Source organism: Flammeovirga sp. MY04 (genome assembly GCF_001682195.2).
Lineage (GTDB): Bacteria > Bacteroidota > Bacteroidia > Cytophagales > Flammeovirgaceae > Flammeovirga > Flammeovirga yaeyamensis.
The window spans coordinates 2,883,572-2,941,242 of record NZ_CP003560.2; the positions used below are offsets into that span (position 1 = coordinate 2,883,572).

At 35.3% G+C, this 57,671-nt stretch carries 48 protein-coding genes (1 of these 48 cut by a window edge); 28 read left to right on the forward strand and 20 right to left on the reverse strand.

Annotation, left to right across the window (positions count from 1 at the left end; translation table 11 throughout):
- Positions 1-95: 95 nt before the first annotated feature.
- On the forward strand, positions 96-719 hold the full coding sequence (locus tag MY04_RS11635; RefSeq protein ID WP_066209863.1) for a response regulator transcription factor: 624 nt from the start codon (positions 96-98) through the stop codon (positions 717-719).
- A 74-nt stretch (positions 720-793) separates the two neighbouring features.
- Here MY04_RS11635 and MY04_RS11640 read toward each other — a convergent pair whose 3' ends face one another.
- The gene (locus MY04_RS11640; RefSeq protein ID WP_169055531.1) at positions 794-940 is read right to left on the reverse strand and encodes a hypothetical protein; all 147 of its coding nucleotides are present in this window, start codon (positions 938-940) and stop codon (positions 794-796) included.
- Between the two features lie 226 nt (positions 941-1,166).
- Here MY04_RS11640 and MY04_RS11645 point away from each other — a divergent pair, with 226 nt between their 5' ends.
- The 3 genes from MY04_RS11645 (at position 1,167) to ppk2 (ending at position 3,244) form a co-directional block, all read left to right on the forward strand.
- Positions 1,167-1,667, forward strand: a complete 501-nt coding sequence (locus MY04_RS11645; RefSeq protein ID WP_066209865.1) for a GNAT family N-acetyltransferase — start codon at positions 1,167-1,169, stop codon at positions 1,665-1,667.
- Between the two features lie 97 nt (positions 1,668-1,764).
- A complete protein-coding gene (locus tag MY04_RS11650; RefSeq protein WP_066209867.1) occupies positions 1,765-2,409 on the forward strand; it encodes a ribonuclease H1 domain-containing protein in 645 nt (214 codons plus the stop codon).
- 31 nt (positions 2,410-2,440) lie between these two features.
- Positions 2,441-3,244 (forward strand): polyphosphate kinase 2, encoded by an 804-nt coding sequence (gene ppk2 / locus MY04_RS11655; protein ID WP_066209868.1) that lies wholly within the window; start codon positions 2,441-2,443, stop codon positions 3,242-3,244.
- A 46-nt stretch (positions 3,245-3,290) separates the two neighbouring features.
- Here the strand turns inward: ppk2 and MY04_RS11660 are convergent, their stop codons facing one another.
- Together MY04_RS11660 and MY04_RS11665 are read right to left on the reverse strand one after the other, a co-directional pair.
- The gene (locus MY04_RS11660) at positions 3,291-4,493 is read right to left on the reverse strand and encodes a tetratricopeptide repeat protein (protein ID WP_101958146.1); all 1,203 of its coding nucleotides are present in this window, start codon (positions 4,491-4,493) and stop codon (positions 3,291-3,293) included.
- Positions 4,494-4,667: 174 nt separating this feature from the next.
- Positions 4,668-7,718 carry a PD-(D/E)XK nuclease family protein gene (locus MY04_RS11665; protein WP_066209872.1) on the reverse strand — a complete coding sequence of 1,017 codons (3,051 nt, stop codon included), beginning with the start codon at positions 7,716-7,718 and terminating at the stop codon, positions 4,668-4,670.
- Positions 7,719-8,408: 690 nt separating this feature from the next.
- Between MY04_RS11665 and glgP the strand changes: the two genes are divergently transcribed.
- From glgP to MY04_RS11680, 3 genes are all read left to right on the forward strand, one after another.
- The gene (gene glgP, locus MY04_RS11670; protein WP_066209876.1) at positions 8,409-10,067 is read left to right on the forward strand and encodes an alpha-glucan family phosphorylase; all 1,659 of its coding nucleotides are present in this window, start codon (positions 8,409-8,411) and stop codon (positions 10,065-10,067) included.
- A gap of 181 nt (positions 10,068-10,248) precedes the next feature.
- The gene (locus MY04_RS11675; protein ID WP_084005857.1) at positions 10,249-10,611 is read left to right on the forward strand and encodes a hypothetical protein; all 363 of its coding nucleotides are present in this window, start codon (positions 10,249-10,251) and stop codon (positions 10,609-10,611) included.
- 227 nt (positions 10,612-10,838) lie between these two features.
- Complete coding sequence (locus MY04_RS11680) at positions 10,839-12,128, forward strand: glucoamylase family protein (RefSeq protein ID WP_066209878.1); 1,290 nt, start codon at positions 10,839-10,841, stop codon at positions 12,126-12,128.
- An 89-nt stretch (positions 12,129-12,217) separates the two neighbouring features.
- Here the strand turns inward: MY04_RS11680 and MY04_RS11685 are convergent, their stop codons facing one another.
- From MY04_RS11685 to MY04_RS11705, 5 genes are all read right to left on the reverse strand, one after another.
- Positions 12,218-13,180 carry an energy transducer TonB gene (locus MY04_RS11685; protein ID WP_066209880.1) on the reverse strand — a complete coding sequence of 321 codons (963 nt, stop codon included), beginning with the start codon at positions 13,178-13,180 and terminating at the stop codon, positions 12,218-12,220.
- A 25-nt stretch (positions 13,181-13,205) separates the two neighbouring features.
- Positions 13,206-14,153, reverse strand: a complete 948-nt coding sequence (locus tag MY04_RS11690; protein WP_066209882.1) for a hypothetical protein — start codon at positions 14,151-14,153, stop codon at positions 13,206-13,208.
- Between the two features lie 106 nt (positions 14,154-14,259).
- Complete coding sequence (locus tag MY04_RS11695; protein WP_066209884.1) at positions 14,260-14,730, reverse strand: peptidylprolyl isomerase; 471 nt, start codon at positions 14,728-14,730, stop codon at positions 14,260-14,262.
- Between the two features lie 57 nt (positions 14,731-14,787).
- Positions 14,788-18,030 (reverse strand): PAS domain-containing protein, encoded by a 3,243-nt coding sequence (locus MY04_RS11700; RefSeq protein ID WP_066209885.1) that lies wholly within the window; start codon positions 18,028-18,030, stop codon positions 14,788-14,790.
- 62 nt (positions 18,031-18,092) lie between these two features.
- Positions 18,093-18,695 carry a thymidine kinase gene (locus MY04_RS11705; RefSeq protein WP_066209887.1) on the reverse strand — a complete coding sequence of 201 codons (603 nt, stop codon included), beginning with the start codon at positions 18,693-18,695 and terminating at the stop codon, positions 18,093-18,095.
- Between the two features lie 116 nt (positions 18,696-18,811).
- Between MY04_RS11705 and miaA the strand changes: the two genes are divergently transcribed.
- The 6 genes from miaA to recQ all read left to right on the forward strand — a co-directional run bounded on the left by miaA (position 18,812) and on the right by recQ (position 26,902).
- Entirely contained in the window at positions 18,812-19,726 is a 915-nt protein-coding gene (gene miaA, locus MY04_RS11710) for a tRNA (adenosine(37)-N6)-dimethylallyltransferase MiaA (protein ID WP_066209890.1), read from the forward strand.
- Positions 19,707-21,230 carry a PAS domain-containing sensor histidine kinase gene (locus tag MY04_RS11715; protein ID WP_066209891.1) on the forward strand — a complete coding sequence of 508 codons (1,524 nt, stop codon included), beginning with the start codon at positions 19,707-19,709 and terminating at the stop codon, positions 21,228-21,230. The genes miaA and MY04_RS11715 overlap by 20 nt, the downstream gene beginning before the upstream one ends.
- Positions 21,231-21,280: 50 nt before the next feature.
- Positions 21,281-21,730 carry a response regulator gene (locus MY04_RS11720; RefSeq protein ID WP_066209893.1) on the forward strand — a complete coding sequence of 150 codons (450 nt, stop codon included), beginning with the start codon at positions 21,281-21,283 and terminating at the stop codon, positions 21,728-21,730.
- A 15-nt stretch (positions 21,731-21,745) separates the two neighbouring features.
- Positions 21,746-23,401: an ATP-binding protein gene (locus tag MY04_RS11725; RefSeq protein ID WP_066209896.1), complete on the forward strand. Its 1,656-nt coding sequence runs from the start codon at positions 21,746-21,748 to the stop codon at positions 23,399-23,401.
- A gap of 9 nt (positions 23,402-23,410) precedes the next feature.
- Positions 23,411-24,463, forward strand: a complete 1,053-nt coding sequence (locus MY04_RS11730; RefSeq protein ID WP_066209898.1) for a response regulator — start codon at positions 23,411-23,413, stop codon at positions 24,461-24,463.
- A gap of 264 nt (positions 24,464-24,727) precedes the next feature.
- The gene (gene recQ, locus MY04_RS11735) at positions 24,728-26,902 is read left to right on the forward strand and encodes a DNA helicase RecQ (RefSeq protein WP_066209900.1); all 2,175 of its coding nucleotides are present in this window, start codon (positions 24,728-24,730) and stop codon (positions 26,900-26,902) included.
- 198 nt (positions 26,903-27,100) lie between these two features.
- Here recQ and MY04_RS11740 read toward each other — a convergent pair whose 3' ends face one another.
- The 5 genes from MY04_RS11740 to MY04_RS11760 form a co-directional block, all read right to left on the reverse strand.
- Positions 27,101-29,233: a M3 family metallopeptidase gene (locus MY04_RS11740; RefSeq protein ID WP_066209902.1), complete on the reverse strand. Its 2,133-nt coding sequence runs from the start codon at positions 29,231-29,233 to the stop codon at positions 27,101-27,103.
- A 133-nt stretch (positions 29,234-29,366) separates the two neighbouring features.
- On the reverse strand, positions 29,367-30,263 hold the full coding sequence (locus MY04_RS11745; protein WP_066209903.1) for an NAD kinase: 897 nt from the start codon (positions 30,261-30,263) through the stop codon (positions 29,367-29,369).
- Between the two features lie 2 nt (positions 30,264-30,265).
- The gene (locus MY04_RS11750) at positions 30,266-30,937 is read right to left on the reverse strand and encodes a CBS domain-containing protein (protein WP_066209905.1); all 672 of its coding nucleotides are present in this window, start codon (positions 30,935-30,937) and stop codon (positions 30,266-30,268) included.
- 174 nt (positions 30,938-31,111) lie between these two features.
- Complete coding sequence (locus tag MY04_RS11755) at positions 31,112-31,867, reverse strand: alpha/beta fold hydrolase (RefSeq protein WP_066209907.1); 756 nt, start codon at positions 31,865-31,867, stop codon at positions 31,112-31,114.
- Between the two features lie 96 nt (positions 31,868-31,963).
- Entirely contained in the window at positions 31,964-33,751 is a 1,788-nt protein-coding gene (locus MY04_RS11760) for a DUF885 family protein (RefSeq protein WP_158297671.1), read from the reverse strand.
- A 360-nt stretch (positions 33,752-34,111) separates the two neighbouring features.
- Here MY04_RS11760 and MY04_RS11765 point away from each other — a divergent pair, with 360 nt between their 5' ends.
- From MY04_RS11765 to glgX, 4 genes are all read left to right on the forward strand, one after another.
- Positions 34,112-35,317, forward strand: a complete 1,206-nt coding sequence (locus tag MY04_RS11765) for a chorismate-binding protein (protein WP_066209912.1) — start codon at positions 34,112-34,114, stop codon at positions 35,315-35,317.
- A 90-nt stretch (positions 35,318-35,407) separates the two neighbouring features.
- Entirely contained in the window at positions 35,408-36,046 is a 639-nt protein-coding gene (locus MY04_RS11770; RefSeq protein ID WP_066209913.1) for a peroxiredoxin family protein, read from the forward strand.
- A 312-nt stretch (positions 36,047-36,358) separates the two neighbouring features.
- Positions 36,359-37,672 carry a UDP-N-acetylglucosamine 1-carboxyvinyltransferase gene (gene murA, locus MY04_RS11775; protein WP_066209915.1) on the forward strand — a complete coding sequence of 438 codons (1,314 nt, stop codon included), beginning with the start codon at positions 36,359-36,361 and terminating at the stop codon, positions 37,670-37,672.
- 144 nt (positions 37,673-37,816) lie between these two features.
- A complete protein-coding gene (gene glgX, locus MY04_RS11780) occupies positions 37,817-39,895 on the forward strand; it encodes a glycogen debranching protein GlgX (protein ID WP_066209917.1) in 2,079 nt (692 codons plus the stop codon).
- A 44-nt stretch (positions 39,896-39,939) separates the two neighbouring features.
- Here glgX and MY04_RS11785 read toward each other — a convergent pair whose 3' ends face one another.
- Both MY04_RS11785 and MY04_RS11790 read right to left on the reverse strand, forming a co-directional pair.
- The gene (locus MY04_RS11785) at positions 39,940-40,281 is read right to left on the reverse strand and encodes a cupin (RefSeq protein ID WP_066209919.1); all 342 of its coding nucleotides are present in this window, start codon (positions 40,279-40,281) and stop codon (positions 39,940-39,942) included.
- Between the two features lie 296 nt (positions 40,282-40,577).
- Positions 40,578-41,552: an alpha/beta fold hydrolase gene (locus tag MY04_RS11790; protein ID WP_066209920.1), complete on the reverse strand. Its 975-nt coding sequence runs from the start codon at positions 41,550-41,552 to the stop codon at positions 40,578-40,580.
- Positions 41,553-41,803: 251 nt separating this feature from the next.
- Between MY04_RS11790 and MY04_RS11795 the strand changes: the two genes are divergently transcribed.
- Entirely contained in the window at positions 41,804-42,091 is a 288-nt protein-coding gene (locus MY04_RS11795; RefSeq protein WP_066209922.1) for a hypothetical protein, read from the forward strand.
- Positions 42,092-42,153: 62 nt separating this feature from the next.
- On the opposite strand, the gene MY04_RS11800 is transcribed toward MY04_RS11795, so the two are convergent.
- A complete protein-coding gene (locus tag MY04_RS11800) occupies positions 42,154-43,410 on the reverse strand; it encodes an outer membrane beta-barrel protein (protein WP_066209924.1) in 1,257 nt (418 codons plus the stop codon).
- Between the two features lie 156 nt (positions 43,411-43,566).
- A complete protein-coding gene (locus MY04_RS11805; RefSeq protein ID WP_066209926.1) occupies positions 43,567-44,262 on the reverse strand; it encodes an endonuclease V in 696 nt (231 codons plus the stop codon).
- 227 nt (positions 44,263-44,489) lie between these two features.
- On the opposite strand from MY04_RS11805, the gene MY04_RS11810 reads away from it, so the two are divergent.
- From MY04_RS11810 to MY04_RS11850, 9 genes are all read left to right on the forward strand, one after another.
- The gene (locus MY04_RS11810) at positions 44,490-45,560 is read left to right on the forward strand and encodes an L-rhamnose/proton symporter RhaT (RefSeq protein WP_066209928.1); all 1,071 of its coding nucleotides are present in this window, start codon (positions 44,490-44,492) and stop codon (positions 45,558-45,560) included.
- 37 nt (positions 45,561-45,597) lie between these two features.
- Positions 45,598-46,743 carry an extracellular solute-binding protein gene (locus MY04_RS11815; protein ID WP_066209929.1) on the forward strand — a complete coding sequence of 382 codons (1,146 nt, stop codon included), beginning with the start codon at positions 45,598-45,600 and terminating at the stop codon, positions 46,741-46,743.
- Positions 46,736-47,884, forward strand: a complete 1,149-nt coding sequence (locus MY04_RS11820) for a CaiB/BaiF CoA transferase family protein (protein ID WP_066209932.1) — start codon at positions 46,736-46,738, stop codon at positions 47,882-47,884. Before MY04_RS11815 ends, MY04_RS11820 begins: the two co-directional genes overlap by 8 nt.
- 10 nt (positions 47,885-47,894) lie before the next feature.
- Entirely contained in the window at positions 47,895-49,073 is a 1,179-nt protein-coding gene (locus MY04_RS11825; protein WP_066213235.1) for a CaiB/BaiF CoA transferase family protein, read from the forward strand.
- On the forward strand, positions 49,042-50,277 hold the full coding sequence (locus MY04_RS11830) for an extracellular solute-binding protein (RefSeq protein ID WP_066209934.1): 1,236 nt from the start codon (positions 49,042-49,044) through the stop codon (positions 50,275-50,277). The genes MY04_RS11825 and MY04_RS11830 overlap by 32 nt, the downstream gene beginning before the upstream one ends.
- A 12-nt stretch (positions 50,278-50,289) precedes the next feature.
- Positions 50,290-51,363 (forward strand): Gfo/Idh/MocA family protein, encoded by a 1,074-nt coding sequence (locus tag MY04_RS11835; RefSeq protein ID WP_066209938.1) that lies wholly within the window; start codon positions 50,290-50,292, stop codon positions 51,361-51,363.
- Between the two features lie 48 nt (positions 51,364-51,411).
- Positions 51,412-52,425 (forward strand): zinc-dependent alcohol dehydrogenase, encoded by a 1,014-nt coding sequence (locus MY04_RS11840; protein ID WP_066209940.1) that lies wholly within the window; start codon positions 51,412-51,414, stop codon positions 52,423-52,425.
- Positions 52,426-52,456: 31 nt separating this feature from the next.
- Positions 52,457-53,227, forward strand: coding sequence for an SDR family oxidoreductase (locus MY04_RS11845; protein WP_066209943.1), 771 nt, complete (start codon positions 52,457-52,459; stop codon positions 53,225-53,227).
- Between the two features lie 257 nt (positions 53,228-53,484).
- Complete coding sequence (locus MY04_RS11850) at positions 53,485-53,928, forward strand: MaoC family dehydratase (RefSeq protein WP_066209948.1); 444 nt, start codon at positions 53,485-53,487, stop codon at positions 53,926-53,928.
- Positions 53,929-54,088: 160 nt separating this feature from the next.
- On the opposite strand, the gene MY04_RS11855 is transcribed toward MY04_RS11850, so the two are convergent.
- Complete coding sequence (locus tag MY04_RS11855) at positions 54,089-54,859, reverse strand: IclR family transcriptional regulator (RefSeq protein WP_066209949.1); 771 nt, start codon at positions 54,857-54,859, stop codon at positions 54,089-54,091.
- Between the two features lie 137 nt (positions 54,860-54,996).
- Between MY04_RS11855 and MY04_RS11860 the strand changes: the two genes are divergently transcribed.
- A complete protein-coding gene (locus tag MY04_RS11860) occupies positions 54,997-56,043 on the forward strand; it encodes a lactonase family protein (protein ID WP_066209953.1) in 1,047 nt (348 codons plus the stop codon).
- Between the two features lie 25 nt (positions 56,044-56,068).
- Here the strand turns inward: MY04_RS11860 and xrtN are convergent, their stop codons facing one another.
- Together xrtN and MY04_RS11870 are read right to left on the reverse strand one after the other, a co-directional pair.
- Positions 56,069-57,424, reverse strand: a complete 1,356-nt coding sequence (xrtN, locus tag MY04_RS11865; RefSeq protein ID WP_158297672.1) for an exosortase N — start codon at positions 57,422-57,424, stop codon at positions 56,069-56,071.
- A protein-coding gene (locus tag MY04_RS11870) for an XrtN system VIT domain-containing protein (protein ID WP_066209955.1) crosses the window boundary here: on the reverse strand, positions 57,415-57,671 show its 3' portion. Its footprint extends 2,362 nt past the window's final position; the window shows 257 of its 2,619 coding nt (coding positions 2,363-2,619); the start codon falls outside the window, past its right edge — the gene reads right to left on this strand; the stop codon is at positions 57,415-57,417. The genes xrtN and MY04_RS11870 overlap by 10 nt, the downstream gene beginning before the upstream one ends.

A 57,671-nucleotide genomic window follows, 5' to 3' on the forward strand; every position in this document is an offset into this window, starting at 1 on the left:
AACTGAGTTGGGGAACTCATTCTTATTGTTGAAATTCAAAAAAGAGGTGACAATTTAAATTGAATCATCTCTTTTTTTTTTGTACCTAGCATATTATGAAAAAGAAAATTATCATTGTCGAGGATAATAAAGATGTTCAAGAAGCTTTTCAACTACTTATAGAGACAAAGACTTCTAATTATGAAGTTGTCAATGCCTATACCACTTGTGAAGATGCATTAAAAAAACTTGAGACTGATTTACCTGATATTGTATTAATGGATATTGATTTACCCGGAATGAATGGCATTGAAGGGACAAGAAATATTCGTCAGACTTTACCTAGAACAGATATTTTAATTATTTCTGTTCATGAAAATAGTCAGTATGTATTCGACGCATTATGTGCCGGAGCTACTGGGTATATCACAAAGAATAGTAATCACACTCAATTATTGAGAGCATTGGATGAAGTTTCTGCAGGAGGAGCACCAATGAGTACACAGATCGCGAAATTGGTAGTTAAATCGTTTAGAAGAGAAAGCGAATCTCCACTTACCAACAGAGAAACTGATGTACTCAACCTATTAGCAGAAGGAAAATCATATATGGATATTGCCGATCAGATTTCTGTGTCGAAAGATACCGTCAAATTCCACATCAAAAATATCTACTTGAAATTACAAGTCTCTAATAAAATTGAGGCGGTAACGAAAGCCAAAAGCGAAGGTTTTATTTAACCCTCAAAAAATATAGTCAATAAAAAAAGTCTAGAATTTCGGTTCTAGACTTTTTTTGACTTTAGTAATTCAAATTACTTAGCAGCGAATTCAGCTTTGATAGCCTCAACGTCAACTTTTTTGATTACTGGCTTAGCGCTCAAACGTTGGATAGTTTTCACACGCTTAAGAGCGATTGTCTTATTTCTTCTAGACTTTCTAATAAGTTTTGTATATCCCATGATTATATTTAATTAAATCAATTACATTATTAAGGTCACAATCCTAGAATTATGAGCGTGCAAATTTAACTTATATCTATTTATTCTTCAAGTTTTTTCTAGGATACCTTTTAAAAAGTTGATCATTTTTTCAAAAAAAATCGGTTATTGAATCTGTTTTTCAACATTTTACTGATTTCAAATAATTGTTATTCTTATTTATCCTACTTTTTTTCTTCATCTAAACATGACAAAACTACCTTTAAACACCTCAAGATTGACCTTTTCTGAATTCTCTAAGAGAGATGCTGAAGGTTTTTTCCTTCTCAATTCGGATCCCGAAGTCATGCGATTTACAGGTGATGCAGCATTTGAAAATCTAGAAGAAACGCTGTCTTTTATCAGAAAGTATAATGATTATGAACTTCATGGAATGGGTCGCTGGACCATTCGACTCAAATCAACTGATGAATACATTGGATGGTGTGGTTTAAAATATCATCCTGATACCCAAGAAGTGGATATTGGTTTTCGCTTGATGCGTAATGCTTGGAATAAAGGATTTGCTACTGAAGCGGCTATTGCTTGTTTAAAATGGGCAAAAAAGAAAGAGGTGAAAAAAGTTGTGGCTAGATGTATGATATACAATTCAGCATCAAAAAGAGTGATTGAAAAGCTAGGCTTTGCCTTTACGCATTCTTTTAAGGAGGATGAGGTCGAATGGCATCAACATGAATTGGAATTGTAAAATCTTCAAACTGAAAGAATTATTCAAATCTCCTTTCTTAGATTCTTTTTCATCCAAAAAGTAATGCTTAAATTCATAGGTTAATTAAGTAAAAACAATGGCGAATAAGAAACAAAAGTTTTATGTAGTGTGGTCGGGTGGAACTCCCGGTGTGTATAAGACATGGGCAGAATGCCAAAAACATGTACAAGGAGTAAAAGGTGCGAAATATAAATCTTTTGATTCTTTAAGAGAGGCTGAAATTGCTTTTAAGGGGAATCCTGCTGAATATATTGTAAAGAAAAAAGCAGGAGAAAAACCGAAGCAGATTTACGATCCAACGGTAGGTTTACCTATTATGAACAATAGCTTAGCCGTTGATGCTGCTTGTTCTGGAGCAAGAGGCCCCATGGAATATAGAGGGGTTTGGTTAGAGAATGGTCAGCAACTATTTATTCAGGGACCTTATGAGGATGGTACAAATAATATAGGTGAGTTTTTAGGTATTGTACATGCATTGGCTTACCTAAAACAACATAAGTACGATCAGACAATAGTTTATACTGATAGTCGTACGGCGATGAAGTGGGTCAGAGAAAAGAAGATCAAAACCACATTAGAAAAGAATAATAAAAACGCTCAATTATTTGATATGATCGACAGAGCTATCAAATGGTTGGAGACGAATACATACATGAATCCTATTCGAAAATGGGAAACCAAGCATTGGGGGGAAATTCCTGCTGATTTTGGTAGAAAGTAGACATCAAAATTTAACCTAAAATACCGCATAGATGAGCAAAGAAGAGAAATACACCAAGAAAGGAAAATTACAAAAAGACTATTACGAAGGCGAGTTAGAAAAATTGCAGACCGAATTGGTTAAAATGCAAGAGTGGGTAAAGAAAGAAGGGTTAAAAGTAGTCGTTATTTTTGAAGGTAGAGATGCCGCTGGAAAAGGTGGTGTAATTAAAAGAATTACAGAAAAACTAAATCCCCGTGTGGCGAAAATTGTGGCACTTGGCGTTCCTACCGAAAAAGAAAAATCTCAGTGGTATTTCCAAAGATATGTGCCTCATCTTCCTGCGGCAGGAGAAATTGTTTTATTCGATAGAAGTTGGTACAACAGAGCCGGTGTAGAACATGTCATGGGCTTCTGTACTCCCGATCAATATCAAGAATTCTTAAGAACTTGTCCTGAATTCGAGAGAATGTTGATTCGTTCCGGCATCATTTTAATTAAATACTGGTTCTCTGTTTCTGACGAAGAGCAAGAAAAGCGTTTCGCAGAACGTATCAATTCTTCTATTAAAAGATGGAAGTTCTCGGAAATGGATTTGGAGTCTAGAGCTAAGTGGGTGGAGTATTCTAAAGCAAAAGACAATATGTTTGCTTACACCGATACCAAACAATCGCCTTGGTTTGTGGTCAAAGCAGACGACAAGAAGAAAGCTAGATTGAACTGTATCAGTCACTTTTTATCGAAAGTCCCTTATAAAGAAATCAAGTATAAGAAAATCGACTTACCTCCTATTAATAAGGAAGGATATGTTCGACCTCCGCTGGATGAACAGACGTTTGTTCCGGATAAATATTAGGTAGGTAGTAAAATAAAAATAGTCATCATTTCTTTCTGAATGATGACTATTTTTGATTTTTCTTTTCTTGCTTCTTCCTCTTTTTATTTTCCTTTCTAAAAGTTTTTGCCTCAGAAAGTAAATCTTTTCTACCTACTGCATATAGCTGTATTTTACTGTAATACTTTTCTGCCGCTTCATAATCCTTTTGTTTCTTAGCATCTCTTGCTAAAGCAGCTAAAGAATAATGATAATATCCCGATCCAAAATCTTTAATTTCTTCAACATATTCTACCGCTTTCTTGAAATAGAATTCAGCTGAATCTCGGTCACCAAGGTAATCTCTATAATAAGAACCTAAGAAAAAAGCAGCATAACGACCACTCATTTCTTCGTAACCCGTCTGTTTCTCTTCTACTCTATCATATAGCGATTTGCAAACTTTATATAATTGAGGGTAGCGTCCACTATAGTATAATAATCGAGCGTAATACCTATGGAAGTAAGGGTTATTTGGATACTTCGTGTGCAAATAGTCAGATATCTGAAGGGCTCGTATCATTTTTCCTCCTTTAGAAGAATGTACCTTCATCAGGTAATACATCGCTTCTATACGTGTATAAAAAGCCTCTTTACCACACGTTTCCAATTGTTCTATTCCTAATTCTTTATCTCCAGAATCAAATACCCATAAAACTGGACGAAGCATTTTATAATTTTCCTTGATCCACTCTACATAGTAATTGTAAAGCCCATCTCCGTAAAGTAACTCAGGAGTAAGATCGGTTTTAGGCATTTCTTTCAACTTATCGAAATAGTTCAATGCCTTTCTTACCGAGAAAGTAGCTTTTGTCCAATGATGTCGTTCACCATGTAAACGCCCTTCAAAAGCCCAAGTACCTGCTAAAATGAAAAGTGCTTCTTGATTCTTTTTATCCTCTTTGTACATCGCTTCTGCGTAATAAATAGCAGAATCCATATAAGCAAAAAATTGATCGTCGTAAGTATTATTTTCAATATTAGGAACAATTTTCCACCATTGACATAGACCCATTAAAAAATAAGGTAGGGGATGTTCGGGGTAATGACTTTTTAACCAATGAAATTGTCCTTCTGCCACTTTAAAATCAAAGTTATACATAGCATCTATACCAGAAGTAATTTCGAGCTGTACCGTAAGATTGGTCATAAGCATATCCACCTCATCTAATTTTGGAAGTTTTTGCTGTGCATTCACTTCATTATTAGTGAGGAAAAATACTAATATCAATATGCTTTTATAAATAAACCTCAAGGCGTAGTTTCCAATTGAAGAACAAATTTGGTAGTAGTCCCAGAGTAGTTTTTGTGTTACTCTTTAAAAAGACAACTCAATTTATACCCAATAAACCAATGTTAGGCAGTCTTTATCCTTTCTATAAGATATTTTAAGTTTTTTTACAATTCAAATTACATCTTCAAGCAATGTTTCAGTGTCAAGCAGGTGTTTGCCCCAAAGTTCTAACCATTTCTCTGTTTTGGGTAAAAAGTCCATTTCTTCTCCGTAAAAAGTCCCATCCAATTTACATGATATTAATCCATCATTGATTTTTCTGAAGAAATAAAATCCGGCATCAATATCTTTTGAGAAATCGATGGTTGGTACTTTTTCCTTAGCGAGGACTTCATTACATGCCCTTATCATCTGATGAAAATGAGCATTTGATGGATCGCCCATAGCTGATTTAGTCAAATAAGAATACAAAGAAATCTGTAAGGCTTTTGCATAATCCACATCATCGATAAACACCTCCCAATTTTTGGGCTTCATTTTCGATTCCACATAGCTTCCCGATTTATAATCTACAATTCTTAGCTTACCGTCTAAAACGTCTATTCTATCGGCCATACCTGCCAAACGTAGTTCTACTTTTTCTCCATTTATATCCAATGTGACATTGTGATTGATAAACTCCTCCAATCGAACAATTCCAAAAGCTTTCGATTCGGATGCCTCCAATTCCTCTATTTGTTTTTTGAAAAAGCGAACGATGATATTCTCAGCAACTGATTTTAATAAAAGGTTTTGACCTTTCACCAACTCTACCTTCTCTTTTTGGGCAGCGTCTTCAATAAGTTGAATGATAAAAGGTCGGTCATCTATGGCTTTCTTAAAATCATCTATTCTCAATACAAAAGAAGGTTGAATTTCTTTTTTCTTTGGATCGTACTCATCTTTTAAGCCTGCCATTCTTCTAAAACCCCATTCCATAGCAGTGTGTACTACATTACCAAAGCTTCTAGAATCCAAATCCTCTTCAATATCATCCGACTCATCTAACCCAATGACTTTTTGATCTATAAATGTGAGTGGATTTCTGATATATGAACTTATAGAAGATGGACTGACCCCTTTTTTCAATCGGGTAATGATACTTTCTTTTAACTCTTCGGATTTAGATACCTTAATCGGTTCCGACATTGTTTTATCTGCTTTTGCCAATAACCAAGCTTCTTGATGATCGTCTATTTGTTTTACTCTAAATCCACTATCTTCCATCATTTCCTCTTTTACCTGAAGCAGGTATCTACTTTGTTCGCCCACATCACTTCCAGAATTGGCGTCCAAATAACTAAACATTAGATGTTCCGATCGGTGGAATAAACGGTAGAAAGTATAAGCAAAAGCGGCATTTTTATCTTTGTATGTAGGTAATCCATAATTCGATCGGATATCAAATGGTATGATCGCTTCTACAGATTTTTTTGTTGGGAGCATTCCTTCATTACAAGTCAGAATCAAGACGTTTTTAAAATCCAAAGCACGGCTTTCCAACATACCCATAATCTGTAACGGAGCAATAGGTACACCTGTAAAAGGTACTTTTGTTCCTCTCAGCAACTCTAAAAGTAATGTTTTAAACATCTTGATAGGTAAATCACTTTCCTTCTGAATAAAATTAGGCAACACTTTATTCAGGTGTTTTAGATGTTCGAATAATATACTTAACAGCTCCTCTTCATAACTATAAATAGAATCGGATATTTTTACTTCTTCTTCTCCTACCGAATTGATACTCGATTTCATCATACGCAATAAGGCATTGATCAAGTCGATAAAGTTTTTGATAATGTCCTTATAGTTATTTTTCCAAGGTCGAAATACCACCTTGAATATTTCCATGTCACCCGATGCATCCACCAGGTAATCTAAAGGAATATTGATAAAATTTTTATTGACGATATCATCTAAAATACCGCTTGCAATCTGATCTATTTCTCTATAATTACTATTGAAGAAAGGATGTCTTAATATGTTCTGAACATTCTTGAAATAAACAGTGGCCTTATTATCCTTTTCTACCACCCTTTCTTTCATTAAGAAAATCTCTTTGATAAGATCAAAAAGTGGAGTAGTATCAAAACTAACACCCATAGTGATGTTGGTATATTCGGCCAACGTCTTTCCATCTTCAAAAGTAATATCAGGCAATGATTTTAGTAAAGCAGGTAATAGGCTTTCATCGGGTAATAAGATAGCGGTATGATTTAGTGTCTGACTAAACTCTAATTTATCTTTTTCAGTAGACAATAAAGAAATAAGCCACTCTCCTGCCAATTTTACTTCTCCAACCGTTGAACTCACTGATTTAAACCCGACCAATTTATCGTGGGTATTGAATTGGTCTATAGCAAAATGAGGATGTTGAGCGCCAAAACCATTGACATATTTTCTTAAATAATAACCTGCCTCGTGATTGATAGACTTATCCAAATAACGTTTATCTGCATCGAAATAGGTTTGTCCTTTTCCTAAATCGTTTAATTTTTGAACGATCTCTTGTTCTACCCCACTCATTTGAGAGAAACCTGCGAAAATTACTTTCTCTATTTCAAGTTCCTCCATACGGTCTTCCAGATTGGTCAGTGCTTCTCTGAAAAGCATACCACCATAGGCCAAACCTTTTGATAATAACGATTTTTTAAACGTCGCATAAGCATCAGCAAGGCGTTGCCAGAATATCAAGAACTCTGTCATGGAAGTCTTCCCCTCCCTCCAATTGCTTTTTAAATCTTCTTTTTCCTCATCACCTAATCCTTGAGCCCAATCTTCTAAAAGCTTTACTTCATTTAGATGTTCGAACATCTCATCTACCTTCTTTTCATTCAGATTATTATCAATCATATTAAATTCTGAAAGAAGCGACTTCCCTAAATGAACAAATTCCTCAATTTTTAAATCTTTGTCTTTTTCCTGATACACCTTAAATAGTTCGAACAATAAAGTCACATTATCCGCCTTCAGTAACTGAGAGAACAATTCTGCAAATCCTTCCATCGATATAATTTGAGGAGCGATGGTTAATTGATCGATAACACTACCAAAATATTGTTTAAAGTACATACATGCTCTTCGAGAAGGTAGTACAACAATAATTTTTGTTAGTTCATTTTTATGTTGCTGATAGACATTTCTTGCTACTTCTAATAAAAATGGTGAAGGATAGGTTTTCATTCTTAAGGGAAAAAAGGGGGTAGATAATAACTTTTTCTAGCATCGAAAATAAGAGGAAAAAATATAATATTTAAGGTGGATCAAAATAAATTTTACCAAAAGTAAAACCTATAGCAGATTTGTTCGTAAATTGAGTAGAGATTCACTTTAATAATCCGCCCAAATATGAACTTCTATACATTTAGTACAACAATTCTATTGATTATTGCAACATTTATCATTCTCCCAATATTTAAAGGATTTCAATACCTTCTTTCCCTAATATGGAAGGCTGTATCATGGATATTTATGACCGCTTTAGCTTTGATGATTGGAATGTATTTTCAATATCAACGTTTTAAGAAGGCATTTTTTGTTCTTGATTCCGTTCCTGTGCCCTCAAAATAGAGGAAAAGTTACTATCAAATGTTTGTAACAAATTGATAATAACCCATAGAATGTTATTTAAAATTTACTATTTCATGAATTTTTTTGTTTAAAAATCAAAAAAATCGAAATATTTAAGTCTAACCTTTAACATTACAACGGTTTCGCAATCGGTTTCTGAAAAGGTTTCTTAAAATGGTGATCTACATCATAACATTAGAAAAATAAATTCTAAAAATTGCAATCAGAATTTAGAATTGTCCATTTGACGTCAATTCGTATTCAACTGAAAATAAAACAATAAAATAAATCAATTTTAATCATATGTCACGTTTCGAAGAAAACTTCAAACACCCTTACGCTTACGACCCCAAATACAAAAAGCGTGTTGCTTATTTCTGTATGGAATTTGCTATCGACCAACCATTTAAAATCTATTCTGGTGGTTTAGGTTTCTTAGCAGGTTCTCACATGCGTTCAAGCTACGAGCTTAACCAAAACTTCATCGGTATTGGTATTCTTTGGAAATACGGTTACTATGACCAAGTACGTAAAGGTAACCAAGAAATGGATGCGTTATTCCAAGAGAAGATCAACAACTTCTTGGAAGACACAAATATCAAATTTACTATCGAAGTAAACGGTCACCCAGTTTGGGTAACTGCAAAGTATTTGCGTCCAGACGTATTCAAGACAGTACCAATGTTCTTCTTGACGACTGACCTACCTGAAAATGATTACTTGTCACAATCAATTTCTCACCGTCTATATGACGCTGACGCTTCTGCAAAAGTTGCTCAGTACATGCTATTAGGTTTAGGTGGTGCTAAATTATTGGATGAGTTAGAATATAACGCTGAAGTTTACCACTTCAACGAGGCTCACGCCCTTCCTGCTGCGTTCCACTTAGCGAACAAGTATGGTAAAGACATGGAGAAAGTGAAAGAAAAATTAGTTTTCACTACTCACACTCCTGAAGAAGCTGGTAACGAGAAGCACGATATCCACTTCCTTAATAAATTAGGTTACTTCAATGGTATTCCATTAGATGAAGTAAGAAAAATGACTGGTATCGAAAACGATACTTTCGATCACTCTCTTGCTTGTTTACGTCTATCGAGAGTAGCTAACGGTGTATCTAAATTACACGGTGAGGTATCAAACGATATGTGGAACAAATACGACAACATTTGCCGTATCACATCAATCACTAACGCACAAAACAGAACGTATTGGGCAGACGATCAATTGTACTCAGCACTTCATAAAGAAGATGACGAGAAATTATTAGATCGTAAGAGATACTTAAAATCGAAATTATTTGAAACAGTAGCTGACCAAACTGGTAAATTGATGGACCCTAAAGTCTTGACTATCGTTTGGGCACGTCGTTTCGCTGCATATAAGCGTGCTGACTTGATCACTAGAAACAAAGAGCGTTTCAACAGAATCATGAACAACCCAGACCGTCCAGTTCAAATTATCTGGGCAGGTAAGCCTTATCCAATGGATTACGGTGCGGTTTCAGTATTCAACCAACTAGTTCACCTTTCTAAAGACTATGGTAACATGGCTGTTTTAGTAGGTTACGAATTGAAGCTTTCTCGTAAGTTGAAGCAAGGTTCTGACGTATGGTTGAACAACCCACGTGTACCTCGTGAGGCTTCTGGTACTTCAGGTATGACATCTGCAATGAACGGTGGTATTAACCTTTCTACAAACGATGGTTGGATTCCTGAATTTGCTAACGGTGAGAACTCATACGTTCTTCCTCTAGCTGATTTGAATGCTCCAATCCACGAGCAAGATGAGCAAGACTTGAACAGCTTGTTAGATATCTTGGAGAATGAGATCATCCCAACATACTACGACAAGCCAGAAGAGTGGAACGAAAGAGTGAAAAACTCTATGAGAGACGTTCTTCCTTACTTCGATGCTAACCGTATGGCATTACAGTACTACGAAAAATTATACAATGAGTAAAAATTAGTAGGTTAACGCCTATTTACTATACAATTGTTATTTACTAAGCGAGTCTAATGAAATTAGGCTCGCTTTTTTTATCTTCGCAATCCCATTTTATTTCACCGAAATTCGAACCACAAACGGAAGTAAACTTTCCATTGTATTTTGAATCATCAAAAAATAAAGGGAAATTATATGTATGATAGTAGTTATCAACAGATTTATTCCATTTAAGGGGTATACAGCAATGGCTGTTTATCCTTTTGTGTTTGTACGAAAAGAATTTGAGAGTTATCAACATTCTGAGGAATGGAAAAGGATGATTTTACATGAAAAAATTCATTTCGCTCAACAAAAAGAACTATTGTTGATAACTTTTTATTTTATCTACTTTTTAGACTTTCTTTTTCAATTACTTATTCACAAAAATGTGAGTAAAGCCTATCGATTGATCTGTTTTGAACAAGAAGCGTATCAAAATGAAAAAAACAAGTCTTACTTATCAACACGTAAGCGTTTTTCTTGGCGTAAATACTTTCAATATTATAGAAAAAGAGTGTAGTTATTCACTTCGATTGGATAATTGATGTGTTTTTCTCTTATCAAATTCTCCCCTAGGTTTCTTTCCCTCTCAATATAAATAACGATAGATTACTGATCATCAAAAACTTAAGCATCAGATTACTTTTTGATAAGATCATGACCACTCCTATATTTTATTGACTCAAAAATAATCAGCAACTTTTACCCACAACATAAATTCAAACTACTCAACTAAAACTAAACGAAATGAAGAAATACTTATGGACTTCCCTCCTTTTCATATTCACATCTTTCCTTTTATGGGGACGCAATGAAGATGAACAAAATCAAGAAAAGCTTTCTGATGAAGAATTAATGGAAACTGTCCAAAAACAAACTTTTAGATACTTCTGGGATTATGGACATCCGCTTGCGGGATTAGCAAGAGAACGTAGCAATGGTAATGACGATATTGTTACCACAGGTGGTTCTGGTTTTGGGATTATGGCCATTATAGTAGGTATAGAACGTGGATATATTACTAGAGAAGAAGGAACAAAACGATTGATTCAAATCTATGAGTTTCTAAACAAATCAGATCAGTTTCATGGTGCTTTTCCACATTGGTACGATGGATCTACAGGTAAAGCATTTTCATTTTCTAAAAAAGATGATGGTGGAGATTTAGTGGAAACTGCTTTTCTAATTCAAGGAATTATCACCTCTCGTAATTATTTCAATCAGAATAATGAGGAAGAAAAAGAACTAAGAAAATTGGCAACTTCTTTATGGGAAGGTGTCGATTGGGATTGGTATAGAAACGGCACTGAAAATTTATATTGGCACTGGTCTCCAAACTATGATTTCCAAATGAATATGCCTTTGTATGGTTTTAACGAAACACAAATTGTGTATTTATTGGCAGCAGCCTCTCCAACACATCAAATTGATCCTAGTATTTATAAATCGTGCTGGGAAAATGGTACGGATCGTTATCAATTAAGCTTAGAGAAAGATTCTGCCAAACCGTTGTTCTGGGCACATTACTCTTACATTGGTTTAGATCCTAAGTTTAAAGACGGAAATTCAGAAAAAAACTACTTTCAATTAATTAAAGAAAGAACTTTAGAGAATAGACTTTGGTGTATCAATCAGAAAGATAAATACCCTAACTATGGAGAAAAAGAATGGGGTTTAACCGCTAGTGATGACCCTTTCCGTGGGTATATGGCACATGAACCAACGACCAACTTAGATAATGGTACAATTTCTCCAACGGCAGCTTTATCGTCGATTGTTTATACGCCAAAAGAGTCTCTTGAGGTTATGAGATATTTATATGAGACAAAACCTAAACTATGGGGTGAATATGGCTTTAAAGATGCATACAACCAAACCAACAACGATTGGTATGCTGAATCTTTTTTAGCCATTGATCAAGGACCAATTATCACAATGATTGAAAATTACAGAACCGGCCTTTTATGGAAATATTTTATGATGGACGAGGATATAAGAACAGGAATTCAAAGGTTGAATTGGACTTTTGAGCAATAATCTATTCTATTAATCAATAAAAAAGTGCTTCTCTTTAATTAGAAAAGCACTTTTTGATATTTAATCAATCAATTAGATTTCAAAATATATTACTCCAAACCGACTTTAAATGATAAAGGAAAAATGTAAACACTTTCGAATGCTACTCCTCTTATTTTAGCAGGTATCATAGTAGCATCTTTAAACACTAGAGATATCACTCTAAAAGCTTCTTTATCACATCTTGGCCCAATACCTTCTACTACTTTAAAGTTATAAACATCTCCTTTTTCACTGACGTACATCCTGGTATACACCTTCCCTTTGACCTCTTCATTTTTAGCTTCTCTGGGATATTTTATCACATAAGCAATAGAACGATAAACATGATACTTTCCTTTCTCATGCTTTGGTTCTTCTGTGAGTTGGAAATAGGTAAATTCCTTTTGGTTTTTGATAGATACTCCAGATATCAATTTACCATGAGCATCATACTTTTCGGTATATGTAAAAGATAATAGGTTATTTTTTCCGATCCATTCACCTACCTTATTTCCATTTTTTACTTTTCCTTTAGCAGTATGAATTCCATCCCAAGAATTGTAATCCAAATTGCCCTTTCCTTCTAAAACAGTTTGTTTGCCTTCTTTATTCCAAGCATTTTTAATTTCTGCAGTTTTAGAATTATAAGGATGCTTCTTAATTAATTTCAATTGGCCATTGGGGGAATACTCCACTTCCTCCTCGATCAAAACACCTTTATTATAAGTTTCTTTCTTTGCTAATGTTCCATTTTTATAATAATGGGTCATCTCACCGTGTTTTATACCTCGAAAATACTTAAAATATGTTCCTTTAGACTTAATGTTTCCATCTAAATAATAGACATAAACAGAATCTAAAACATTTCTTTCAGTGGATAATCGAATTTTAGCAATTGACTTCGCATCCGTTTTGCTGATACATTCTAATTCATTTTTATCCAAATACATGGATATGTAATCAGATTGAGCATTTACAGAATAACCTGTTAAAAGTAAAGAAAATAGTAAAAGTCGAAGAGTTGGTTTCATGAGAATAGATACAGGAGTAGTACCTCTAAGGTGTTCTCAGCTTAAATTTAAAATAAGCTTTACCGTCGGTTGCTACGCCTCGATTTTTAGTTGGTTCAAAATTAAATTTCTTTAAATACTTTCTTACTATTGCTAAAGCTTGACGTTCGCTTTCTGATACAGGTTCATCAGTAAATCTCATTTTTGCATATTCTGCCTTACCATCTTTGTTGATATAGACAGAGATATATACATGATCTGAATTTATATCCTTGGGTAAATCATTTATTTTTGATTTCACCTTTTTATAAAGTACATAATTCACCACATAGGGATAAACATATTCATCCTTATAAGTAAATACCTTTTTATCAGATTGTCGAATAGCCTGTCCTTTTTGCAAAGAACCATCAGCTCTGTAAGTATCTGTAAATGTAACATCAAGGTCTTCAATATATCCTGTCCACTCTCCTGTTTTATGGAATTTTGTCATTTTCCCCCCGTAAAGCTTTCCGGTTTTTTCTGACTTCCAAAAATATTCACCCTCTCCATTCGTACAGATTTGTTCTCCTTCTTCATTCCAGGCATTTAAATATTTTTCTTCATCATAACCACCAATTAGTATCAACTCTGATCTTTTCTGACCTTCAGGGAAAAATGTTTCTACAAATACATCTTTTTCAGACTTCTTATAATGGTAAATCCTACTTACATTTCCGTTTTTGTAGTACTCTTTATACTCGTTGATGTACCTTCCTTTTTTTACATCTTCTTTGAGTCCATTTGTTAGTAATACTCCATCAATTGAAAACGTTTTTATTTGATATAAGGGAGTTTCTGTACCTACATTCTCAATAGTTTGATAAAATTCAGCTTCATTTTTCTGACATTCAGCCTTCCATTTGTTTAGATAAATTTTTTCTTGACCAAAAACAGAAGTTGTGATCAATAAAAGGTACCCCAGTACCATTGCAATAGTTTTTTGATGTTTCATTTTTAATTGAAGTAGTTTTAAAAAGTAAAGTTTGTCTAAAAATAAAAAAGCAATTAATGCATTGACATTAATTGCTTTTTTAAAGATACTATTTCTAAATTAGAAATTATAATTTTTTCACCTCACCTAATTCAGGATCACCTTCTTCTCTGATAATCTGAACAGATACGATTTTATCGTTTGGACGGATATCATCTACTACTTCAACACCTTCGATTACTTTACCAAAACAAGTATGGTTACGGTCTAGGTGAGAAGTTTGTGCACGGCTGTGGCAAATAAAGAATTGTGAACCACCTGTGTTTCTACCAGCGTGAGCCATAGATAAAACACCACGGTCATGGTATTGGTTGTCGCCATCCAATTCACATGCAATTCTGTAACCAGGTCCACCAGCACCAGTACCATCAGGACATCCACCTTGGATTACGAAGTTAGGGATCACTCTGTGGAAAGTTAAACCATCGTAGTAGTTGTGTTCTGCAAGGTCTACGAAGTTAGCCACTGTATTAGGAGCATCGTTTAAGTAGAAATCTACTTTCATATCTCCTTTATCTGTTTTAATGATCGCTTTCATATCAATAATTTTTGAATAATTAAATTAAAGTGATGCAAAGGTAATTAAATTATCGATTTATGCATGATTAGGACGTAATGGAGTCAGATTAATTAGAGAAGAAACCACAACCTTTTCTCCATCGTAATCTCTTTCTACTGCATTACCTTTTTCCAACATCAATAATTTGTTTCCATTATCAAGGGTAACCACATACGTTTCGTAATAAGCTTTCCCTTGGTTTATAGCATCAGTAATTATTGACAAGGCATTATCATATCGATCCTGATCCTTTTCTGCTATATATCTATCTAAAGAAATATCTTCACCAAAGTAATTTTTCCAAGTTCCACTTTGATGCACTATTTCTTTTGGATTACTCGCACTTCTATAGATTACTGGGTTAGGTACTTTATCAACCCCGTTATCCAATTCACCCTCAAATTCTAATTTGGAAGCAATACTACAAATAGCATATACCTTACCAGCAGAATTTACCATAGGGAATTTTACACATTTGAATTTGCTACCATCCTCTCTTGTGTCTAGATAAGAAATTTCTGTTTCTTGTTCAGAAATTGCCTCATCCAATTCCCAAATTTCTTCTCCTTTTTCAGGTCCATAGATTTCTACATCAGTTTTTCCGATAATATCAAAGTCAACATCTAAAGAAGATATAAATGTCTGATCGGCCATGATATACTTTCCTTCAAGGTCTTTCATGTACACCTCTGCATCGTAAGTATCAAAAATAGCTTTCATTTGTCTTCTTGACTCGATTAGATCTATTTCTCTTTGCTTACGGTTAGTAATATCATGGAACATTACTGTTGCACCAACAATTTGATTATCGTCTGATATAATTGGGTAGTATCTCGTATCCATGATTCGTTTTAAATTTCCGAATTGGAAACTCATTTCATCATTAAATACTTCTCCGTCCAATACTCTTCTAATGTTCTTATGGTAATGATCCCTGTTTTCTGGTCGAACCATATCCAAGATCACTGTTTCTCCTTCTATGATATCTAAACCTCTAGTTTTTAAAGCTTCCTTGATAGCATTGTTGGCCAAAGTAACCATCATTTTTGTATCGATAGCGATAACAAAATCTTGTGTTACATCTAGGAATGCTTTTAAGTTCGCTTCTCTAAGAGATAACAATTCTTGCGATACTTTTAAGTCTACATTAGAAGAAATATCATTAATTGCTCCTGCAAATCGAACCGCTTTACCGTTTTCATTATGTTTTACCGCTCCTGAAACATGGAACCATTTGTAAGTACCATCTTTTAGTCTCAGTTGTACATCAGTTTGATTTGGTGCAATTCCTAAATGATCATTAATTAAACCATTGAATAATTTGGTTGATTCTTCTCTTTGATTAGGATGTATATTTTGTAAGAATGAATCTAAAGAATTTTCTAATTCACCTTCTTCATAACCCAGTAACTCTTCGTAACGAGGAGACCACCAGAAAATGGTAGAACTATCCAATTCCCCATTTTTTAAGACGGCATCCCAAATACCCTCGGTAGTACCTTGCAATGCTAGATCGAACCTTTCTAGTGTTTTTTCTAGTTCGTTCGTTCTTTCTTTTACTTGATTTTGAAGTGTTTTCTTTAAGTTTTCTAATTCGATCTGACGTCTTTCCATTTCCTCTTGAGTCGCTTGCAGCTCCTCATAATTCTGACGCATCTCTTCTTCTTGGCTTCTTAAGTGATCTCTTTGTTCTTGAGATGACATTAATAGCTCTTTGGTTCTTTCGTTATTTTTTGCCGTTCTCAGTGTAGAGGCAATAGATTCAGCTACTTTCTCTACAAATTCTACTTCAAAGCTTGCTATTTCTCTAAAACTTGCAATTTCTAAAACACCTTCAACAGCATCATTAATCTTTAAAGGAACAATTAAAACAGCTCTCGGTGTAGAATCACCTAAACCTGAAGTAATTTCAATATATCCCGGAGGAACGTCATTTAGATAAATGGTTTCTCCTAGCAAGTAAGATTGTCCAAGTAATCCTTCAGCAAAGCGACCATCGACATGTATCTTCTTCTCTATGATTCTTTTTCTCTCAAAAGCATATGTTGCTTCTAGATTAAGATATCTTTCTCCATCTTCATCTTCTTCAATAAAGAATAACTCTCCTTGGTTGGCATTTAAGTAACGAACCAATTCGGTTACAATAGAATTTGATAACTCTTTGATATCACTGTACTGTCTAAGAATATCTCCAAAATGGGCCATACCCTTAGTAATCCAGTTTCGTTTTTCATCCTCATCTGCCACATTTTTCAAACGATCCCTCATTTGAACCAATGCATTACCTAACATATCGTGATTACCTGCCGGCAAGAAATCAGCTTCAAAGTTCCCTTCACCAATGTTTAAGGCAAAAGCAGATGCTTTATCCAAGTTTTGTCGGAGTCGGTTGGACGAGGTAATGATATCGTTCATCTCATCATTGGTTTCTTCGATATTTTCACCGAGATCACCCACTGATAAACGGTCCAACTGATTAATTGGCCGTTGTAATGAGGTATTTAATGTTCGAATTACAAGTAGTGATGAACCAATGGCCAAGATGGCAAAGAATGCTGTAACAAAGGCAATTGATGAGTTAGCACTATCAATATCTTCGTTGATTCTCTTTACATCATCCAACATGGCTTTTTGTTGCTGTTGAGATAATGGGCCTAAATATTCTCTAATTTCTGCTTTAAGTGGTGATATATTGTTCAATAAATAATCGACAATATATTCGTCTACCTCTACTTTCTTTTTAAAACTTTCGAGCTTTAATCGTAATGTGAGGGAATCGAGTTCTTCTATGTCTTCTTGAATTGCAGCAAAATCGGTAAGATGTTGCTCAAAGTAGAGTTCTAGATCGTCCTGACCGTGTTTATACTCCTTCAAAAGAATACCTAATGCATCTATGGAACGTCTGTCTTGAGAAGTCAGTTGTTTGCCTAAAATTTCTAGTTTTTCTAAGGCTGGTAAAATATCAGTATCCCAAAGCGAGTTTCTTTCGTCTTTGTAACTGTCGTCTTTTGTCAAAAAGTAGCCTCTTTGTGCTGCAGATACCCTATCGAGACCTGCATTAATTCTAGAAGTCATGACGGTGATAGGATTTCTAGTTTGGATTACCCTATCACCAACATCACTTACTAATTTATTTTGATAGACCACAAAAATTGTGAAGGCAATCAAAATCAAAAGGTAAGAAGTCGTTAGGAGAACGTTCCTACCCTGAATAGTTCTAAAACTAAAGTAACGTATTAATTGACGTTTAAAATTATCTGTATCAATTCTATTTCTCATCGAGAAGTCTATTTTTCAGCTAGATAACACAGAGATATCAGCTGTACCTGACTCCCTGATAATCAAGAATCTGAACTACGGTCACTCATTCCTTTTTGATAGCATTTTCTACATCTTGCTTCATAGGAATCTGTTTCTCCTAGAAGAACTTGATCCTTAGATGCAGATAATCGGTAGGAATATAATGCCGGTTCACCACATTTCACACAAATAGCGTGCAACTTTGTAACATATTCAGCAATTGCCATTAATTGTGGCATAGGTTCGAACGGATTCCCTTGAAAATCCATATCTAAACCACATACAATAATACGATGCCCTTTGTTGGCTAAGTCAACACAAACATCGACTAAAGTCTGATCAAAAAACTGTGCTTCATCAATAGCTATAACTTCATTTTTGCCAACATATTGTGTAATCTCCCCTGCAGTTTTCACTGGAGTGGAAATAATTGAGTTAGAATTATGAGATACTACGTTTTCTTCGTGATATCTTGTATCTACAGCAGGTTTAAAAATATGTACTGTTTGTTTTGCAATTGTTGCTCTGTTAACTCTTCTGATAAGTTCTTCAGTTTTGCCTGAAAACATGGAGCCACACACTACTTCTATCCAGCCAATTGCCTTCTCGTCTGATCGGTCGTTAAATCTAGGTTCTACAAACATTTTGATACAGTTGAATTATTAGTTTGCAAAGGTACACTTTTGTCTGTACCAATAACTATTAATGTATCAATTCATTTGTTAACTTTGCAAAGTAAGATTAAGGATGGGCATTCGATATGAAAGAAGATAAAAAAGTATTAATAGTGGTGGTTGGGCCAACAGCGGTTGGTAAGACAGATTTTTGTGTGAAATTGGCACAAGAATTAAAAACTGAGGTGGTGTATGCCGATTCCCGTCAATTTTTCAAAGAAATGCAAATTGGTACTGCTCGACCAACAGAAGAGGAAATGCAAGACGTTCCCCATCATTTTGTTGGGCATTTAAGTATCAATCAAGAATATAGTTTCGGACATTACGAAAAAGACACACTTGCTTTGTTAGAGGATCTTTTTCAAAAACATCAAACAGTCATTCTTTCCGGAGGTTCAGGCATGTATGTTGATGCAGTATGCAAAGGAATCGACCCAATGCCTACGTCTCAGCCCGAAATTCGAAATAAGCTTAATCAACAATTCAAAGACGAAGGTATTCAACCTTTGCTTGATCAATTAAAAATCAAAGATCCTGAATATTATGAAGTGGTCGATAGAGCAAATACACAGCGTGTGATTAGAGCTTTGGAGGTCATAGAAATTACAGGCAAAACCTATACAAGTCAAAGAAACAAAGCTTCCGTACAACGACCTTTTGATATTATCACTATTGGATTAGACAGAGACCGACAAGAATTGTATGATAGGATCAATTTTAGAATGGAACTGATGCTAAAAAATGGTTTGGTCGAAGAAGTTGAACGACTTAAAGAATACAAAACACACAACGCCTTACAAACTGTAGGGTACAAAGAAATTTTTGATTTTTGGGATCAAAAACACGATTGGAAAGAAACGGTTGAACTACTAAAGAGGAATAGCAGAAGATATGCTAAGAAACAATTAAGTTGGTTCCGAAGAAATCCTGACACCCACTGGGCACACCCAGATCAATTAAAAGAAGTAATAAAGTATTTGAATGAAAAAATTAACCAATAACGCTCCATTTTTCCTAAAAGAAGGAGACCCCTTATCCGCTTTATTTACAGCCGCATCCGAAGGAATTGTAATTATTAATAGAAAAGGAATCATTATAGGTGTGAACCCGATGGCCGAAAAAATATTTGGCTATGGCCAAAACGAACTCATCGATCAACCTATAGAAACACTTGTTCCTGATAGCTTAAAAAAAACACACGTATCGTTTAGAAACAGTTCTTTTGAACAACCTAAAATGCGTACTAAAGGTGATGGAAAAGAATTTCAGGCTCAGAAAAAAGATGGGTCTACTTTTATTGTAGAGATATCGATTAGTCCTCTAGAAATTGAAGGTGAACATTATTATACGGCCTTTGTAAATGATATTACAAAGAGAAAAATTGCAGAAAAAGAAGTCATCGAACAACGTCAACTTCTTGAATATTATGCTGATTATGCTCCTGCGGCAATTGCTATGTTGGATTTAGAATTAAAATATCTAGTAGCAAGTTCTCGTTGGAAAAAAACAATTTTAGATTCTAGACAAGATTTATCTGATGTAATAGGCCATAGTATCACGGAAGATTATTACTTCAAAGAAGATTGGAAAAATATTTTCCAGAATGTTTTATTGGGTCAAAAAACAGGCATACAACTCGATCATATCCAAAAATTCAATGGAGATACGGTTTGTATTGAATGGGAAGCCCACCCTTGGTACAACAACGATAGAGAAATTAGCGGAATCATCATTTTTGCAGAGGATGTAACTACTCGGATTGAAAACGAGAATAAAGTACAGCAATATCTGCAAGAATTGATTTCTAAAAATAGAGAATTGGAAGACTTTGCTTATGTGAGTTCACATGACTTACAGGAGCCTTTAAGAAAAATTCGTGCTTTTGGGGATCGACTTCAAAAGAAAGAAAAAGAAAATCTTTCTGATAAAGGAAAAGATTACATCGATAGAATGTTGAGTTCTGCGGAAAGAATGCAACAATTAATTTCTGATTTATTACGCTTCTCGAGGATATCATCAAAGGCTAAACCGTTTGGAGAAATCGACTTGAATAAGATCCTGGAGGACGTTTTATCTGACTTGGAAATATCAATTACTGATTCGAATGCAGAAATTAACCTTCCCGATTTACCAACAATCAAAGGGGACGAAACACAGCTTAGACAACTGTTTCAAAATTTAATTTCAAATGCCATCAAATTTAAACAAGATGATCTTGACCCGGTTGTGAAAATCACGTTTAAAGAAGATGAAAATCAACCTAACTTTATTTATATTTCGGTAGAAGATAATGGAATCGGATTCGATCAAAAATACAGTGATAGAATCTTCCAGATTTTTCAACGACTAGAAGGTAGAAAATACAATGGTTCTGGAATTGGTCTGGCTATCTGTAAAAAAATTGCTCAACGACATGGAGGGGATATTACAGCAGAAAGTGTGATTAATAAAGGGACGGTATTTACTATTAGTATGCAAACAAATATTGAGAACGGAACTTACTAAACTATTTAGTTTATTTTTTACATAGACTTACCAAACATAACTTTCATTTTATGAACAATTATCTAACGCCCATGAATATTATTTGTGCTGAAGACGATCCTGATGATCGTATGATGACACAAGAAGCTTTTGATGAATGTGAATTAAAAGGTGATCTTACTTTTGTCGAAAATGGAGAGGAATTAATGAGTTATTTAAATCGGAATAATCAATTTCAAGAACTTGAAAACCAATGTTTACCCGATTTAATTTTACTTGACCTCAACATGCCTAAAAAAGATGGCAAAGACTGCATTTGTGAGATCAAAAAAGACCCAACATTAAAAAAAATCCCAATAGTGGTTTTAACAACTTCAAACGATGAGGATGATATCCTAAAAACTTATAACTTAGGGGTTAGTTCGTATATTACTAAACCGGTACAGTTTGATGCCATGGTGGATATCTTTAAAACCATCCATCAATATTGGTTCAACACTGTACGTTTACCAAAAAATTAAAAAACCATTTATTAAATGCCCTTCTCTAATATATTAGAACAACCAAGTGCTACTATTAAAGTACTTTTAATCGATGATGATGAAGACGACTACATCATTACCGAAGATATTTTAGAAGAAATACCCTTTCGTAATTATTCATTAGAATGGGAGCCTAATTATGACAAGGCACTTGAAAAAGTGATGAGTGGTGATTATGATGTTTATATTGTTGATTACCTTCTTGGTGCAAAAAGTGGCCTTGATCTAATTATTGAATCACTTGATAAAACTGGAAGACATCTACCTTTTATTCTTCTTACAGGACAAGGTGATGTAAAGGTCGATGAACAAGCGATGACTGCCGGTGCATCTGATTATTTGGTGAAGGGAAAAATGACTTATCAACAACTTGAAAGAGCGATAAGACATAGTATTCTGCATAGTTCGAACATCAATCATATTAAAGAACTAAACGAACAATTAGAACAACGTGTTCAAGACAGAACAAGACAGCTGGATAAAGCCATTAAAACTTTACAGCGTTCTAACGAGGATCTTGAACTACAAATAAATGAGAGAAAAAAAGCGGAAGAGGAACTCGTAAGGAGTCAGGCGATCTATAAAGTAATTGCCCACAACTTCCCTTATGGTATTGTTGCCGTACTCGACGAAAATTTACATTATATATTTGCAGACGGTAAAGGTTTTAAAGACCTTGAACTTGACTCTAAAAAAATAATTGGAGCTCGTTTCTTTGAATTTTTATCAAGAAATGACCCTGCAATGGCTGATGTTTATACTCAAAAATTTGAGCTCACAAAACAGGTCATTGATTCTGGAGAGGAAATTATATTTGAGTTTGATTACAAGGACATCAAGTACTCTGTGATTATTGTCCCTATTAAAAATAGTCGACAGCAAACCAAACAACTTTTAGTGGTAATGTTGAACATTACCCAGCAAAGAAAAGCAGAAAAAGAAATCCTAAAATCACTCAAAAAAGAAAGACAACTAAACGAGTTAAAAAGTCGATTTGTTTCTATGGCTTCTCATGAATTTAGAACGCCGTTGAGTACGATATTATCCTCTGTTTCTTTGATTTCTAGATACACATCTTTAGAACAAGCAGAAAAAAGGGAAAAACATATTAAAAGAATCAAATCTTCCGTTAACAATCTTACACAAATTTTGAATGATTTCCTTTCTATTAGTAAATTGGAGGAAGGAAAGGCAAAAGTGCATATTTCCACTATTCAGATTTACGATTTTATAGAAAATATCTGTGATGAAATGATTCCTGTAAAGAAGCAGGGACAAAAAATTATCATTTCTCATAATGGAGAGGAAAAGATTAAATCTGATCCTCAGATTTTAAAAAACATCATCATCAATTTACTATCAAATGCTATAAAATATTCGAGGATTGGTGATCGTATTTGGGTAGATTCTGAAGTAAACGAAGAAACATTTTCTATTAGCATAAGAGATGAAGGAATGGGTATTCCTGAAAAGGAACAAGTTCACCTATTCGACCGATTCTTCCGTGCTGAGAATGCTATAAATATACAGGGTACTGGACTAGGACTAAACATTGTTAGTAAGTACCTTGAGATGTTAAAAGGTGCGATTGACTTTGTTTCGAAAGAGGAACAGGGCACAACATTTACTGTAACAATACCGAAAAATTAGTTTATAAATATGAAAAAGATACTTCTGATCGAAGACAATCCTGAGATGAGAGAGAATACCTCAGAAATCTTAGAATTATCAAATTACGAAGTTATTACAGCTGAAAACGGGAAGCTTGGTGTAGAAAAGGCTAGAGCAAACAATCCTGACTTAATCATTTGTGATATCATGATGCCTGAACTTGACGGTTACGGTGTTTTGTTTGCTTTAAGTAAAGACCCTAATACTGCTAGTATTCCGTTTATTTTCTTAACTGCAAAGGCAGAAAAATCAGACTTCAGAAAAGGAATGAGTCACGGTGCCGATGATTACATTTCTAAACCATTTGATGATGTTGAACTTCTAGACGCTATTGAAAGTCGCTTGAAAAAAAGTGATACTGTAAAAAAACGCTACGAGCAATCTGCCGATGGGTTTGATACATTCATTAGTGATGCAAGAGGAATGAATAACTTGGAAAAGTTGTCAGAAAACAGAAAATCTCGTGCATACAAAAAGAAAAGTGTTCTTTTCTACGAAGGTGATCATCCAAATGCTTTACTTCAAGTTGTCAGCGGAAAAGTAAAAACATATAAAACTAACGAGGACGGTAAAGAATACATCACTGGTATTCATGGTGCTGGCGATTTCTTAGGCTATGTAGCCTTATTGAAAGACGTACCTTACCCTGAATCGGCAATGGTATTGGAAGAATGTGAAATTACTATGATTCCTAAAGAAGATTTCTTCTCATTGATTCATAATAATAGAGACGTTTCTCACTCTTTCATCAAGTTATTAACAAAAGAGGTAATCGAGCAAGAAGAGAAGTTATTGAAACTTGCTTATGGTTCTGTAAGACAACGTGTGGCAGAGGTATTACTTCAATTAGATAAGAGATATCAGCAAGGACCAAACGAAAGAATGTCGATCACTAGAGATGATTTGGCTAAAATCGTTGGTACAGCTAAAGAAACACTTATCCGTACGCTTTCTGACTTTAAAGATGAGCGTTTAATTGAAATCAAGGATAAGAATATTACTATAATTGACTTAGCGAAATTAGAGCGTTTGAGTAACTAATTTTAAGCCTCAATTATTTAAAAGGTCTAAAAAAACTTCTTTTTTAGACCTTTTTTATATCATTAAATTTCAATTTGTTAACATTTTAAGATGCAGTTATTAACTTTGCATTTTAAATTCTGTTATGAAAACTAACCGTGATTTAGTATATTCATAAACGGTAAGAAAGAAGATGAATTATTCACCTCTCTTCCAACTTAAACACGATAAAAAAACTGTTATCAAATCAACTTTTGATCAGATAACTATTTATATAATTGTTATATGACAAGTACTAAGGTACAATTTGCATTAAAAGACAAACTAAAAGAGGTATTTGGATATAATCAGTTTAGGGGCAACCAAGAAGTGATTATTACTCATATTCTTGAAAGAAAAAATACGTTTGTCATCATGCCAACAGGAGCGGGAAAATCTCTATGCTATCAGCTTCCCGCCTTAATGCAGGAAGGAACAGCTATTGTAATTTCTCCTTTAATTGCATTAATGAAAAACCAAGTCGACCAATTACAGGCCCTTGGGGTGAATGCTAGTTTTCTAAATTCTACGCTTTCTAAAAGTGAAGCGAATAAAGTAAAAAAGGAAACTCTTGAAGGTAAAACCAAGCTACTTTATGTGGCACCAGAATCATTAACTAAAGAAGCAAACATCGAATTACTTCAGAAATCGAATATCTCCTTTATCGCTATTGATGAGGCCCACTGTATTTCTGAATGGGGACATGATTTCCGTCCTGAATATAGGAGAATTAAGCAGATTATAGAAGCTATTGGCGATTTACCAATTATTGCCTTAACAGCTACTGCGACTCCTAAAGTAAGAGCTGATATACAGAAAAACTTAAAGATGGAAGATGCGAATATATTCTTGTCTTCTTTCCATAGGGATAATCTGTATTACGAAGTTCATCCTAAAAAAGATCCAAAAGTACAGCTGATTAAATTTATTCGTCAGCATCAAAATAAATCGGGTATTGTATACTGCCTTAGCCGTAAAAAAGTAGAGGAAGTAGCCGAGTTTTTACGTATCAATGGTATCAATGCACAACCTTATCATGCTGGAATGGAATCGGGCACTCGTATGGCCAATCAAGATGCCTTCCTTAATGAGGATTGCGATGTTATTGTAGCTACTATTGCCTTTGGTATGGGTATCGATAAGCCTGATGTGCGTTTTGTTGTTCACTATGATGCACCAAAATCATTAGAGGGTTATTATCAAGAAACTGGTCGTGCTGGACGTGATGGTCTAGAATCTTACTGTATGATGCTTTACAGTCCGGAGGATGTTGCAAAACTAGAGAAATTCCACAAGGACAAATCAGTGACAGAAAGAGAAAATGTACACATACTACTACAGGAAATAAGCTATTATGCGAATTCTTCTGTCTGTAGAACTAGACAACTACTCCATTACTTTGGAGAAAAAGTGGAGAATAATTGTGGACATTGCGATAACTGTAAAACAAAGCATACACGTTTTAATGCTAAAGATAAAATTCTACTTGCTTTAGAAGCTACATTAGAAACAGAAGAGAGATTTGGTATCAATCACATTTGTGATGTGATTACGGCTACTCCATCCGACTATGTAGATAGCTATCACCATAACGAATTAAACTGTTATGGTAAAGGTAAGGATGAAGACAATCAATATTGGGAGTCCATCATTAGACAATCCATGATTCATGGGTTCTTGACTAAAGATGTGGATAACGTCACGATCATCAAAGTGACAGAAAAGGGAAAAGAATTCCAAAAAACTCCTTTTGATATCGAGTTCACCCAAGATTACCAATGGCCAAGTGAATTAGAAGCACTCAACGAAGAAACTGTTATCACCAATGCTTTTGATAAAGAACTTTTTGATATTCTAAAAGCAAAAAGAAAGAAACTTGCCCATCAAAAAGGTATTCCACCATATGCGATCTTCCAAGAACCTTCTCTAGAAGAAATGGCCACAACCTACCCTACCAATACCGAAGAATTAATGCAAATTAATGGCGTTGGTGCAGGTAAAGCCAAAAAGTTCGGGAAACCATTTGTCGATATCATTGCTGATTATGTTGAACAAAATGAAATCACTACAGCTAAAGATGTAGTAGTGAAATCAACCGTCAATAAATCGAAGTCAAAAATCACTATCATTCAACATATTGATAGAAAACAAGATATTGAAGATATTGCTGAGACCCTCAAAATATCATTTGATGATGTTTTGGATGAAATCGAAAATATCTGTGACTCCGGCACCAAACTTAATCTTGATTATTACATTGAAACCATCATGGACGAAGACCGTATTGATGAAATCTATGATTATTTCATGAATGCAGACTCCGATTCTTTAGACGATGCCTTTGATGAACTTGATGAAGAAATTGGTGAGGACGAGATTCGTTTAGTGAGAGTGAAGTTCTTGTCTGAGGTGGCGAATTAGGATGAAGGATTAGGTAATAAGGAATAACTAATAGGTAAAAGGTAAGAAATAACTGATTTAAACTTCAATATAAAGCGTTGGTTCAGTCTTATTTGTAATGTCATTTTAATAATTATTAGTTATCACTTATTAGTTGTAAACAAAGAGCTCCTGAAATTTACATAATTTCAGGAGCTCTTTGTTTACAAGAAATTCGGCCTACATAAACCCTCTATCTCTCATTAATGCTTTATAATCTGCATCACGACCTCTAAACATTCTATAAGCTTCTGCTGGATCTATAGCGTTTCTAGGAGCAAATAGATATTTCACTAGTTTCTCTGCAATTTCTTTATCATAGTATCCTTTTGGCGATTCTTCGAATAACTCTGCAGCATCAGAAGTTAATACATCAGCCCATAGGTAACCATAATAAGCGGCAGCATATCCTTCTCCTGAGAATACGTGACCAAATTGAGTTGATCTATGACGCATTACGATTTCTTTTGGTAAACCTAATTTGTCTAGTGTCTCTTTCTCAAATGTGATTGGATCAATATTCGATACATCAGTGGTGTGATATTTCATATCCATCAAAGCTGATGCTAAGTATTCTGTTGTAGAGAATCCTTGATTAAATGTCGCTGCAGCTTTAATCTTCTTCACTAATTCTTGTGGCATTGGCTTACCTGTCTTCACATGAGTTAAGAAGCCATTGATTACTTTATCTGTTGGTAACCATCTTTCCAATAACTGAGATTGGAATTCTGTATAATCTCTTACACCGCTATTCGACTTAGGATATTTTACATTGGCTGATAAGAAGTGAAGTGCGTGCCCAAATTCATGGAAGAACGTTTCTGCATCTGACCAAGATACTAATGATACTTCACCTGGCGCAGGCTTAATAAAGTTAGAATTATTTGATGCTAACACGATTTTCTTTCCTTCGAAAGATGTAAAGCTTCTGTATGTAGTTGCCCAAGCACCAGAACGTTTACCTTTTCTTGCATATGGATCTAAATACCATAAACCGACTAGTTCTCCATTTTCTTTGTTCAATACTTCCCAAACACGAACGTCTTCATGGAATACAGGAACTTTACCTTTTGGTAATGCTTTGAATTCAAAACCGAAAAGTTCACCTGCTACCATAAACATTCCTTCTCTTAACTTTTCTAATTGAAGGTATTGTTTTACCTCATCAGAATCAAGATCGTATTTCGCTTTACGTACTTTCTCTGCGTAATATCTATAGTCCCAAGGCTCAATAGTTATTTTATCACCTCTCTTGTTAGCTACGGCTTGCATATCTTTTACTTCTTTATGCACTGTCTTCACAGAAGCAGCCCATACCTTCTCCATCAAATCCATAGCATTTGCTGGATTCTTAGCCATACGATCTTGTAAACGCCAAGTCGCATAGTTAGCATAACCCATCAATTTCACTCTTTCATCTCTTAACTTAAGAATCTGAGCAATAATTTTATTGTTATCATGCTCATCGCGGTTATCTCCACGCTTGATATAATTTGTCCAAACCTGCTTTCTTAACTCTCTTTCATCAGAATAAGTTAGGAAAGGTTCCATAAAAGATCTTGTATTCAGTACGGCATACTGCCCTTTCTTACCTCTTTCTTCTGCTTGTTTAGCTGCAGACTTTACAAAAGATTCTGGTAAACCGCTCAACTGTTTGTCTGTAAGATAGACTACATAGCTTTCTTCATCTGCTAAAACATTATTAGAAAAATCAGAATATAAAGTAGATAACTCTTTATCGATTTCTGCATAACGCTTTTTCTTCGCTGCATCTAAATCAGCACCTTTCATTACAAAACCAATGTAATATAAGTCTGTAATTCTTTGTGCTTCTTGTTCTAGAGGTGTTGTCTGACTATCCTCATGTACCTTTTTAATTCTTTGATACAGCTTATCATTCTGATTAATTTTTGATGAATAATCTGAGATAATTGGTGCTAACTCTTTTGCAATATCACGAAGCTCAGGAGAAGACATGTTCGATCTCCAAATCCCGTAATAAGTAAATACTCTATCTAAGTCAGATCCTGCTTTTTCCATTGCTACAATCGTATTTTCAAAAGTAGCTGGGGCTGTATTATTCGAAATTTCATTAATTTCATTAAGATGAATTTCAATGCCATTAACAATAGCATCTTTTAAATCTGCTACTTGCATTTTATCAAATGCCGGAGTACCTCCATAAGGACCTTCCCACTCTTGTAATAGCATATTATCCGATGTTGTTGATTTGTTGTTAGATGCTTTATCACATCCAAATAGAAGGATGAATAAAGATGAAATTCCAATAATTGAACGGAATGTTTTTTTCATTTTTGAAAATATATGGTTAATTAAATTATAGACCTATATCAGATAAATGATTATCTAAAATAGGCTATTGTCGAGTTTAAATATTTGTTCACCTCTTGAATTGTGGTCGTATATAGAGATTTTGAATTTCGTATTATTCGTCGGGATTTCTGCGATCTAAACCCCAATGTAATTTCTTTCTTAATGTATCAAGGAATTTTTCTCCACCACCAATATTCACCAATTTGGCTTTAAATGGACATTTTTTCACTGCTAATTCTATGGATGCATCTACCGCTTCAGATCTAGAATCTAAAGACACTAAAAAGTTTTTACTTCTCCCTTCAATCTCAAAAGAAATAACGCTTTTGTCAGAGATGATTAAAGGTCTTACATTTAAGTTATGTGGACATACTGGTGAGATAATAAAGTTCTCTGAGCCAGGAATAACGACAGGTCCTCCAACACTCAAAGAATATCCAGTAGATCCAGAGGGTGTGGAAACAATTAAACCATCTGCCCAATAAGAATTGAGGTATTCTCCATTTAGATAAGTATGAACGACAATCATTGAGGAAGTATCTCTTTTAAGGATCGTAAATTCGTTTAATCCGAATTTAATTCCTCCAAATAAATCTTCTCTATCACTTACCAAAGTGAGCATTGTACGTTCTTCTATAGAAAAGAATCCATTGATTAATGCTTCTAGTGTATGCGTAAAATTCTCTCTTTGTATAGAAGCTAAGAATCCTAATCTACCAGCATTTACACCAACGATAGGTATTTCTAACTCCTGCACATAAGTAAGTGCTTCTAAAAGAGTTCCGTCTCCTCCAATAGAAATCATAAAATCTACCCCTCTAAGTTGTTCCGTAGAATTAAATACGGGTAGAGACTTACCTATTTCTGGATCTATATTTCCGAGATAAAGTGCGAGACCATCAGAAATCATCAATTCAAATTCTTTTCTATTGAGAATTTCTTTGATGGCATTTATTAAAAAACCACTTCTCTCTTTTTCAAGTTTGCGACTGTGTAAAGCTAATTTCATTTTTAGAGTTCTAGGTAGCGCATCAGATTGTCCAATCGATCTTTAGAATCGTCTTTTCCTTCGGCCGAAGCAGAAGAATAAATCACATTAAGACTAAAACGTTCGAATGTAGCCAATACAGCATCCACTTTCATTGTATTTAACTTTAGGGTAACGATCACCATTTTAGAGTCGTTATTATCCACTTCTACAAAAGAACTTAATATTTTGACATTATTTGTTTCTACCCAACGACTAAGATCTTCTAATGAATAATGTATAGCTTCTATTCTAAGAACGACAATACTTCCTTCGATTTGATCTGCATGTAGTCTTGCCACCTTATCCATCATATCCTTGACGATAATGGTTCCATGATATTTATCCTCTTTATCAACAACTGGTATTATTTCTACATCGAATTCGTCTACAATTCTAAGGCAGTCATATAAATGTGTTGAGGGTAAAACAGAAACGTCTTCGTTTGATAATGGGAGTTTTACAGATTTTACTCCTTGGCTTAGGTCTAGGTCAAAAAAGTCTTGCTCCATAACCATACCTATATACTTGTCTTTTTTCAAGACAGGCAAGGATAGAATGTTATTTTCTTCGTAATAAGAAAACACACATTCTAAAGCGGTATCTGGGTGAATGGTTGGCAATGTAGTTGTCAACAAATCTTTTGCTAATTGCATATCATCTTAGTGTTTGATGAAAAGATATGTATATATAAACAATTTGGGAGATAAAAGTGTTGATAAAAATCAACATTTACCTCCCAAATCGGTTGTGCACTCGCACATACTCATCCAAAAAAATGTATAACATTTAGAGAAAATGAGAAAGGTATCTCTAAACTTACATTATTGTTAGTTATTTCTCAAGAAATCGTCCACTAACATGTTAAATCTATTCGGATGTTCCATCATTGGTGCATGACAACACTTGTCGATAAAATGCAATTGTGAATTTGGTATCGATCGGTTAAACTCATGTCCTGCTGAAGGAGGAGTAATTGTATCGTTCAAGCCCCAAATCAATTGAGTAGGGCATTTGATGTTCTTTAATTCTTCACGAAGGTTATGCTTTTGTGCAGATCTTGCGTAATATACAATTCTTAAACACTTCGCATTATCAGAAGTTACTTCATAACACTCATCTACTAATTCTTTAGAAGCTACTGCTGGATCGTAGAATGTGTAAGCAACTCTATCTTTAATAAAGTCATAAGAACCTCTTTTTGGATAAGATAATCCCATACCTGATTCGTACAAGCCTGAAGATCCTGTAAGGATAAGTTTCTTTACTCTTTCAGGGTTGGCTAATGTGTACAATAAAGCTACGTGACCACCTAAACTATTTCCTAAAAGAGAAAATTCGTTAAGCTCAAAGTCAGCGACAAATTTTTCTGTATAGGCAACAAGTCCTTCCAAATTCGATTCATTTCTTGGTGAATCGTAAATTGGCAACATAGGAATTAATACACGATATCTTCCTGAGAAGTAACTAAGAACATCAGACCAGTTACTTAAAGCACCGAATAATCCGTGTAAGAGAATTAGTACTTCTCCTTCACCCTCATCTATGTATTTAAAACCGTGTTTTTCTCGGACAGTTAAACTCATTTCTTAAATAATTGCAATATTCATTGTAAAAATACGTGCAAAGATACGATTATATTTTTAGCTTTAGTAACTTATTATGAGTTGTTTATTAACATTTCATTCATTTACGTTACTCTCTTTACCAAAAAGAAGTGCTTCAAAGCTGGATAAGGTTAAAGCACCTTCCTTAAACACTGTCAATAATCTATCCTTACCTTCTTGATTATCAATACTTATCTTTAATTCCTTTTGAAATTTATCGGATAAATACATTCCAAATCCCATAGCAGAAAACTTCGCTGGCTGTGCTGTAGTCTCCTCAACTATACGTTCTACATCAACATAATTTAACGCAGAGTTCTCCTCAACGTAGCGTAATGCTTCGTTTTTTGTCCATAAAAAGTGATGAATACCTATATCACACCACATCAATAAGGCATTATTTAGTCTCCAAAAAGCATACAGCACTTGTTTTTCCTGAGGGGCATTTTTGTAGTAAGCAGACACATAAATATTCTTCCAAAATTCGGAAGTATAAGAGAGTTTTAGTTCTCTTCTAAACAAAGGAATAGTACTATTTTTTATTTTAGTATCAGACCATTCATGCAAAGCATAAGTAGATACCGCATACGTCTCAAGTATATACGTTTCATAATCACTTAATGATTTATTGATATAAACATGCCCATTTCTACTATTATCAAAACTACCCTCACAATAAAAAGGTTCAAAAGAAAAGTTTCGAACATACTCTGGAAAGTAGCTCACTTCTATAGGCAATTTTGATCCTTGAATCATTCTTGGTGACTGATTGTAGGCCTCAAAAAAGTTAACAATAGAGTTTTTCGTTTTTTGGAGAGGATATCTTTTTATAAAATGATGGAATCGGTCTTGCAATTTACCATCAGGTATTCCTAGAGAATCTAACAGCGTATTTAGTTTTTGCTTCTCTACCCTCACCATCTTTTTAGCCATATAATTGAGGTTTCTAGGTCGGTATTCTCCTTCTATTTCCTCTTTATTTAGACCTAAATGATATTGAAGTAAATGCCTGTAATAATTGTCGCCTTCCTTACCAAAACGCATCAACGTAATCTCTTCTTCTGCTTGAAATTCCAATTCTTCCAAAGTTCTTTTAAGTGCATCAAAAGATGGAATAACGGCACCTTCAATGGCCTTTTTAGCTCTATATTTTAATTCTGGTAACTGACTAATGAGGTTCTCATCTTCTATCTTTTCAAGCTTATTGATAAAATCAACATAGAAAATATTCTCCTCTAATGGAGCAGAAAGAAATGCTTCTAGCTGTAAATTGATAAGTCTCAAAGTACTTTTTGGAGGCAAAGCTTGACCATCATTAATATTAAAATGATGAATACTCTCTTCTAACGATTCAAAGGGTCTTCGGTATAAAATACCTTTTGATGTAATCTGATCTTCAGCAGCATTCGGATATAAACTCTTTCCAGAGATCAATTCAGATACCTTATTTTGAATTTCTTCTAATCTGCTCACATAATTATAGGCTTGATTGACATTATCAATGGTATGGTTATTCACCATAAACAATGGCAATTGCACTTGGATACCTGTAATCTGATCAATTGGATATTTTACATTCTTATAAATCCAACGATCCAGAATGCTTACATCCATGATAAATTCAAAAGTCTCCCTGGATAATTCTTCTTGTTCCGTTAGTCCTTGTTGATCATAACGATTTAAAAATTCCAACTCCCCTTTCAGGTATTCAAAATCTCTTTCGCTCTGAATTGTCGACTCATTATTTAAATGACTTTCTAGGGTTTCTGGGGCATAAGGCCACTTAAATGCTTTCGTTTTCGTCAATAACTCTGGGTGAGTTAAAGTGTATTCGTAGAAAAAACGATCGAGCAATGTATACATTTTTGATGGGCGGAAATACCAATTATTTAATACATCGCCTATCATATAAAAAAGTAAAGAAAAGATGATTGTACGAAGATATAACCCCCATCTTTTTTTAATATGAAGAGCTAATTTTTGGAGGATATAATCTCGGTATATTTTATTGAATTTCATTCTTTGATAAAAAAACCTTATTCTTACTTTTCTATGAAGTCAACTTTAGAGTAATTTTAAGCTGATTTTTAAAATGTTAGCAGAAAACTTCAACAAAAAAAGTTGAAATACTTCTAAATTTGCAAATACTAGGCTAATAAATATTAACAGAATAGAACTTATTCATTGATAATAAGTTATTTAATTAAACTTCGCACCTGAAATTTGAAAAATAAAGAGCAAAAAATAGATCAAATAGTATTAGAGACACTTTCATTCGAACATCTCTTTTCTGTAGCTTTAGAAAGCGGACAACCATTTGCCGCTTGGAAAATGCCTTTTGAAAATACACAAAGTATTGTGGTCTCATTACAAAAAGAGGCATTAAAAGTATCTGCAGATCTTGAAGAATTACCGAATGGTTTTTTGGCCCACCCTTTTCAAGCTAAAGACAAGCAAGCTTATTTAATTCCTGCTGATATTTATTATACCACCGAAATGGATCACATTGACTTTTCGAATTCATATGATTTATCCATTAAGGAAAGAGTAGAACACGAAATACACAGTTTTGATCCCGACCAACCCTTAAAAAGGTGGAAAGGTAATATGTTGAAAGAACATTTCCCTCCTACTTCTAAAGAACACTTTACTTCTATCGTCGCAGAAAGCGTAGAAGCAATGCAAAACGAAGAATTTACCAAAGTAGTGTTATCAAGAACAAAAGAGGCAAAACTAAAAGAAGACTTCTCTCCTTTTGAATTCTTTCAGAAGTTAAGCAAATCTTACCCTGCCGCATTTGTATCTATCTGCTACATACCGAATGTTGGCCTTTGGATGGGTGCTTCTCCAGAAACTCTAATTAGCGTAGACGAGCACGGTATTTTTAAAACCGTTGCCTTGGCTGGCACTCAAGCGAGTAACGGCATTTCACCTAAAGAGGCTTCATGGAAAAGTAAAGAAATTGAGGAACAGGCTTTAGTTAGTAGATATATCATCAATTGCTTTAAAAAGATCCGATTGAGAGAATTTGAAGAAATTGGTCCTAGAACAGTCGCCGCAGCTCACCTTTTACACTTATGTACAGAGTTTAAAGTGGACACAAAAACGACTAATTTCCCACAATTAGGCACTGTGATGTTAGATTTACTTCATCCTACTTCTGCTGTATGCGGAATGCCAAAAGAAATTGCTACGGATTTTATTCTTCAAAACGAACAATATAACCGTTCTATTTACAGTGGTTACATTGGTCCAATTGGCTTGGAAAACAGGCATCATTTATTCGTTAATTTAAGATGTCTACAGCTTTTTAATGATCATGCCCTTCTGTATGCAGGTGCTGGAATAACAGCCGATTCAGATCCTGAAAAAGAATGGAACGAAACTGAAATAAAGATGGATACGATGCTGAAACATCTAAATTCATAAAAATAAAACCCTATTTTTGTAAGGAAAAGTGTTTTCAATTGTCTAATAAACTGAAAACGCTTTTTTTTATACCCTTTCTTATCTACACTTATGAAAAAGATTATCACTTTCATCTTATTGATGACCCTACAAGTTTACAGTTACGCTCAAGAAAAAGATATTTATGCCAAATATGGAATTAAAGTAGAGACTTTACAGCCTGGTTTAAACGTAGGTGATACAGCCCCGGATTTTAGTGGCACTGACCAAAATGGGAACAAAATTATGCTTTCAGAAATGGTAAAAGACGGTCCTGTTATCGTGAATTTCTTTAGAGGAAGTTGGTGTCCATCTTGTTACAAACATCTTAAATCCATCAGAGATTCTTTAGATTACATTTATGATACAGGTGCTAAAATTATCATGGTAAGCCCTGAAGAAAAAGAGAGTTTAGACAAATTTGCGACAAAGAAAAAGTTTACTTTCCCTATGATATCAGATACTGATATGAGTGTAATGAACAACTACAAAGTCACTTTTGAAGTGACAGAAAAGTATCAGAAAAAAATCAAAACCTTTTTAATGACAGACATTGCAGCAAATAACGCATTACACAATGCTTCCCTGCCTGTTCCTGCCACATATATTGTCGATAAAAACATGAAAATTATCGCCAAACAATACAATCCTCAATACAGTATTCGTATGTCGCCTACAGCGATGATAGAAGCTATAAAAGCTGAACAATAATTCCCTCTTATCCTTACTTTTTGATACGGATAATTTGAATGATCGTTCAGAATGAAAATTATTACTAAAAAAAGCAACGAAATCACTGTTGTACATAGTGTTTTTTACTATAAATGATTAATATTGATGTGAGATACTTTTTAATAAAGTATCTCCTATTTTTTAAACGTGGTTTTATCAAAGGAAATCTTTGATAATATCAAGTTTTAAAGGCTTTCTGATAAAGTTTGCTTTGATGGTTTCTGTAGGAAAGATCTATTAAATTTTAACCATCAGAAATCGGTATTATCTCTGAATTATTATCCCACTACTATGTCAACAGGACAAGGAGAATTTATAGTTGAAGGTGGTCACCGCTTAAAAGGCGAAATTACACCTCAAGGTGCAAAAAATGAGGCACTACAGATTTTGTGTGCCGTACTCTTAACGGAAGAAAAAGTAACTATACACAACATCCCCAATATTATTGATGTCATGAAACTGATTGACATCTTAAAAGATTTCGGGGTAAAAGTGAAAAAAATAGGAGAAGGATCTTTTGAGTTTATCGCTAAGGATGTAAATATTGATCATTTACAAACTGAAGAATATTCACAAAAAGCTTCTAAACTACGTGGTTCTATCATGGTATTAGGACCGTTATTAGCTCGTTTTGGTAAAGGTAAAATTCCTAAGCCGGGCGGAGATAAAATTGGACGAAGAAGATTAGATACTCACTTCTTAGGTTTCAAAACCTTAGGAGCAAAATTCGATTATACAAAAGACGGTTTCTTCAAAATTGATGCTACGGACCTTCATGGTTCATACATCTTACTAGACGAACCCTCTGTAACAGGTACTGCCAATGTAATTATGGCAGCTGTAATGGCGAAAGGGAAAACCACTCTTTACAACGCTGCTTGTGAACCATACATCCAACAATTATGTAAAATGTTGAACCGTATGGGGGCAAACATTACTGGACATGGATCGAATTTACTAACTATTGAAGGAGTAGAAAGATTGGGTGGAACAACTCACACAATGCTTCCGGATATGATTGAAATTGGTAGTTTCATTGGTTTAGCAGCCATGACTCAATCTGAAATCACCATCAAAAACTGTCGTATTGATGAACTTGGACAAATTCCAACGGTATTTAAGCGTTTAGGTATCCAAATGGAATTTAGAGGAGACGATATCTTTATCCCTGCTCAGGATTCTTATCAATTAGACCGTTTTATCGATGGTTCTATCCTTACAGTGGCCGACGGCCCTTGGCCATTATTCACTCCCGATTTATTAAGTATTGTATTGGTTACTGCTATTCAAGCAAAAGGTACAGTGCTGGTACATCAGAAAATGTTCGAAAGTCGTTTGTTCTTCGTGGATAAGCTAATTGATATGGGTGCACAAATCATCCTGAACGATCCGCATAGAGCTACTGTTATTGGTATGAATAGACAGTCGAATTTAAAAGGAATCAGAATGAGTTCGCCTGATATTAGAGCAGGTGTAGCATTATTAATCGCTGCTTTATCTGCCGAGGGAACTTCTGTGATTTCCAATATTGATCAGATCGATCGTGGATATCAAGATATCGAAGGTCGTTTAAAAGCACTTGGTGCTAAAATAGAAAGACGTTAATTGAGGCTAATCCCTCATCTTATTGAAATTGTAGGGACGTTGCAATACGGACGTTGAATTACTTAAATTAGTACGGACGTTGCACTGCAACGTCCCTACATAGTTTCGATATAAATAAAATAACTATCAAAATATTATTGTGCGATGAGTATAAAACACTCAAAAGGTAGCAGTTACCCATTAGGTGCTACGGTTACCGATAAAGGAACCAATTTTTGTATTTATTCGAAGGGTGCAACAGCTATTGAATTACTTTTATTTAATGACAAGGACAGTCCAAGACCTTTCCATGTTATTCGATTAAATCCACAAACAAACAAAACATTCTATTATTGGCACGTTTTCGTAGAAGGCATTGGTCATGGTCAGGTATATGGCTATAGAGCATTTGGTGACTTCCTCCCTGAAAAAGGGGCTTGGTTCGACGGTAGTAAAGTATTGGTCGATCCCTATGCGAAAGCAGTGTGCATGAACGACAACTATTCTCGTAAAGCAGCCATCCGTCCGGGTGACAATTGCTTGCACGCATTAAAAAGTATTGTCATAGATGATAGAGAATACGATTGGGAAGATGACAAACCATTATCTCGTCCGTATTCGAAGACCATTATCTATGAAATGCATGTTGAAGGATTTACTAAAGATCCATCTTCAGGTTTAAATGATGAAAAACGAGGTACTTATGCAGGTCTGATAGAAAAAATTCCTTACCTACAAGAGTTAGGAATTACGGCTGTAGAATTACTTCCAATTTATCAATTTGATCCACACGATGCGCCTAAAAACCGCATCAACTATTGGGGATATTCTCCAATTAACTTCTTTGCTCCTCACTCTTTATATGCCATGGATCAAAAAGATCCAACAGCACCTGTGAGAGAATTCAAAGACATGGTAAAGGCATTACATAAAGCAGGAATTGAAGTGATTCTTGATGTAGTGTACAACCATACAACCGAGGTTAATCCAGAAGAAGGTCCAACCATCAACTTTAAAGGTTTGGATGCTTCGACTTATTATATTCTAGATCGTCACAACAACTATAAATTCTTGGATTTCTCTGGTTGTGGTAACTCCTTTAACGCCAATCATTCCATTGTAAGGAGAATGATTATGGACTCCCTTCGCTATTGGGTATCGGAGATGCACGTTGACGGTTTCCGTTTCGATTTGGCTTCTGTACTTTCCAGAGATGAATACGGTAATCCATCAGAAAACCCTCCAATTCTTTGGGAAATCGAGTCCGATCCAATTCTTGCCGGTACTAAAATGATTGCCGAAGCTTGGGATGCTGCTGGTTTATATCAAGTAGGATCATTTGTTGGCGACCGTTGGTCAGAATGGAATGGAGTGTATAGAGATGTACTTCGTCGTTTTGTCAAAGGAGATGATAAATTGGTGGGTGCTTTTGCAGGTTGTGTAGAAGGATCACATCACGTTTTCCAAAATCAAGAAGAAAGAGATCCTAACCGTAGTATCAACTTTATTACTTGTCATGATGGCTTTACCATGAACGATTTGCTTTCTTATAACGAGAAGCACAATTTAGCCAATGGCGAAGACAACAGAGATGGATCCAACGATAACTTCAGCTGGAACCACGGACATGAAGGAGGAACTGAAAACTGGGAAATCGAGCATCTTCGTAAGAAGCAAATGAAAAACTTCTTCACTTTACTACTCCTTTCTCAAGGCACACCTATGATTTTAATGGGTGATGAAGTAAGAAGAACCCAACACGGTAACAATAACGCTTACTGTCAGAATAACGATCTAAGTTGGTTCAATTGGAACGATCCTAATCAACACGAGGATACTTTACGCTTTGTAAAAAAACTAATTCAGTTTAACCTAAAGCATGAAGTTTTCCAAACAGAGCGTTTCTGGAGTTCTAAAGCAAGGGCAAGAAGACCAATCATTACTTGGCATGGTGTAGAATTTGATTATCCAGATTGGAATGATAATTCCCACGCAATTGCTTATATGTTGACCTCTCCAAATACAGGGGAACAACTTTACGTGATGGTCAATACCTATTGGGAGAAATTAGAATTTGAAATTCCTGAACCTACCATTTATGCACAACATACAGAATGGAAAGGTATGATTGATACAAGTAAAGAGGCACCAGAGGATATTTATGAATATGAAGAGGCGCCGATAGTAACAGCAGGCAAAATGATGCTGAACCCAAGATCAGTGGTTGTGTTACAATCATATTAAATAATAAACCCACAGGCTGAATTAAAAGTCTGTGGGTTTATTTTTTATTTAGAAGCTACATCTTTTACTCTATCCGATGTATCGTATTTTGTAAGGGTTAAACGAACTATGCTATTTTCTTTGGCTATTAAATTATGAGGAATACCTCCATCTAAAGCTAAAATATCTCCTTTCTCTAAAGAATGAATTTCTCCTTCTACTCCAAAATCTAGCTTACCATCTACTAATTCTACAACAATAGGATATTTAGTTTTATGTTCTTTCATTTCGACTCCACTCTCCATTGCAATACTAATCTCCTTAGAAAAATCGGTTTCAAACAATACATTAACAACAGGTCTTTGTGAGTTGAATTCTATGTTTTTTAATACAGATGATGTTAGCATTTTCTTAAAATTTTAATGTGAATTAATCTATTGATTTCAATAAACCAACACCCAATTGATATCGATTTATTATTGAATAAAATAAAAGATAAATTAGTCTTTTATTTAGAATGATTCAAAAGTAGAGTAGCACTTATTCATTTTCAAGAATGTAAATCATTAATAATTAGTGATTTTTACCACAACTAATCAGTGTAATTCAATTGATTACAAAAAAACGGGTCAATATCAATCAACCCGTTCTTTGTAGAAATCGAATCTCGTTTACATCAGATACTATTTGATGAAAAACCAGACTATATTTTATCTAGAAACTCTCCTACTTTCTTCGAAAATAATTCAGGCTCATTCATCATCATATAATGTCCCGAATGAGGAAGTTCTACTGAGGTGATTTGTTCAGCATCTAAATGCTCAATTAAATCTTCTCTCAATTTTTTAGATACACAATAATCGTATTTACCCCAGATCAATAAAATAGGGAAATCCAATTCTTCCATGTTTTGATTATTGTTCGTTAGGAGCACTTCAGGAATAAGGGAATTGTTTGAGGCAATTGCTCTCTCGGACCAATGCATTTTTTCGATGTTTACATAACGATGAGCATCAGGCATTTTATCTAAAATGTAATAAGCCAAAAGAGAAGAATTTTGAGGTGTTTTCTGTTTTGCTACATCCTTCCAAAAATCTAAGTTTTCTTCTTGTATCAAATGTTCTTTTACTACGGCATCTACATCATCAAAAGCATATTCTAATAACTTCGTTCCGTCGGTAACTCCTGCTGCATCTATCCATGCAGAAATCTTTGCTCTATGTTCTGGGGATGATAAATAAGATGAACTGAGCATCCCTCCCCAACTATGCCCTAAAAGAACAATTTTTTTATGAGGAAATACTTCGTGCATCTCATCTACAACATGATCCAAATCGGATACATATTGATCTATAGTATAGTACTTTTTATCATCAACTCCTTTTGCATCTCCAGCACCTCTTTGCTGCCAATACGCCACTAGTGTTTTCTCTTCTATTAATTGAAGTCCTGTTTTTCCATTAAAAGAACGGTAATCATCTACCGAACTTCCAGGTCCTCCATGTACCACTAAAAGCAGTGTTTTAGCATTCATATTTCCATGTACTTTTACCGGCATGGTTTCATGGTTATTTGATACATGAATCACCTCATCTAATGGGTGATAACCCTGACCAAATGACACCTCAATAAATAATAACATGATCACAAATACCAATTGGTGTGGACATAGTTTCATAGATGTATTTTTTTTGTTAAGCAGTAGGTGAAAACTATCAAATGATATTAATTAAAAATTTAACCACAATCATTTACATTTATTAAAAAATTATCATTAAATTTCCGTAAAATTTCACAATTTTCAACGATTTACGTTATTATCATCATTATTTAAAATTCTAAAGCAAATTTGATAATCACATTTTGAATTGATAACAACTAACACCACAAACAAACTAATACAAACGAAAAATTAACAGGCAAAGTGACATGAAATTTTCGAAAATTAATTGGGTAGGTATGGCCAAAAAAGATAAAGGATCAACATACCCAGCGTTAGAAGAAATTATAAATAGTTATACTGTTGGAATTAACGACAAAGCTGATAGTTCTGACAAAGAGGTAGAATTCTTATTTGAGGTACCTGAAAGAAAAGTACTTGAATGTAGAGTAGCTCTTGGTAAGCATCTTATTTTCTCTGAGCCATTTGATAGTGCACCCGATCCTCTAGCAGAAGACGAGTGGATGATTTCCGTAAAAGTGAGCTTCTTAAAATAAAGATTTCACAAAAAAAGAGGAAAAATGTTCAATTTTTTTTTCCTCTTTTGGGTTAATATCAATTAGTTGATTTGAAAATTGACAACGAAATAGTTTCTGCTAATAGTAGACTTTACTGAGCTCCAAGGGGAAGGTCCTCCATTGCTTTCGTAACGATATTCTATTCCTAATTTTTTATATCTGATTCCTACACCACCAATCAATCCCATTGCGTGACTTCTTGGGTCTGAACCAATAAAGGCCTCGTTTAAATCTGGAGGTCTATTACTGTCTAAATTATAACTCACCCAACGTTCCGTTTTAGAATTTGTCATAAATGAATTTGTAAGACCGAAATTCAAAAACAGTTTAGATGATTCTGTTAGATAAAAAGTATATCTAGCCATATTCATCATCTGAAAATAATTAAAATCCAACATCACATCATGCGTATAATGAGATGATTGATATTGGCCTTCATATTTTGAATTGATTAAACCAAACTCATTATAAATAGACCATTTCTGATTTTTAACTGGTAGAATAACATCCAATGAGATTGCTGGGTAAAAAGCGGAAGACCTGCTATAATTTTCTACTCTCACCACAGGTTGCATGGGACCTTCAAAATTAATCGATGACGAGGTTTGGCCTGCGGTAATACCAAATTTCACTTTCATTCTTACAACATCTATCACTTCATTCTCTCCTACTTCCTTTTGATACACCTCGAATAACCTTTGCAATGAAGAAATATGATGTTTAGTGTATTTAATTTTAGAAATAGTTTTTGGATGTCCTCTAAAGTAATAAGAAAGCTGCCCTAAATACATTTTATTATAGGCTTTAGCATATCGTATACTCTCTGTTTTACTGATATCTTTTTTATATACCTTATACTTTAATAGAACTAATTTCTCATTTTCAAAAATATAAAAATTCGATTTTGTTGTGGATCTATACATGTATAAAGGTCTAGAACCACCTATAATTTTTTTAACAAAAAGCTGTTCATTTTTTGTTTCCACCCCCGAGGAATCTGACATTGCTTCCAAACTATGGGAAGCACTAACTTCGTGGTCAACTTTTTGAGACCATAGTGTTAGATCGCTACTAATAATTTTATAGGTGTTTTTTGGAGTTAGTTCTATCTCTACTCCTTTGTCTGATACAAAATCAACGGATTGTGGGGTTTTAGGTATACCTTTATCAAAAATTTTTCCTGATAAAGTATCCATTTCATTCGTAATCACCTTGGCATCTAACCAAACGGTTTGTCCATAAATAGTGTGCGTTAATACGGATAAGAATATCCATAGAATTAGGTTTAGCTTTTTCATTTTAATTGGTTTGCTGTAAAAAAAATAGAAGTCAGTTGTTATTAGACAGTAGTCATATAATAATTTAAGATGATACAAATATATTATCGAATCATCCGTCGTACTAATTCAGAAGACTAGATTAAGTAATGTTATATATCTTACGTAATTAATCGGTTATTCATCAATAAATTCGTAGTCTCCAAACTCTCCTTTTGCTGCTTTCCTAACGGCTTGATCGGCTCTTCTTATAGGCTCAAAAATTCTGTAATCACCATGGAACTTCTTGATCCAATAAATACTTGCATCCAAACTAATTAAATGTCCGGGTGATATATAAATTGGTTTTACTCCTTTGTTTGATCGGAAAGCTACACCTACCACTTCTTCATCAAGTAGTAAGGGTGCAATGCTAAACTTGCCCGTACCTAATTCTATTTGATGTGGAATCATGGGTTTCTTTGCTACCCCAATAGTTGGAATATCAATTTTTAACCCTAACCAACAGGCAATCCCAAACTTTCTAGGATGTGCTAAACCATGTCCATCAACAATAACTAAAGAAGGTGTTAGTTTTAGTTTTTTATTCAATATCTGAAGACACTCCAATAATAGTGGACCTTCGTAATAGGCAAAATATCCAGATTGATAAGGGGTGGTCGGTAACTCGTGCATGGTCACAAACGTATTGATCCATTCACCAGTTTTCTCCCTCATAATGTCGCAGGAAACAAAAGCACAATCTTCTGTGTAGGCCACATCCATACTGCACACCGCATCTTCATCTTTGAACTTTAGCTTAAACTCTCCATCAGGAAAAATCTTTACTTGGGCGGCCAACGCCTCTTGTTCCTTATCTCTTTCTTCTTTCATTTCAAAAGTTAAACTAAAGTCATTTAGTGGGGCAAAGATAAAAGAAAAATAGGATTAATAATTCTTAGTCATCAGTTATATCAAGTCGTTTTAGGGGGAATAAAGTTGAACTTTTTATGCTTTTAAGGGGGGTAAATGTGTAAGAAATACATTTGTCTTGCTGCTTTAAATAGAAAACAAGTAATTGCATTCATATTTAAAACACTTATTTATATTTGAACTAAACAATGCAGCAAAATCCAATTATCGGTACCTTATTACATGCAGTAGGCGGCGTTTCAGCTTCTACTTGTTATGTACCATTTCAGAAAGTGAAACAATGGAATTGGAATTCCTATTGGCTGATTCAAGCGGCTTTCGCTTGGTTTATTTTCCCTTTAGTCATTGGTTACATTACAGTGCCTAATTTATGGGAAGTATTCGCTGAATCACCAAAAGAAGTAATCTTCAATGCTTTTCTATTGGGTACGATTTACGGATTTGGAGGCATGTGTTTTGGATATGCGATTAAGGAAATAGGTTACTCTCTAACATATACTATTTCTATAGGAATATCCGCCATTTTAGGAACAATCGTTCCATTAATTATGCATGGCGAATTGATCTCGAAATTCTACGAGCCAGGTGGCAACATTATTTATTTAGGTATGTTCATTTCTCTGATTGGCATCGGGCTTTGTGGAGTTTCGGGTTATCGTAAAGAAAAAGATCTTAAAGAATTAAATATCGATACTGCTGATCAACCTTCTTTTAATATGAAGAAGGGATTTATGCTCACTTTAGTTGCGGGTGTACTTTCGGCGGTATTTGGCATCTCTTTAGAAGTAGGGGCTCCAATTGCTGAAATTGCTGGAAAACACGGGGCAGGCTATTTCGAAGGAAATGCCAATCTGATGTTGTCAACTATGGGTGCATTTGCTACTAACCTTGTTTGGTTTGTGGTTGTTGGCATCAGACAAAAAACACTAAAAGAAATTGTCGACGTAAAAGGGTTAGGCTCAAAAACGATCGGTACCAACTTTTTCATGTCCATTTTAAGTGGTGCATTATGGTACGGACAATTCTTCTTCTACAACATGGCACATGTGAGAATGGGCGATTTTAAATTCGCTAGTTGGGTAATCCACATGTCTATGCTCATCTTCTTCAGTTACATCCTGGGAATTATCATGAAAGAATGGTCGCAGGTAAGCAAGCGTACTTACAATACTTTGCTTTTTGCATTGGGCGTACTCATCATTTCTTTCCTCACTATGACTTACGGAAGTAGCATGGGAACGGCTGCTATGGGACATTAATCAAAAGATACAATTTGACTAAAAATATTGAACTGAAATGAAAAAATTAAAAGGAATTACTTGGAACCACAGCCGTGGATTTACTTCAATAGTAGCGGTTTCACAACGTTTCGAAGAACTTTATCCTGATGTACAAATTTCTTGGGAGAAAAGGTCGCTTCAAGCTTTCGCTGATGAACCTATAGATCAATTAGCAGAAAGATATGACTTCCTTATCATCGATCATCCTTGGGCCGGTTTTGCTGCCCGTACTCAAGTGATCATGCCCCTTGATACATTACTTCCACAAGCTTTTTTGAAAGATCTGGAAGAAAATACTGTAGGTCGATCTCACGAAAGTTATGCCTACAATAATCATCAATGGGCTTTGGCTATAGATGCGGCAACACCTGTCGCATCTAGCCGTCCTGATCTTTTTGAGAAAGAAGGATTAAAATTCCCAGAAACTTGGGATGATTTAGTGGAGTTATCAAAAACTGGAAAAGTAGCTATTCCTGGTATTCCTCAAGATACATTAATGAGTTTCTACATGGTCTGTTCCACTTTAGGAGAAAATGTATGTGAGACAAAAGACTATGTTGTTTCAGAAGAAATTGGATTAAAAGCCCTCAAGATGCTTAGAGATCTAGGGGAAAATATCAAAGAAGAAAGTTACGATTGGAACCCTATTAAAGTTTGTGAGGCCATGACCAAAACAGACGATTATGTGTACGCTCCTTTCGGATATGGATATACTAATTACTCAAGAGAAGGTTATGCTCGTGTTCCATTAAAGTACCATGATTTGGTAGCCATCAACAATCAAAAACTGATTAGTACGTTGGGTGGAACCGGCTTGGCTTTGTCTTCTAAATGTGAAGAAAAAGAATTGGCATCGAAGTTCTTGGAGTTTGCTGGTTCTTTAGATGTTCAAAAAGGAATTTTCTTTGATAATGGTGGACAGCCGGGACATAGAAAAGCATGGACAGATCAGAGGGTGAACAGCAAGTGTATGGATTTCTTTAGCGATACACTTCCGGCTTTGGATCGTGCGTTCTTAAGACCACGCTACAATGGTCACATGTACTTCCAAGATAGAGCAGGTGCTCCAATTCGTGAGTTCATGATGAAGGGTGGTGATCCAAAAGAACTCCTGACACAATTAAATGAATTGTACATCAAATCGCTTACTCAAAATGACTAATTCAAAACCATTAGAGGGCCTTTTGGTGTTGGAATTCTGTCAGTTTTTGGCAGGTCCATCAGCAGGATTACGTTTGGCAGATTTGGGTGCTCGTGTCATTAAAATTGAGCGTCCGAATCATGGTGAAGCTGGACGTCAGATTGCCATTAAGAATCTAAGAGTGGATGGAAGCAGCTTGGTTTTCCATACCCTCAATAGAAATAAAGAATCTTATGCAGCCAATTTAAAGGATGTAGAAGATCTACAAAAGGTAAAAGAACTAATTGCAAAAGCAGATGTAATGACTCATAATTTCCGTCCCGGAGTGATGGAAAAAATTGGGTTGGATTATACTACTGTGAAAGCAATTAATCCCCAATTAGTGTACGCAACGGTTACAGGATATGGTACTGAAGGTCCTTGGTCTGCTAAACCCGGACAGGACCTTTTAGTACAATGTATGTCGGGATTGGCACATCTTACTGGAGATAAAAATGATGGTCCTACTCCTTTTGGGCTAGCTGTCGCTGACATCATCACGGGGTCGCATATGGCACAAGGTATTTTGGCCGCTTTGCTAAGAAGTGCCAAAACCAAAAAAGGTGCTTTAGTAGAAGTTAGCTTATTGGAATCCATGCTTGATTTTCAATTTGAAGTAATCACTACCTATCTAAACGATGGAAATAAACTTCCTCAAAGAGCAGAGAAAGGATCTGGACATGCTTACCTAAGTGCTCCTTATGGAGTGTATGCTACAAAAGATAGTCATATTTCTTTAGCAATGGGTGGCTTTGATAAACTGGTTGAATTACTTAATACAGAACAACTAAAAGGATATTCTGAAGAAGAAACTTTTACGAAACGTGATGAGATCATGAATACACTTCGTGATATACTTTCTGAGAAAACCACTCAAGAATGGTTAGACCTATTTGAACCTGCCGGCATTTGGTGTTCAGCAGTTCTCGACTACGAGCAATTGATACAACACGAGGCTTATAAAGTCTTAGAAATGGATCAAAAACTACCGCTTGATACAGGTGAGTTTATTCATACTACACGTTGCCCTATCCGCTTAGATGATGAGAGAATATTTGCATCGAAACCGGCACCTAGAGTGGGTCAAGATACAGATGCGATTGCCAAAGAGTTTAACCTATAAAGACAAAAATATGCTTCCATTAAAAGATATATTAGTAGTTGATCTAAGCCAGTTTTTGTCTGCTCCATCGGCTACACTTCGATTGGCAGATCTTGGTGCGAGAGTCATCAAAGTAGAACGTCCCGAAACAGGTGATATCTGCCGTCAGCTTTATGTTTCCAATGTAATGCTCAATGGTGAGTCTTCCGTTTTTAGAGCGATCAATAGAAATAAAGAAAGTTTTCAAGCCGATTTAAAATCGGATATCGATAAAGAAAAAGTACTGAAACTAATTGCTAAAGCAGATGTTTTGGTCCACAACTTCAGACCGGGAGTCATCGAACGTTTAGGGTTGGATTATGAGACGGTTAAAGAAATAAATCCTTCGATTATTTATGGCGATATTTCTGGATATGGTTCCGAAGGTCCATGGTCAGCTAAGCCTGGGCAAGACCTTTTGCTTCAATCGTTATCAGGTGTTACGTGGTTAAGTGGTAATGCCGATAAAGGGCCGGTACCTATGGGTATTGCCATTGTTGATATTTTGGCTGGAGCTCACTTGGCTCAAGGTATCGTCGCTTCATTAATCAAAAGATTCAAAACCAATCAAGGAAGTAAAGTATCGGTAAGCATGTTGGAGTCGATTTTAGATTTCCAATTCGAAACGATCACGACCTATTATCACGATGGTGGCGAACCTACAGTAAGAACAGCAAGCAATAATGCACACGCTTATTTAGGTGCTCCTTATGGGGTTTATGCTACTAAAAACGGACATTTAGCCCTAGCTATGGGGAGTATTCCTGTATTGGGAGAGCTACTTAGTTGTCCATCTTTAACCAACTATCCTGAGCCTGATACTTGGTTTACTCAAAGAGATGAAATCAAGAATATTCTGGCTGAACATTTACTTACTGCAACCACAGAACATTGGCTTTCTATACTAGAACCTGCCGATATCTGGTGTGCAGATGTTTTGAATTGGGACACCCTTTTCAAACACGATGGTTTCAAAGCCCTCAACATGATTCAGAATGTAAAAATGGGCGATGGATTCGAGTACAAAACCACTCGTTGTCCAATAAAAATTGATGGAGAATACCTCACATCAACTTTAGGATCTCCAGCTATTGGAGAACATACTCAGGAAATTTTGAAAGAATTAAACGCTATGGATCATGAAGGAAAAGTTGAGAATTGCTGTTCGTAAATTCGGACCTTTTGAAAGTGCTCTCCAAAAGATTTGGGACGACTTCTGCTCGCAAAGATCATGTGATGTTGAATTAGAAGCTATTCCAATGGACTTGCACCCTCTCTACGATACGACCTTAAAAGAATACGGTCTAAAAAATGGAGAATGGGACATTGCATTAATGAATACCGATTGGATTACGGAAGCCTACAGCACTAAATCCATCATTGATCTTATGCCATTTATTGGTGATGATCCTTCTTCAATTGAAGCAGCTTGGAGCGAATCACTTCTTGGTAAGCAACGTTTCGGAGATGCAGTTATGGGTCTTCCTTTTCACAACGGCCCCGAGTGCTTGATGTACAGAACTGATCTTTTCGAAGATCCTATCGAAAGAAGATTATTCCAGAAAAAATATAACAGAGAACTTTCTGTACCTAAAACATGGGACGAACTGATGGAAGTAGCTTCTTTCTTTCACCGTCCTCTCATGAACTTGTACGGAACCACTTTCGCGGCTTATCCTGATGGACACAATACCGTCTTCGATTTCTGTCTTCAGTTATGGACAAGAGGAGGACAATTAATTACCGAAGAGGATAAAGTGGTCCTTCATTCAAAAGCGACAGTAGAAGGAATGAAGTTCTACCGAAAGGCACTTCAAAACAAAGAAGCAATCCATCCTAAATCCAGAGAATTTGATTCTGTAGATGCAGGCTTAGCTTTTGCCAATGGCGAGCTGGCCTTAAGTGTCAATTGGTTTGGTTTTGCAGCCAACTGCGAAGTGAGCCCAGATTCAAAAGTAAAAGGCAAAGTTGATGTGGCTTACATCCCTGCCGGAGAAGGTGGAGAAGGTGTTTCTCTAAATGCGTATTGGATGTACGTGATTGGTGCAGGCAGTAAAAAACAACAATTGGCTTACGACTTTATCAAGTTTGCTACATCAGTTAAAAACGACGAACTCCTGACTTTAGAGGGCGGTATTGGATGTCGTGTTTCAACTTGGAGAAGTCCAATAGTAAATCAAGAAATCCCTTATTATCATAAACTAGAAGAACTACATAAAAACACCGAATCATTGCCTCGAATGAACAATTGGTCTCAAGTAGCCGACATCATCGACGAGTTAGTTATAAAGGTAATCAACACAGAAGAAGACATAGAAAATATCTTAGCCACTGCACAAGAAAAAGTGGATCAGCTTGAGCTTGTGAACAGTTAAATCAATAATGAAATGGAAATAAATTATCAATATACCTTACCAAAAATAGCTCGCCCGATCATCATTATCGGAGCAGGAGGTATTGTCAACGATGCACATATGCCCGCTTATAGAAAAGCTGGATTTGAAGTATATGGCATCACCAACAGAACAAAAGAACGAGCAGAAAAAATTGCAGCAAAATTCGATATCCCCAGAGTATTTGATAGCATCGATGACGCCATCGCCCAAGCTCCGGAGAATGCCGTTTTCGACTTAACATTAATGCCGAATCAGTTTGTAGCTACCTTGGAAAAATTACCAGATGCTGCTGCAGTTCTGATTCAAAAACCTTTGGGTGATTACTTTGAGCAAACGAAGGAAATCATCGAAGTATGTAGAAGAAAAAAACTTATCGCGGCAGTCAATTGTCAGTTGCGCTTTGCTCCTTACATCATGGCGGCTCGTGATTTAATCAAGAAAGAAGCCATTGGTAAAATCTATGATATGGAAGTTAAGGTATCGGTGTATACTCCATGGGAAATCTTCCCTAACGTGATGTATCATCAGAGATTAGAAATCCAACAACACAGTATTCACCATATCGATTTAGTGAGATCGTTCCTTGGAGATCCGAAAGGAATTATGGCAAAAACTTTAAAGCATCCTGCTAAAGAAATGTCGTCTACACGTACCAATATAATCATGGAATATGATGATGATGTTCGAGCATTAGTAAGTACAAACCACGACCATGTTTTCGGGTTCGATCATCAAGAAAGCTATGTGAAATGGGAAGGTACAAAAGGTGCTATCTACGCAAAAATGGGCCTTTTGATGAACTACCCAGACGGTATGCCCGACTCTTTCGAGTACTGTATTCTTGAGGAAGGCAAAAAGCCAGAGTGGAAAACCAAACAATTGGAAGGTTCTTGGTTCCCAGACGCATTTATCGGTACGATGTCTTCTTTAATCTGTTATGCCAACGGAGAATCGGATCACTTAGATACTTCTATTGAAGACATTCTAAAGACCATGCATGTGGTAGAAGCCGCATATAAATCAAGCGATATGGGTGGAGTGAAGCCTGAATACGGATCCATTTAGGGAACATCAATTAAATTATTCTGATCAAAAAGCAATAAAAAAATAACAATGAAAGCATCATTATACGAAGGAAATCAAACCTTCACTGTTGTTGAAAAAGATATAGAAGCACCCGCTGCAGGTGAAGTTAGAATTAAAGTAGCTTACTGTGGAGTTTGCGGTACAGATGTACACATTTATCATGGTATGATGGACAAACGTGTAAACATTCCCTTAACTATCGGTCACGAAATGTCGGGTACTGTAGATGCGGTTGGAGAAGGAGTTGAAGGATATAAAGTAGGTGAAAAAATCACAGTTCGTCCATTAGATAACAGAGGTGAAACAGCAGCAGATAAAGGTCATAGCCATATCGCCAAAGCTTTGAAGTTTATCGGAATTGATAGCCCAGGTGCCATGCAACAATACTGGAATGTTCCTGCTTTCACATTGCATAAATTAAAAGAAGAAACCGACCTTAAATTAGCTGCTCTTATTGAACCACTATCAGTTGCTTGTCATGATGTACGCATGAGTAGACTGAAGAAGGACGAAGTAGCAGTTGTCTTAGGTGGAGGTCCTATCGGTTTACTTGTTGCGATGGTTGCAAAAAGTAAAGGAGCCCGTGTCATTATTTCTGAAGTGAATGATGCTCGAATAAAAATGGCTGAAGGAATGGGCTTTGAAGTTGTGAACCCCATCAACACCGACCTAGTCGCATATGTCGACCAACAAACAGAGGGCGGACTAGCTGATGTCGTTTTTGAGGTAGCAGGTGTACAAGCCTCTTTAGATGTAATGACTGAGGTGGCAGGCATCAGAGGTCGTATCGTGATGGTGGCCATTCATGGAGAGAAAAAACCAGTGGATCTATTCAAGTTCTTCTGGAAAGAATTGGAATTGATTGGTGCTCGTGTATACGAAAAAGAAGACTACGAGGAGTCAATCCAATTGATTACAGAAAACAAATACAATTTCGATAAGATCATCACGGCCACAAAACCAATTGATGATATCCAACAAATATTCGAAGACATCGATAATAATCCAACAGGTATGAAGTTCTTAATCGACTGTCAATAATTCTCACATCATTAGATAAAAAAATTAAGCAATGAGCGTTTTAAATACATTTAGCTTAGAAGGAAAAGTAGCTTTAGTTACAGGTTGTAAAAGAGGTATCGGTATGGGAATGGCTGTCGCTTTAGCAGAAGCTGGAGCAGACATCATCGGAGTAAGTGCCTCTTTGGAAAAATCAGGTAGTAACGTAGAAAAAGCAGTTACCGCAGTCGGTCGTAAGTTCTCTGCATATACATGCGATTTCTCCGACCGTAACTCTCTTTATGCTTTCATCAAAGAGGTAAAAGTAGATCACCCAGTCATCGATATTCTTATCAATAACGCAGGTACAATCCTTAGAGCACCAGCTGTAGAACATCCCGACGAAATGTGGGATAAAGTTATCGAAGTAAACCAAAATGCACAGTTCATCTTAACCAGAGAAATCGGTAAAGAAATGGTTGCTCGTGGTTCTGGTAAAGTGGTATTCACTGCATCACTTTTAACTTTCCAAGGCGGTATCACAGTACCTGGCTATGCTGCATCAAAAGGTGCCATCGGCCAAATGACCATGGCCTTTGCTAACGAATGGGCATCAAAAGGCGTGAATGTTAATGCCATCGCACCAGGTTACATCGACACAGACAACACGGAAGCACTTCGTAACGACCCAGTAAGATCAGAGCAAATCCTTGCACGTATCCCTTCAGGACGCTGGGGTAAACCAACAGATTTCGCCGGCCCAGTAGTCTTCCTTTGCTCAGAAGCAAGCTCCTACATGCAAGGAGCAGTAATGCTCGTTGATGGAGGATGGATGGGGAGGTAGTCTCTTATTGTAGTGAGATTTTTGGGGGATTTAGGGATTGTTTTTCTAGACACTTTTTAAATTAAAAATGAAAAGTGAAAAATGAAAAACGTAGTTAGTGACAATAACGTGGTTTTAATGTTTGAGAAAATCATTTTGATTTGGAGAGCTAAAACGAGCGTTAACTTAACATTTCACGTTTTTCATTTTTCATTCTTAATTTTTCATTTAAACCCCATCATAGGGTTAATATTCAACTTATAAAAATTACAACAACCTTGCATATAAAATCACAATTTTTCCAAGATTACAGACTAGGAGACTATAGAGAGACTCTTGGTAGAACTATAACAGAGACTGACTTTGTAGTACATGCGGGTCAGACTGGAGATTTTTTTCCGCATCATATGGATGCGGAGTGGTGTAAGACGCAGCCTTTTAAGGAGCGTATTGCACATGGCACGCTAACGTTTAGTGTGGCTATTGGGATGACGGCAACGGAGATTAATCCGGAGGCGTTTTCTAAAGGATATGATCGTTTACGTTTTGTGAAGCCGGTACATATAGGCGATACAATTCATGTGAAAGTAACGATTTCTGAGAAGTCGGAATCGAAGAAGCCAGAATTGGGTCAGGTGATTGAACACGTGGAAGTGATCAATCAAAGAGACGAATTGGTTTTGGTTTGTGATCACATTTTACTTGCGAAGAAAAAAGGGTAACTATTCTTCTATTGGATTGGAACAATATCAAATTCACCCTTTTTCATAAGCAGTAATTGATAGTTATCAACGTCATTATAGATATACCTTATTTGACTAATGATTCATCTACGACGTTACACTATCTAGACCTCGATTTGGTGCTTGCATCATTTCGGGGTTATTTTTTGTCGTTTGGAACGCCTCCAATAGATACATTAATGGCATCTACTGTGTTTAATATCTCTTTGATAATATCTTCTTGAGATACGTTCTTTAGCTGAGAAGTCAATCCAGAAACTACTAAAACAGCCATTACTTCATTATTGATATCATAGACTGGAGCGGCAAAATCGGTTACTCCTTCGGTTAAGGTACTTTTCTGCACAAAGCATTTGAGATCTTTTAAATCGGATAACTCCTTCTCCAATTTTCCCTTCTCATCTTTAGAAAGTGTCTGATAATCGTCAGAAGCTTTCAATATTTGCTTTCTTTCTGATATCGATTTATTGGCTAAAATAATCTTCCCAGAATTGGTTTGAGTGATTGGAAAAACTCCTCCTACTTCTACAGATAAAGATATTGGAGTCATACTCTTGGCCTGACAAATGATCAATAACTTATTTTGGTAGAAAAAGCTAAGATGACATGATTGTTTGATGGTCTGAGACAACTGTTCCAAGTAAGGCATAGAGGCTTTCACCAAGTAGTCTATAGAGGAATGATGATGGGATAATTGAAATAACCTTAAAGTCAGTTGATACTTTCCTGAGATCGGTTCTTTGTTGATATAACCTCTCTCCTCAAGGCATACCAACATACGATAAATCTCGTTGGGTTTACGATTAATTCCTGTTCCAATTTCTGCTTGAGATTGTGGAACCGACTGAGACGATAAAAATTCTAAGATGTCTAATCCTTTATCTAGGGCAGGAGAGTTATAAGTAGGCATAAGCTCAATTTAGTTTCAACAAAAATAAGAAATTGGTCAAATTATAGGGTGTAAATCGTTCAGTATTTTCTAAAGTTTTGCTTTGAATTTTATCTCATCAAATATTTCTTTAAAATCAAAGAAACAAACTTAGTGAAATGAATTTTTACACATCATCATATACGGAACATGTAGGTCCTGGATTGTCGGGTAACGGTGTCGGCATTCAGTATTTCAATATCAACAATGAGACTTCTGAAATAACTTTGGCTTATAGCCTTGAGACCATCAACCCTGGGTATTTTACTTTAAATCCAAGACATCAATTACTTTATACTTTTCAAGAACGTTTACAGGCTTTAGGTCCTCATTTACTTTGTTTCCAAACCAATTTAGGACATTTGGAATTGGTTGGTTCTTTAGAAATTAATGGTGGTTTACCTTGTCATATTTTACACATCAAAAAGTATGATTGTTTAATAGTTAGCTGTTACGAAACTGGTAACTTTCTAAAATACGAGTTGGATGAAAATGGGGTTCCTCTCCCCTTTTCACAAAATATAAAATACAGTGGAGGGAGTATCAATAAAGATCGACAAGAAGGTCCTCATGCCCACTTGGCACATTACGATGAGGCCCATGATCTTTTACTTCTTACTGATCTAGGCAACGATAAAATCTATAGTCTGAAATATCAAAATGCTCGGTTCGAACAGGTCGCTGAAGTAAGTATCCCTGCAGGTGGAGGCCCAAGGCATTTGGTTCAACATCCTGATAATAACTACTGTTTTGTTTCCAATGAAATGACTGGTAATATCAGTATTCTAAAATGGGAAAATGAAGCTTGGCAATGGATTAAAAATATCTCAGTGATGACTCAAGATCACAATAATGTAGCATCAGCTTCCGCTATCAAATTATCAAAAAATGGTCGTTATATCTATTGTGGAGTAAGAAGTACCAATAGTATTTCCATCCTACATTTTGATGCTGAAAAAGAAGATCTAACTCTCATCGATGAAGTACCTACCCTAGGTATTACACCAAGAGATTTCGAAATTTCCCCAGACGGTTCCATGCTTATTGTAGGCAACCAAGACTCTGCTTCTATGGTTTCTTTTTCGATTCAAGAAACTACTGGAAAATTGGAATTGATAGAGAAGGTGGAAGGGATTCGTTCGGTGTGTTGTATAAAATTTGAATAAAAATAACAAAGCAGTGAGTTCTAATTCACTGCTTTTCATTTTCATCAAATAAATTGATTCTTAAAAGTTCGGTTGTCTTTTTTTCTACCTCACCTTTTGATTCTGCAATCACATTAATCACATGATAATGTTCATTACCAATGAAATCATTCCACCGCCACTTCCATTGCGAAACAGTTTTATTTTCTCCAGAATCAAACCACCAGGTACCATAAAGTTTATCATCCCCTTTAGTTAACTCACAATAATTTAGCTTTACATTATCTATTTCTATTTGACCCTGTTCTTGTAGCGTGTATCCACTCCCCCTCCAACATACCATTGGACTATGTTGTGATTTATAAAAATGGACAGGTGGCTTTATGTAAATCAAATAATCTCCATCGAAGTATTTTAAGACGCCGAGACTTTCCTCTGTGATTAATTTATGTGATAAAACTCCATTTTTCTGAAGCTTCACATTCATAGTTTGTTCCTTGAATAAAAAGCTTCCTCCAAATAGAATAAATATCAACATCAATAATATTTTTGATAGTAAAGGATGTTGCTTTTTGATTGATATAATCTTGATTGAATTTTTATATGGAAGCTTTTTAATAATAAACCACATTGGAAAAGCGACATACATGATAAAGCATAAAATTCCAATGAAGTCATGTGATAACGCATCCTGAGGAGATTGAAAAATGGTTATCAAAACCAAACGAACAATGTTACTAATGATTATCCAAAAAGTAGATATTCCAAAAGTTATTAACACCCAAATAGGTGAAAGATTCATTTTTTTAAATCGCTGTTGAAATGCTATAAAAATAACATCAATAAACAGAGACAATGACAACATATTAAGACCTAAACAAACATCCTCTACATAGAATTTATTTCTATTTTTAATAATAACATTTCCAGAAAATCGGTAATCAGCATCGACAAATTGGAGCATTTTAGCTGCAATTTCAGTAATCCATAATCGAATTTCGAAACCGACTGCATTGGTAATATAAATGGTAAAAGGTGCAATGATCAGTAGCAAAAAGAAAGGAAGTAAATCTAGCTCAAACCCATAGTATTCTATTATGAAAAAAATCCCACAAAGGCCTCCCAAGTAAACAAAAGATGTAATAGGAATAACGAAATATGTACTAAACAAAATAGCTGCTACCCAACCAAACCTAAGATTCCCTTTTCCACCTACTTTTCTTACTAAAAAAGGCAAAGAAAGTATAGTAAGGAAGAACTGAAAATCTATAAAAATCAAATCAGATAATCGAAAAAGGAACAAGGCTATCCAAAGAACTAATATTGAGATACTTCTTTGGACAGATTTCTTTTTTAAAGACTTTACTACTCGTTGGATTTCATCATAAATAACTATCTCCATCGAATATTTACTTTTTTGATTTTCTGATAAAATATAAAACCAATGATACTGATAAATAATAGAATTAACGCCCATTCTTCTGGTTCTGGAATTGCCCCACTTGAATCAATTGCAGCGTTTTTCAAACTATTTTTATTTTCTTCTATACCGAATCTATCATAGTCTTCCTTGGTTTCTAAAACGACTAAACTAGATACAGGTGTAACGATAAATGCCTTTTCTATATCGACCATCAAATCTTCTACTA

Coding starts and splice junctions, on each gene's coding strand:
- MY04_RS11855 (WP_066209949.1), bottom strand. CDS start 54,859: ATGCCTACTTATAACTCTCCTGCCCTAGATAAAGGATTAGACATCTTA.
- MY04_RS11695 (WP_066209884.1), bottom strand. CDS start 14,730: ATGAAAGCGATCATTAAAACAGATAAAGGAGATATGAAAGTAGATTTC.
- glgP (WP_066209876.1), top strand. CDS start 8,409: ATGTCACGTTTCGAAGAAAACTTCAAACACCCTTACGCTTACGACCCC.
- MY04_RS11700 (WP_066209885.1), bottom strand. CDS start 18,030: ATGAGAAATAGAATTGATACAGATAATTTTAAACGTCAATTAATACGT.
- MY04_RS11760 (WP_158297671.1), bottom strand. CDS start 33,751: ATGTATACATTGCTCGATCGTTTTTTCTACGAATACACTTTAACTCAC.
- MY04_RS11840 (WP_066209940.1), top strand. CDS start 51,412: ATGAAAGCATCATTATACGAAGGAAATCAAACCTTCACTGTTGTTGAA.
- MY04_RS11690 (WP_066209882.1), bottom strand. CDS start 14,153: ATGAAACATCAAAAAACTATTGCAATGGTACTGGGGTACCTTTTATTG.
- MY04_RS11770 (WP_066209913.1), top strand. CDS start 35,408: ATGAAAAAGATTATCACTTTCATCTTATTGATGACCCTACAAGTTTAC.
- recQ (WP_066209900.1), top strand. CDS start 24,728: ATGACAAGTACTAAGGTACAATTTGCATTAAAAGACAAACTAAAAGAG.
- MY04_RS11635 (WP_066209863.1), top strand. CDS start 96: ATGAAAAAGAAAATTATCATTGTCGAGGATAATAAAGATGTTCAAGAA.
- MY04_RS11740 (WP_066209902.1), bottom strand. CDS start 29,233: ATGAAAAAAACATTCCGTTCAATTATTGGAATTTCATCTTTATTCATC.
- murA (WP_066209915.1), top strand. CDS start 36,359: ATGTCAACAGGACAAGGAGAATTTATAGTTGAAGGTGGTCACCGCTTA.
- MY04_RS11820 (WP_066209932.1), top strand. CDS start 46,736: ATGACTAATTCAAAACCATTAGAGGGCCTTTTGGTGTTGGAATTCTGT.
- MY04_RS11810 (WP_066209928.1), top strand. CDS start 44,490: ATGCAGCAAAATCCAATTATCGGTACCTTATTACATGCAGTAGGCGGC.
- MY04_RS11835 (WP_066209938.1), top strand. CDS start 50,290: ATGGAAATAAATTATCAATATACCTTACCAAAAATAGCTCGCCCGATC.
- MY04_RS11640 (WP_169055531.1), bottom strand. CDS start 940: ATGGGATATACAAAACTTATTAGAAAGTCTAGAAGAAATAAGACAATC.
- MY04_RS11825 (WP_066213235.1), top strand. CDS start 47,895: ATGCTTCCATTAAAAGATATATTAGTAGTTGATCTAAGCCAGTTTTTG.
- MY04_RS11790 (WP_066209920.1), bottom strand. CDS start 41,552: ATGAAACTATGTCCACACCAATTGGTATTTGTGATCATGTTATTATTT.
- MY04_RS11800 (WP_066209924.1), bottom strand. CDS start 43,410: ATGAAAAAGCTAAACCTAATTCTATGGATATTCTTATCCGTATTAACG.
- MY04_RS11715 (WP_066209891.1), top strand. CDS start 19,707: ATGAAAAAATTAACCAATAACGCTCCATTTTTCCTAAAAGAAGGAGAC.
- MY04_RS11845 (WP_066209943.1), top strand. CDS start 52,457: ATGAGCGTTTTAAATACATTTAGCTTAGAAGGAAAAGTAGCTTTAGTT.
- MY04_RS11830 (WP_066209934.1), top strand. CDS start 49,042: ATGAAGGAAAAGTTGAGAATTGCTGTTCGTAAATTCGGACCTTTTGAA.
- MY04_RS11795 (WP_066209922.1), top strand. CDS start 41,804: ATGAAATTTTCGAAAATTAATTGGGTAGGTATGGCCAAAAAAGATAAA.
- MY04_RS11650 (WP_066209867.1), top strand. CDS start 1,765: ATGGCGAATAAGAAACAAAAGTTTTATGTAGTGTGGTCGGGTGGAACT.
- MY04_RS11755 (WP_066209907.1), bottom strand. CDS start 31,867: ATGAGTTTAACTGTCCGAGAAAAACACGGTTTTAAATACATAGATGAG.
- MY04_RS11720 (WP_066209893.1), top strand. CDS start 21,281: ATGAACAATTATCTAACGCCCATGAATATTATTTGTGCTGAAGACGAT.
- MY04_RS11725 (WP_066209896.1), top strand. CDS start 21,746: ATGCCCTTCTCTAATATATTAGAACAACCAAGTGCTACTATTAAAGTA.
- xrtN (WP_158297672.1), bottom strand. CDS start 57,424: ATGGAGATAGTTATTTATGATGAAATCCAACGAGTAGTAAAGTCTTTA.
- glgX (WP_066209917.1), top strand. CDS start 37,817: ATGAGTATAAAACACTCAAAAGGTAGCAGTTACCCATTAGGTGCTACG.
- MY04_RS11805 (WP_066209926.1), bottom strand. CDS start 44,262: ATGAAAGAAGAAAGAGATAAGGAACAAGAGGCGTTGGCCGCCCAAGTA.
- MY04_RS11730 (WP_066209898.1), top strand. CDS start 23,411: ATGAAAAAGATACTTCTGATCGAAGACAATCCTGAGATGAGAGAGAAT.
- MY04_RS11860 (WP_066209953.1), top strand. CDS start 54,997: ATGAATTTTTACACATCATCATATACGGAACATGTAGGTCCTGGATTG.
- MY04_RS11685 (WP_066209880.1), bottom strand. CDS start 13,180: ATGAAACCAACTCTTCGACTTTTACTATTTTCTTTACTTTTAACAGGT.
- MY04_RS11705 (WP_066209887.1), bottom strand. CDS start 18,695: ATGTTTGTAGAACCTAGATTTAACGACCGATCAGACGAGAAGGCAATT.
- MY04_RS11665 (WP_066209872.1), bottom strand. CDS start 7,718: ATGAAAACCTATCCTTCACCATTTTTATTAGAAGTAGCAAGAAATGTC.
- miaA (WP_066209890.1), top strand. CDS start 18,812: ATGAAAGAAGATAAAAAAGTATTAATAGTGGTGGTTGGGCCAACAGCG.
- MY04_RS11745 (WP_066209903.1), bottom strand. CDS start 30,263: ATGAAATTAGCTTTACACAGTCGCAAACTTGAAAAAGAGAGAAGTGGT.
- MY04_RS11815 (WP_066209929.1), top strand. CDS start 45,598: ATGAAAAAATTAAAAGGAATTACTTGGAACCACAGCCGTGGATTTACT.
- MY04_RS11785 (WP_066209919.1), bottom strand. CDS start 40,281: ATGCTAACATCATCTGTATTAAAAAACATAGAATTCAACTCACAAAGA.
- MY04_RS11680 (WP_066209878.1), top strand. CDS start 10,839: ATGAAGAAATACTTATGGACTTCCCTCCTTTTCATATTCACATCTTTC.
- ppk2 (WP_066209868.1), top strand. CDS start 2,441: ATGAGCAAAGAAGAGAAATACACCAAGAAAGGAAAATTACAAAAAGAC.
- MY04_RS11750 (WP_066209905.1), bottom strand. CDS start 30,937: ATGCAATTAGCAAAAGATTTGTTGACAACTACATTGCCAACCATTCAC.
- MY04_RS11645 (WP_066209865.1), top strand. CDS start 1,167: ATGACAAAACTACCTTTAAACACCTCAAGATTGACCTTTTCTGAATTC.
- MY04_RS11675 (WP_084005857.1), top strand. CDS start 10,249: ATGATAGTAGTTATCAACAGATTTATTCCATTTAAGGGGTATACAGCA.